The organism is Vibrio sp. 704, assembly GCF_033339295.1.
On the sequence record NZ_JAWOUH010000014.1, the window covers coordinates 1 to 57,671 of the forward strand.

Consider the following 57,671-nt stretch of genomic DNA (forward strand, 5'->3'; position numbering starts at 1 on the left):
TACCCAATCACTCCAGACTTCGTACTTAAGCTTGGCTGGGCTGCTGGTCGTGTACTAGCGAAACAAGGCACAAAGAAAGTTATCATAGGTAAAGATACACGTATTTCAGGTTATATGCTTGAATCTGCACTAGAGGCTGGCCTTGCAGCTGCGGGACTTAAAGCAACATTTACTGGTCCCATGCCAACTCCAGCTGTGGCATATTTAACTCAGACTTTCCGTGCCGAGGCTGGTATTGTGATTTCTGCATCACATAACCCATATTACGACAACGGCATTAAATTCTTTTCTTCTGAGGGTACTAAGCTACCTGACGATATCGAATTGGCGATTGAAGCAGAGTTAGATAAAGAAATTGAATGTGTGGAGTCTGCTGAGCTTGGTAAAGCAACCCGCCTAAATGATGCAGCTGGTCGTTACATCGAATTCTGTAAGAGTACTTTCCCATCTGAGTTGAGCCTTGCGAACTTTAAGATCGTAGTAGACTGTGCGCACGGTGCTACGTACCACATCGCTCCAAATGTCTTCAAAGAACTTGGGGCAGAAGTTATCGCTATGGGCGTAGAGCCTAACGGCATCAACATTAATGAAAAAGTGGGCGCAACAGACGTACGAGCTCTTCAACAGCGTGTTGTTGAAGAGCAAGCGCATCTTGGTCTCGCATTTGATGGTGATGGTGACCGCATCATTATGGTCGACCACCTAGGTAACAAAGTTGATGGTGACCAAATTGCTTATATCATCGCTCGTGATGCACTTCGTCGTGGTGAGCTAAAGGGTGGTGTTGTTGGTACACTAATGACTAACTTGGGTATGGAAAATGGTTTAAAGCAGCTAGGCATTCCGTTTGTACGTGCTGCTGTTGGTGACCGTTATGTCATGGAGCAACTGCTAGAAAAAGGTTGGAAAATTGGTGCTGAAAACTCAGGCCATGTGATCTTATTAGATAAAGTCACAACCGGCGATGCGATTGTTGCTGCACTTCAAGTACTTGCTTCTGTAATTGGCAGCGATATGTCTTTGTATGAACTATCGCAAGGAATGACACTATATCCTCAGGTTTTAGAAAATGTCCGTTTTTCAGGAGAAAGTAACCCTCTTGAAGCTACTGCTGTATTAAATGCTGTCGCTGAAGTCGAGGCAACGCTTGGTGATAAAGGGCGTGTATTGCTACGCAAGTCTGGCACTGAGCCTTTGATCCGCGTTATGGTGGAAGGCGAAGATGGTGAACTAGTTCAACACTCAGCATTGAAAATCGCTGAAGCTGTTAAAGCAAGTTGTTAATCATTGCGTTAAAGCATGTCTTGAATGAAAAGGGCATCTTTTGCCCTTTTTTTGAGCGCTTAACGCATTGGCATTGATTTTTTACTAATTTTCCCTTGTCAGCGTTACTGGCTTTCGCTAGTATTGCTCCGCCTCCCGTTAGGAGGTCGCTAGCCTTGTTCATTATGATTTATTCTTTTGAACGGCGCTGGCTCAACAATTTGGAACATAGGTGGAAAAAATGTTTTCAGTTCTACTTGTGATTTACCTGTTGGCAGCGCTTGGTGTGATTGGCCTTGTGTTGATTCAACAAGGTAAAGGCGCAGATATGGGAGCCTCGTTCGGTGCTGGTGCTTCAAACACAGTGTTTGGTGCTGGCGGCTCAGGTAATTTCTTAACCCGAACAACTGCTATTTTAGCAACCGTATTCTTTATCGTTAGCTTGTTACTTGGTCGTATGTCTACGCACCAGACTGAATCACAATGGGTAGACCCAACGTTAGGTCAACCAGTTGTTGAGCAAGTTAAGGATGCAGCGAGTGAAGTTCCTGCCCCTGCGGGTGATGAAATTCCTCAATAAGCTGTAAGGTTTTGATGCCGAGATGGTGAAATTGGTAGACACGCTAGCATGAGGTGCTAGTGCCTTAGGTGTGAGGGTTCGAGTCCCTCTCTCGGCACCATGTATTTACAAACTTGTAAATCACTTGTTTGCGAGTATAATGCTCAGCAAGTCGGACGCGGGGTGGAGCAGCTTGGTAGCTCGTCGGGCTCATAACCCGAAGGTCGTCGGTTCAAATCCGGCCCCCGCAACCAATCTCTTTCTTTAAAAGGAAATCGTAGATTGGCAAGTTTGCGTAGTGCTAACCACACTACGAGTTAAGAAAAGCAATTGTTGGCTATTCTTAACGTATCAGGGTCCAGCAGCATAAAACCCCGACTATCGGGGTTTTTTGTTATCTGAGCTTTTTGAAATAGCTCAGATACTGCTTGGTTTTTTGATTGGGCTCTGAGCCCTTTTTTTGTTTCTGGAGTGGTTAAATGACTGGTTTAGAAAGACAACTTACTGAAATGCTTGACGCGCCAGTAGCGGCATCAGGTTATGAGTTAGTTGGATTAGAATTCATTCGTGCAGGCGCGCACTCAACGTTACGTATCTACATTGACCATGAAAATGGTATTAACGTAGACGACTGTGCAGAAGTTAGCCACCAAGTTAGTGCAGTTTTAGACGTTGAAGATCCAATTTCTGTTGCTTACAGCCTAGAAGTGTCTTCTCCAGGTTTAGAAAGACCACTTTTTAAAGCAGCACATTACGAGCAATTTATTGGTCACGAGGTCAGCATCGTATTGAAAATGGCTGTAGCAAACCGTCGTAAGTGGAAAGGTATTATCCACGGTGTTGATGGCGAAACAGTGACAATTACTGTAGACGGTCAGCAAGAAGAGTTTGCTCTAAGTAACATTTCCAAAGCTAACCTGATCCCTAAATTTTAGTTCCCTAAAAAAGTTTAAGCTTAGAGGCTAAATACAATGAGTAAAGAAATTTTAGCGGTAGCAGAAGCGGTATCGAACGAAAAAGCGGTACCTCGTGAGCGTATCTTTGAGGCTCTTGAGATTGCTCTAGCAACTTCTACAAAGAAAAAATACGAAATCGAAATCGACGTACGTGTTGCCATTGACCGTAAAACCGGTGAATTTGTAACTTACCGCCGTTGGTTAGTTGTTGATGACGTTGAGAACCCTACAAAAGAGATCTCACTAGAAGCAGCGCAATACGAAGATGATTCAATCGAGCTTGGCGACTACGTAGAAGACGAAATCGAATCAGTAACGTTTGACCGTATTACGACTCAAACTGCTAAGCAAGTTATCGTACAAAAAGTTCGTGAAGCTGAGCGCGCACAAATCGTTGAACAGTTCATCGACAATGAAGGTGATCTAATCACTGGTGTCGTGAAAAAAGTAAACCGTGACACAATCGTGCTTGATCTTGGTAATAACGCTGAAGCGGTAATCCTGCGTGATGACCAACTTCCTCGTGAAAACTTCCGTCCAGGCGACCGCGTACGTGGCCTTCTTTACAAAGTCGCGCCTGAAGCACGTGGTTTCCAATTGTTCATCACTCGTTCTAAGCCAGAAATGTTGGCAGAACTGTTCCGTGTTGAAGTGCCTGAAATCGCAGAAGATATTATCGAGTTGAAAGGCGCAGCACGTGATCCTGGTTCTCGCGCTAAGATCGCTGTCAAAACAAATGACAAACGTATCGACCCTGTAGGTGCGTGTGTTGGTATGCGTGGTGCACGTGTACAAGCTGTTTCTGGCGAACTTGGTGGTGAGCGTATCGATATCGTTCTTTGGGATGATAACCCAGCTCAATTCGTTATCAACGCAATGGCGCCAGCTGATGTTGCTTCTATCATCGTTGATGAGGATGCACACTCAATGGACATCGCAGTTGAAGCTGACAACCTAGCGCAAGCTATTGGTCGTAACGGTCAAAACGTGCGTCTAGCATCTCAACTAACAGGTTGGGAACTGAATGTTATGACAGTTGCTGATCTTCAGAAGAAACACGCTGAAGAATCACAAGCATCTATTGAAAACTTCATGAAGTACCTAGATATTGAAGAAGACTTCGCTCAACTTCTTGTTGAAGAAGGTTTCTCAACGCTAGAAGAAATCGCATACGTGCCAGTTAACGAGCTACTAGAAATCGATGGTTTGAATGAAGAACTAATCGAAGAGCTTCGTGGACGTGCAAAAAATGCACTAACGACGATCGCACTAGCACAAGAAGAGTCTTTTGAAGGTCTAGAACCAGCTGAGGACCTACTTGCACTTGAAGGTCTTGAGCGTGAGATGGCATTTAAATTGGCAGCGAAAGGTGTAGCGACACTGGAAGATCTTGCTGACCAAGGTATTGACGATTTAGAAGGTATCGAAGGCCTGACCGAAGAACGTGCAGGTGAGCTAATTATGGCCGCACGTAACATCTGTTGGTTCGGCGAAGAAGCATAATTTTCGGCAAGGAGGAAGCGGCATGACACAATTAACAGTTAAAGCACTGAGTGATGAGATTGGTACGCCAGTCGACCGCTTGATTGAACAACTTGCTGACGCTGGCATTAAAAAGGCGAGCTCTGACAATGTTACTGATGAAGAGAAGCAGAAGCTTCTCTCTCATTTAAAGAAAGAACACGGTGATAAATCAGGTGATTCAGAGCCGACTCGCCTTACGCTTCAGCGTAAAACTCGTAGTACACTTAGTGTGAACGCGGGTGGTGGTAAGAGTAAGAATGTTCAGGTTGAGGTGCGCAAAAAACGTACATACGTGAAGCGCAGCACAATTGAAGATGAAGCGAAACGTGAAGCTGAAGAAGCAGCACAACGTGAAGCAGAAGAAGCAGCAAAACGTGCAGCAGAAGAAGCTGCAAAACGTGAAGCTGAAGAAGCTGCAAAACGTGAAGCTGAAGAAGCTGCAAAACGTGAAGCGGAAGAAAAAGCGAAACGTGAAGCTGAAGAAAAAGCGAAGCGAGACGTAGATACGAATGCACAACGTAATGCTGAAGAAAAAGCAAAGCGTGATGCTGAAGAGAAAATTAAGCAAGAAGCAGCGCGAAAAGAGGCCGACGAGCTTAAACGTCGTCAGGAAGAAGAAGCTAAGCGTAAGGCTGAAGAGGAAAGTCAGCGCAAGCTTGAAGAAGCTCGCGAATTGGCTGAAAAGAATAAAGAGCGTTGGTCTGCTGCAGAAGAGAAAAAGGGTGATATGGAAGATACAGATTACCATGTAACGACTTCACAATACGCACGTGAAGCCGAAGATGAAGCAGATCGCAAAGTAGAAGGCGGTCGTCGTAAGAAGAAAAAAGCAGCTTCGGGTAAAGACGACCAAGCTCGCGGTGGCCGTAACAACCAACGTGGCGGTAGAGGTCGTAAGGGCAAACTTGCTAAGCCGACTTCAATGCAGCACGGGTTTGATAAGTCAGCAACGGTTGCTAAGCAAGACGTTGTAATTGGCGAAACGATCGTTCTATCAGAACTTGCTAACAAGATGTCGGTTAAAGCGACAGAAGTTATCAAAGTAATGATGAAGATGGGCGCTATGGCGACTATCAACCAAGTGATCGACCAAGAAACAGCACAACTTGTTGCTGAAGAAATGGGCCATAAAGTAGTTCTTCGTAAAGAGAACGAACTGGAAGAAGCGGTACTATCTGACCGTGACACTAACGCGGAAGCAGTTCCACGTGCTCCAGTTGTTACTATCATGGGTCACGTTGACCACGGTAAAACGTCAACACTTGACTACATCCGTCGCACACACGTTGCTTCTGGCGAAGCGGGTGGTATTACTCAGCACATTGGTGCGTACCACGTTGAAACAGACAACGGCATGATCACGTTCCTTGATACTCCTGGACACGCAGCGTTTACTGCAATGCGTGCTCGTGGTGCTCAAGCAACAGATATCGTTGTTCTTGTAGTTGCAGCAGACGATGGCGTAATGCCACAAACAGTAGAAGCGATTCAGCACGCGAAAGCGGCAGGCGTTCCTCTAATTGTTGCTGTGAACAAGATCGATAAAGAAGACGCGAACCCAGATAACGTTAAGAACGAGCTTGCTCAATACGACGTTATTCCTGAAGAGTGGGGCGGTGAGAACATGTTCGTTCACATCTCTGCTAAACAGGGTACAAACATCGATGGTCTTCTAGAAGCAATCCTTCTTCAGTCTGAAGTTCTTGAACTTACAGCTGTAGCTGAGGGCATGGCATCTGGTGTTGTTGTTGAATCTCGCCTAGATAAAGGTCGTGGTCCAGTTGCAACAGTACTTGTTCAATCAGGTACACTAAATAAAGGCGACATCGTTCTTTGTGGTCAAGAATACGGCCGTGTTCGTGCAATGCGTGATGAGCTAGGTAAAGAAATTACTTCGGCTGGCCCATCTATCCCTGTAGAGATCCTAGGTCTTTCAGGTGTACCATCTTCAGGTGATGAAGCAACAGTAGTTCGTGACGAGCGTAAAGCGCGTGAAGTAGCTAACTACCGTGCTGGTAAGTTCCGTGAAGTGAAACTTGCTCGTCAGCAGAAATCTAAACTAGAGAACATGTTCTCTAACATGACTGCTGGTGAAGTTGCTGAACTTAACGTTGTACTTAAAGCAGACGTTCAAGGTTCTGTAGAAGCAATCGCTGACTCACTAGTTAAGCTATCTACTGACGAAGTTAAAGTGAACATCGTTGGTTCTGGTGTAGGTGGTATTACGGAAACTGACGTAGTACTAGCGGAAGCTTCAAACGCAATCATCCTTGGCTTTAACGTTCGTGCAGATGCTTCTGCTCGCCGTGCTGTTGAAGCCGCAGCTGTTGACTTACGTTACTACTCAATCATTTACCAATTGATTGATGAAGTGAAACAAGCAATGGGCGGTATGCTTGCTCCAGAATTCAAGCAAGAGATCATTGGTCTTGCTGAAGTTCGTGACGTGTTTAAGTCACCGAAACTGGGCGCTATCGCTGGTTGTATGGTTACAGAAGGTGTGATCAAGCGTAACAACCCAATCCGTGTACTACGTGATAACGTTGTTATTTACGAAGGTGAACTAGAGTCACTACGTCGTTTCAAAGATGACGTTCAAGAAGTTAAGAATGGCTACGAATGTGGTATCGGCGTTAAGAACTACAATGATGTTCGCGTTGGTGACCAAATCGAAGTCTTCGAAATCGTTGAAATTAAACGTACTCTAGACTAATTGACTAAAATTACTAATATTGTCTTTGAAAGATAAGTAGTAATTGGTTGTTGAATACACCATGGGGGGCTGGCTTTGACCAACCCCCCATTCTTTCTATATAAGAGTAAAGATATGTCAAAAGAATTTAGCCGCACGCAGCGCGTTGCACAGCAGCTGCAAAAAGAACTAGCGATGATCCTTCAACGTGAAGTTCGTGACTCTCGCCTTGGCATGGTGACGATCTCAGACGTAGAAGTCTCTCGTGACCTAGCTTACGCAAAAGTATTTGTGACCTTCCTGTGTGTGGGTGAGCAAACACCTGAATCATGTCTAGCAGCGCTACGTGAGCACGAAGTGCACATTCGCATGATGTTAGGTAAGCGTATTCGTCTACGTTTAACGCCAGAAATCCGCTTCCACTATGACAATACGCTTGTTGAAGGTATGCGTATGTCTAACCTAGTGTCTGAAGTCGTTAGTTCAGACAAACAAAAGCAAAAAGATTCTGGTCGTGAGGACGAAGAATAATGGCTCGTCGTCGTAAAGGTCGTCCAATTAATGGCGTTATACTGTTGGACAAACCAACAGGTATCTCTTCCAATGATGCACTGCAAAAAGTAAAGCGAATCTACTTTGCTGAGAAAGCAGGCCACACTGGAGCCTTGGACCCATTAGCGACAGGCATGCTGCCAATTTGCTTGGGTGAAGCGACAAAATTTTCTCAGTTTCTTCTTGATTCTGATAAACGCTACCGTGTGATCGCAAAGCTGGGTGAACGTACCAATACGTCTGACTCGGATGGTGAAGTTGTAGAGACGCGTCCAGTCGATGTTACGTTAGACAAGCTAGAAGCGTGCATCGATCAGTTCCGTGGTGAATCTGATCAAGTGCCTTCCATGTTCTCTGCGTTGAAGTATCAAGGTAAACCCTTGTATGAATACGCTCGTAAAGGCATCGAAGTTCCGCGTGAATCTCGTAAGATCACGGTATATGAGATTGTTCTTCACCGTTTTGAAGGCGATGAAGTAGAGATGGAAGTGCACTGCTCTAAAGGTACCTATATTCGTACTATCGTTGATGATCTGGGCGAAATGTTAGGTTGTGGTGCGCACGTAACTATGCTTCGTCGTACTGGTGTTGCTAAATACCCTTACGAGAATATGGTAACACTTGAGCAACTAAATGAGTTGCTAGAGCAAGCTCACCGCGAGGAACGAGCGCCTCGAGAACTACTGGACCCACTGCTTTTGCCAATGGATACAGCGGTAGAAGACTTACCAGAAGTCAACTTGGTGCCTGAACTGGCGGATATGGTCCAACATGGGCAGCCCGTTCAAGTATTTGGTGCTCCGACAGAGGGCTCACTTCGCCTTACTATGGGTGAAGAACGCTTGTTTATTGGCGTTGGCGAAATGAACGAAGATGGCAAAATCGCTCCTAAGCGATTGGTCGTGTTCCGAGATGACGTTGCATCCAAGTAAATGATTGAAAATACCGACCTGAGTGTCGGTATTTTTATATTGCACGAGATAGGAAATTTCCCTATAATCCGCGCTTCGCGTAGCGGCTGAATCAGAGATTGGCTGCTACAACTTTAAACCTACTCTTATTAGGAGAGAATTATGTCTCTGAATGCAGAAACTAAAGCAGCAATCGTTGCAGAATACGCACAAGGCGAAGGCGACACTGGTTCACCAGAAGTTCAAGTAGCTCTACTTACAGCTTCTATCAACCACCTACAAGGTCACTTCAAAGCGCACAAAGGCGATCACCACAGCCGTCGTGGTCTTCTACGCATGGTTTCTCGTCGTCGTAAGCTTCTAGATTACCTAAAAGGTAAAAACCTAGCTCGCTACCAAGACCTAATCAAACGTCTAGGCCTACGTCGCTAATCAGCGACTGCATAGCAGTTTGTCTAAAAAGGGGCTTTATGCCCCTTTTTTGTTGCCTAAATTTAGCCAAATTAGACTTATGCCGTTATAATACTGGCGGCTAAACCTTGTAAGAGGTTTTCTCAAAAGCTCATAGCATTACAGTCAACCACGTCGACCAAAAGGTCGCGACTATTCAAAAGGAACTTCCGAGTTTCTTTTTACTAGTCGCGATTCGTAATGCCTTGAGTGTCAATTAACACATCTAAGATTTCTTTAAGCACTAAAGGAAGATTAGAAACAAGGAATAACAATGTTCGAAAAACCAGTTGTTAAAACGTTCCAGTACGGTAACCACACAGTTACTTTAGAAACTGGCGTTATTGCACGTCAAGCTACAGCAGCAGTTATGGTCACAATGGATGATACGTCTGTATTCGTATCTGTTGTAGGTAAAAAAGAAGCCGTTGCAGGTCAAGACTTCTTCCCACTAACGGTTAACTACCAAGAGCGTACTTACGCTGCGGGTAAAATCCCAGGCGGCTTCTTCAAACGTGAAGGTCGTCCTTCTGAAGGCGAAACGCTAACAGCTCGTCTAATCGACCGTCCAATCCGTCCGCTATTCCCAGACGCGTTTAAAAACGAAGTTCAGGTTATCGCGACAGTAATGTCTGTAAACCCAGATGTTCAGCCAGATATCGTTACAATGATCGGTACTTCTGCTGCTCTTGCTATCTCTGGCATTCCATTCAACGGCCCTATCGGTGCGGCGCGTGTTGGTCATATCGATGGTCAGCTTGTACTTAACCCTAGCCAAACTGAACTAGAAACTTCTAAGCTTGACCTTGTTGTTGCAGGTACAGAGTCAGCAGTACTGATGGTTGAGTCAGAAGCGGACAACCTAACTGAAGAAGAAATGCTAGCGGCGGTTGTTTATGGTCATGACCAACAACAAGTTGCTATTCAAGCTATCAACGAATTCAAAGCAGAAGTTGCAACTCCTGCTTGGGATTGGGTTGCTCCTGAAGAGAACACAGCGCTTAAAAATAAGATTGCTGATCTAGCAGAAGCTAAACTTGTTGAAGCTTACCAAATTACTGAGAAAATGGCTCGTTACGACCGCATCCATGAGATCGCTGCGGAAGTAAATGAAGTTCTTCTTGCTGAAGATCCTGAAGCAGACACAAAAGAAATCCACACTATCTTCCATGATCTAGAGAAGACAGTAGTACGTAGCCGTATTATTGCAGGTAACCCTCGTATCGATGGCCGTGAAAAAGACATGGTTCGTGCACTAGATGTACGTACTGGTGTTCTTCCTCGTACTCACGGTAGCGCGCTATTCACTCGTGGTGAAACTCAGGCGATCGTTACGGCAACGCTAGGTACTCAGCGTGATGCTCAAATCATCGATGAGCTAACTGGTGAGCGTAAAGATCACTTCCTACTGCACTACAACTTCCCTCCATACTGTGTAGGTGAAACTGGTTTTGTAGGTTCTCCTAAGCGTCGTGAAATCGGCCACGGTAAACTGGCGAAGCGTGGTATTGCTGCAGTAATGCCTTCTGTTGATGAGTTCCCATACACAGTACGTGTTGTATCGGAAATCACTGAATCTAACGGTTCATCTTCAATGGCTTCAGTATGTGGTACTTCTCTTGCGCTTATGGACGCAGGTGTACCAATCAAAGCATCTGTTGCTGGTATTGCAATGGGTCTTGTTAAAGAAGGTGACGATTTCGTTGTACTTTCTGACATCCTTGGCGATGAAGACCACCTAGGTGACATGGACTTTAAAGTAGCAGGTACTAACACTGGTATCACTGCACTTCAAATGGACATCAAGATCGAAGGCATCACTAAAGAAATCATGCAAATTGCGCTTAACCAAGCTCAAGGCGCACGTAAGCACATCCTATCTGTAATGGATGAAGCAATCTCTGGTGCTCGTGAAGACATCTCTGAATTTGCTCCGCGTATTCACACGATGAAGATCAGCGCTGAGAAGATCAAAGACGTTATCGGTAAAGGTGGTGCAGTTATCCGTGCTCTAACTGAAGAGACTGGTACAACTATCGAAATCGAAGACGACGGTACTATCAAGATTGCTGCAACTGAAGGCACTGCTGCGAAAGAAGCTATCCGCCGTATCGAAGAGATCACTGCTGAAGTTGAAGTGGGCCGTATCTACACAGGTAAAGTTGCACGTCTAGCAGACTTCGGTGCATTCGTAACGGTTCTTCCAGGCAAAGATGGTCTTGTACACATTTCTCAAATCGCAGAAAAACGCGTAGAGAAAGTGTCTGACTACCTAGCTGAAGGTCAAGAAGTTCAAGTTAAAGTTCTTGAAATCGACCGCCAAGGCCGTGTACGTCTAAGCATGAAAGAAGCGGTAGAAAAGCCAGCTGAAGAAGCTGCTGCTGAAGACGAGTAAGACAAAATGAGACTTTCAGCCTTTTATTAGATTAAGGGCCTGAAAGCATGTTATAAAAGGGGAGCATTTTCGCTCCCCTTTTTTGGTTTGTTTCGATGTATTAACCTCAAACGAGGTTATCGCCTATATTGCATTAAGAGAAACAAATCTTGAGCGGTCCAAACAGGAGTATCAATTAGTGAAATGGTTTCAAACCGCAATCTTATGTGTTGCTATCGCGCTGACCGGTTGTGCAAATACTTCTCAACAATCAGCACAAAAGTGGTTATATCCACCGATGGCGGTGCCACTTCAGCCTAGTGTTCAACAAGAAGTACAAATCGCGCGTCTCTCGCAGTTGCTACAACGTCCCGACCTTAGTGATGAAGTGCGCGCTAAAATGCATTATGAGCGCGGTAGCTACTACGACAGCGTTGGTTTGCGTGATCTTGCCCGTTTGGACTTTAACCAGTCTTTGCAGTTGAATCCTGCTCAGCCGGACATCTTCAATCTTTTGGGAGTATACTTTACCCAAGTAGGAGAGTTTGATGCGGCATATGAAGCGTTTGACTCGACCATAGAGTTGGCTCCTGATAATACCTATGCTGAGCGCAACCGTGCGATTGCACTGTATTATGGTGGCCGAATCGATCTCGCTTTAGAAGATATGACCAAGCATTATCAAGAAATGCCAACGGATCCTTTTCGTTCATTATGGCTGTACATCATCGAAGCTGAGCAAAATCCAGAGCAAGCAAAAGCCAATCTTCAACAGCGTTATTTACGAGATCGTAGTGAAGAGTGGGGATGGGTTCTTGTTGCCATCATGCTACGAGACGTCTCGGACGAAGATGCGCTTAAAGCAATTATGGATGGAACGAGAGAGAACTATCGCCTAGCTGAACGATTGACGGAAACGTATTTCTACCTTGGAAAGCGTAATCAGCTTGAAGGTGATATCGCAAGTGCCATCTCACTTTATAAGCTCGCGATTTCGTTCAACGTTTACGATTATGTTGAGCATCGCTATTCTTTCTTGGAGTTGGCGCAAATTTACGATCAATTACAGCAAGATAGATTGGCCAAGTTAAAGGCTGCCAAGAAGCTGGAAATTGAATGATTTAGAGCCGCTCGATGAGAGCGGCTTTTTTTATGATTGAACTTGATGAGTGACTCATTTAAAATAGTTAGTCTTGCTAACTAAGTGGTGGTGGCTTTTATGGCATTAGAAGAAAGCTTGATTGATTTAGAGCGTTTTTGCGCCAAAGCTTGGCGTGTCTATGCCAAAGAAGATCCATTATCACATCTAAGCTTTAATGAGTTCGATTATTTACGTGTGATTCAGGTTTACCCTGAGGGTGTGCGAATAACCGATCTTGCAGAAGAGCTGCAAGTGACTAAGCCTTCCGCATCGACAATGGTTGTGCGTTTGGAAAAAAAGGGTTTGGTGAAACGCATCGCATGTAATGAGGATGCTCGTGCTAAGCGTGTGTTGCTTACGGAAGAAGTCGCAGAAAAAATGTCTTTGGAGCAGGTAGTGTACAAAGATATCTCTGACCAAATGATGCAACAATTAAATCAGCAAGAAGCTGAACAGTTACAAGCTTTATTGAATAAAGCATTGAGTAATAAGTCATTTTAAACTAAAGCAAAGGCCTCAGCTGTATGGTTTAGTTTTTGTTGTTTCATCTTTCTTTTATTTAATTTAACCATTTAGTTAGTCTTGCTAATTAAATGGTTAGCTTTGCTAACTACTGGTGACAGTCATGCAAAACTCAATTTATAGACAGTTTTGGAAATATACGATTCCAACCGTCGCAGCAATGCTCGTAAACGGTTTGTATCAAATAGTTGATGGCATTTTTATTGGCCGTTATGTTGGCGCTGACGGATTAGCTGGGATCAATGTTGCGTGGCCTATTATCGGTTCGATCCTCGGTATAGGAATGATGATTGGGGTGGGGACTGGCGCGCTGACTTCGATCAAGCAAGGAGAGAACGATCATGAAGGCGCTAAGCGAATCCTAACGACCGGATTGACGTTGTTAGCGGCATTGATGCCGATCGTTGCTACAATATTGTTCTTGTTTTCGGATGAATTTATTCGCTGGCAAGGTGCGGAAGGGCGAGTGTTTGAACTTGCGCTGCAATATTTGCATATTCTGATTGTCGCGTGCGTATTCACGTTGGGTTCTATCGCAGTTCCGTTTTTATTACGCAATGACGACAGCCCGAACTTAGCAACGATTTTGATGGTCATCGGTGCCGTTATTAACATTGTATTAGACTACGTATTTATTGCTTGGTTGGAGTGGGAGTTAACCGGAGCCGCTATTGCCACTGCACTTGCACAATTAGTGGTCACTGTGCTAGGTATTGGTTACTTCTTTACTTCAAAAGCAACATTACGCCTTCGTATCAGCGACTTCAAAGTTCAGGTTGATGCTGCACCAAAGATTATCATGATAGGTACATCAAGTTTCTTTATGTACGCCTACGGCTCTGTGATGGTGGCACTGCACAACGCGTTATTTGCTCAATACGGAAGTGCAATGTTGATCGGAGCGTACGCCATTTTGGGGTACATCGTGACGGTTTACTATCTGATAGCCGAAGGAATTGCGAATGGTATGCAGCCTTTAGTGAGCTTCAACCACGGTGCACGTAATCAGGAGAACATCAGAAAGTTATTAAAGGTCGCGATGGGGACATCTGTGCTTGGCGGGGTGGCGTTCGTTGTTTTGATGAACCTTTTCCCGTACGAACTGGTTTCGGTGTTTAATAATGCAGACCAACAGTTGATTGATAGCACGGTGATCGGGATTCGTTTACACATGTTTGCGTTGTTCTTAGATGGTTTTTTAGTTGTGGCGGCCGCGTACTATCAATCAGTAAACAAAGGCAGCAAAGCCATGTTTGTAACACTAGGCAACATGCTGGTCCAGTTGCCATTCTTATTCATTATGCCGAAACTTTTCGGCGTGACAGGCATTTGGTTAGCTTTCCCATTGTCTAACATTGCATTGAGTTTGGTCGTGATCAGTATGTTGTGGCGAGATGTGAAAAAGCTGCTTAATGAAACTTCGGCTGAGCCAACAGTGCAAGCCTGTTAACAATGGCTGATAGAGAAAAGCGAGGTTGGGCCTCGCTTTTCTTTTTTGGGGAGCTAAATGTTTTTTACTTCTAAGCCAGCTAGCTGATGCCAATAGCCATTGCATTGGCGGCTTTCAAGTTTTTCAGGGTTGTCGCCGTGCTCGTTTGAGCGAAAATGCTCTAACTCAGAAAGTGTACTCACACCGAGAGGGCTTAATCGGACCACATCAACCAGGCCTTGCATACTTGGTAAGTCATTGATCAGGTTATAACAATACCCTGATTGTGTTTGAATGCCGTTAAGGTTAAAGACTTCTTGCCCTTCTTGGCTACTGACCTGGATTCCCGTAGGGTATTTGATACAGCAGGTTTCGCAATCGTCTTTCGCTCGGTTTTCAGCTCGGGCTGTGAAACAGCGAGCGGAATACGCTAAAGGTAAATAACCGTGGCTAAATACCTCAACTTCAAACTTGTTACGAATACCCAGCTCGTCACACTGAACTAAAGTATCGTTTAACCATTCGCGAGAGAGCTCGACAGGCATGCACCAACGCATCATACCTTGCTTCAAAAATAAGTTGAGCGTGTGTGCGTTATAAGTATTGATTGCAGGGCCAACGACGAAAGGCACTGTATGCTCTGATGCCAATTGAACAGCAGATACGTCATTTGCTTCAATCGCGAAGTCACCGTTGTCGATGTACTTCTTCATTATGTTTACTTCACTCGGAGCTTCTAGTAGTGCCATCGTTGATAGCACCACTTGCTTGCCAGATGCAGACAGCTCTTTTGCGATTTCAAGCCAATGCGAAGGCTTCATTTCTCGACGTTTTGAACATACGGTTTCCCCAAGATAGATGATGTCCGCGGATCTTGATTTCGCTTGTTCATAAAACGCTTCGATGTCTTGTTTTGGCCAGAAGTACAACAGCGGGCCAAGCGCGTATTTCATTGAATTATCCATCTTAACCTCTACTGCCATTTGCGGTGATAAGCACCAAGTGTGGTCTGCGTACCTTCAGACACGTTTGCCAATGCGGCATCCCAAGCCGCTTCGACTTGATAAGCTTCTGGGTTTGCTTGGTAACTGTCAATCGCGGCTCGCCATGTTCGAGTGACTTGTTCTACGTAAGCTGGGCTACGTTGGCGACCTTCAATTTTTACAGACGCCACATTTGCAGCAAATAGTTCTGGCAGCATAGAGAGGGTGTTCAAACTGGTTGGTTCTTCCAGTGCGTGGTAGCGTTTTTTCTCGCCTTCGATTTCTGCTTCGAAACGACCTTTACACAAGGTAGGGTAGCCCGCATTTTCACCGGCGCTGTAGCGATCGATCAAAATGTCGTTAAGGCGGGATTCCAGACCATTTTCTGTTTCTTGCCAGCGAACGTACTTAGCTGGAGAGCATGCTCCCACAGTGTTTGGAGACTCGCCTGTCATATATGACGATAGGTAGCAGCGACCTTCAGACATGATGCAAAGGCTACCAAAAGCAAAGACTTCTAACTCGACATCGCTAGTGATGTTGCGTGAAAGCTGTTTGACCTGATGAATCGATAAAACGCGAGGTAATACTACCCGTTTTACGTTGAAGTTTTGTTTGTAAAAATCAATGGCTGCGACGTTGGTCGCTGATGCTTGCACTGAAAGGTGTAGTTCCAGATCGGGATATTTGCGAGCCGCGTACTCCAGCACTGCAATGTCTGCAACAATCAGCGCATCTACACCCAGTGCCGCTGCATTGTCTACTGCGTTCGTCCAGCGCTCGAAGCCATTGGGATGAGCGAAGGTATTCAACGCGACATGAATTTTTTTATTGCGGTCATGAACGTATTGCACCGCTTTTTCTAATTTCTTGCCGTTAAAGTTGAGGCCAGCAAAGTGACGGGCGTTGGTATCATCTTTGAAACCAATGTAGACGGCATCGGCACCGCAATCAATCGCAGTTTTTAACGCGGGCAGGTTACCCGCGGGACACAAGAGTTCCATATGCTCACAATCATTGAGAATAAAAAGGTGTCCGCATTTTATGAAGAATTATGAATAGCGAAATTGACCTAAGTTAGGTTTAGCTCAATAAAGTCGATATTTACCCCTTGCGAGTAAGGGTATCGGGTCGGGGTTAGTTCTTGTGACGACGATTCTGTACAAACAGCTCTTCAATTTCATGTTTTGGCTGCGGGCGATAAAAATGGAATCCTTGAATCGCATTACATTGAAGGTTAGAGAGCAGGGTCGCTTGCTGGTGGGTTTCCACCCCCTCGGCAACGACAGTTAAGTCGAGCGACTTACCCAGATTAATGATGTTTTCAATCACAGTGACTTGTTTCGGTAGTGTGTCGATATCATTAATAAAAGCGCGGTCGATTTTTAGCTCGTCAATAGGAAAACGCGCTAAGTAGGAAAGAGAAGAGTAGCCGGTACCAAAGTCATCGATAGAGAGAGCGAAGCCAAGCTTTTTAATCGCATTCAACATTTGCAGTGTATGTTCGCTATCACTCATCACGGCACTTTCGGTTAGCTCGAAGGTAATGCAGCTTGGATCAAGCTCGGTAGTGCGAAGCAGCTTTTCCATAAAGTCGATCAGCTGTGGGTTGCCAAATTGCTCGGGAGAGAGGTTGATGGCGACACGGCCTGGCAGTATGCCTTGTTGCTTCCAACGTTTTACCGTATTGAAAACATCACGCATCACGACACGTCCAAGGTGTTCTATTAACCCAGCGCGCTCGGCGACAGGAATGAATGAGCCAGGACTAATGTACCCTTCGACTGGATGCTTCCAACGAACGAGCGCTTCTGCGCCGTTGATACTGAAGTCTCGCGCGTTAACCTTAGGTTGATACCACACTTCCAAACCGTTCTGCTGCAATGCTTTTTGCAGTTCAATTTCAAGCCACAAACGCATACGCGCTTCTTTGTTCATTTGATCGTTAAATTTGATCAGACGATTTCTACCACGATCTTTGGCTTCATACATCGCAGTATCGGCATTTTGTAGTAGGATTCGCGCATCTTGTCCGTCTTCAGGGTATCGAACGCTACCAATTGAACACGCAAGGCGTTTACTGAAGTGGTGCAAGTCGAAAGGTTGGTTGATCAACGAGATAATGCGATCGGACAAAATTTCAGCCATGCGGGTGTTTTCTGGCTCCGGCAGAATGACGCCAAACTCATCGCCACCCAAATGACCAATAATCGCTTGGTTTGGCAGTAACCGTTTAAGACGGGCCGATACCTCTTGAATCACTTTATCGCCAATATGGTGACCAAGTGAGTCATTAATGTTTTTGAAGTTATCGATATCCAAATAGAACACCAGAAGCGGTGTTTGCTTTTTGATCAGCTGTTCCAAACGTTTGGTGAAGCCAAAGCGGTTGTAGAGTTTGGTGAGCGAGTCAATGTGTATGTCTTCATTCGATGCAGAAGACAGGTTTTTGGGCGCATCATCAGCATCTTGGATTAGGATAATTTGAGATTCGCTACCTAATATCGCCGTGGAATCCGCGTGTAGCTGAACTTTCCGTTCAAAGCCGCATCTTGCACTGGTTAAGCATACAAAAGGTTTGTCAGAAATTAATGTACTCAATCGATGACTAAATACCTTTTTACTGTTTTCATCGATGAATAAACGACTTAGCTCTTCGCCCAACAATTCATGAGGAGAGTTAAGTCCGAGAAGGCGCGCTGATGCGGGGTTCGCAGAGATGACAATATCATCTTCGATAAGCAGTAAGCCGTCTGGTAGCAGTTGTGTTAACTTCGCAAACTTACTTTCGGACTCTTCTAAGGAGCGAACGAGTATCTGCTTTTCTGAAGTATCGACAGCGTGAAAAACAACAAAGCGAATGTCGTTACCTTCAAAAACTGGCGAAAGACTAAAGTGAAGACTGGTTTCAAGGTCGGTTTCATCGAGCGTGATTTCGGCTTCGACATGTGCCCCTTTGAACGCGCGCTGATAGTATGGTGCAAGCTTCTTATAAAACTGTTCACCCAGCACTTGGCAATCGTTTAAGCCGACGATTTCCTCATGACTTAAACCTGCGATATCGCAGTAACGGTCACTTACCATTCGATAATTGTGTTTTTTATCAAGAATGGCAAAGAAGAAAGGGCTATTTGAGGTTAGCGTGGCAAACCAATGTTTTAATTGCTGGGAAGGCATTAGGGTATTACCGATCTCCAATGAGCCAGATTATTCGTCCGTGTATAAAAAGCGACACCCTGATAAGCCTGCGGCGATCTACCACCAAGCCAAAGTGTTACTTGCCATTAAAGGGCTCGCGGTTTTAGCTGTGCAGTCGACAATCACATGGATACGCTCAGATAACTATAACTTTGAAAATACGGTTGTAAAAGTGTTTATCCACCTGTTCGCATCAATAATACACGTAAGTTCAAAAAAAGAAGCGTTAGTGAGCAATAAACCACCAATCTAAAATAAGCACTTTATTGATACATAACAGTAATCTCATCGCCACGATTGCTTAATATAAGCAACCTAATGACAAAGTAACGGATAATGAACGTGTTAAACAAGATTCGCAGTCAACTAGTAAAGAACGCAGCTAATATTTTGCGTTCTCCAGTCCAGTTATTACCACAGCCAATTCAGCAAAAAGCGTTGCTAGAAGGGCTAAAAATGGTGTTTAAAGAAGCCTTGGAAGATGGTGACTTTGAGTTCCTTGAAGACAAGTGGTTAAAAGTTGCGATTAAAGACTTGAACTTAGCATGGTACATCAGCTATCAAGACGAAAAATTGGTGGTAGCTGAAAAACCAGTTCAGGAAGATGTGAGTTTTAGTGGTAATCTAAACGACCTAGTACTGATTGCTGGTCGTAAAGAAGACCCTGACACACTGTTCTTCCAACGTCGCCTTTCAATTGAAGGTGATACTGAGCTTGGCTTAGAAGTGAAAAACTTAATGGACAGTGTCGACTTAGAGCAGTTACCGAAAGCAATGCAAGTCGCTTTGAATCAATTGGCTGATTTTGTTCAGAAAGGAGTTCAAGCGTCTGCACAACCAACCGGAGTAGCGAATGCTTATTCGAACTGAAGCCCCTGCGGACATTCTTACCATTGACCGCTTATTGAAACACGCCTTCCCAACGGAAGCTGAAGCTGAGCTTGTGATGCGTTTGCGCGAAAACAGCAAATTCACGCTTTCCTTAGTCGCGTGTACAGATGAGGGAGAGGTGATAGGCCATGCTTTATTTAGCCCTGTGACCTTAAATGGTGAAGATTTGTCATGGCAAGGGCTAGCGCCATTAGCTGTTCATGAAGATTACCGTCGCCAAGGCATCGCTGCAGAGTTGATCAAAGAGGGTTTTGATTCACTGCGTGATTTTGGCTACCCAGTGTGTGTGGTGTTGGGCGATCCTGATTATTACGCGCGCCAGGGTTTTCAATCATGCGACGAGATGGGCTTTGAATGTGCTTGGGATGTCCCTAAAGGTGCATTTCGAGTCGCAGAGTTGGTCGAAGGTCAATGTGCTGGACGCTCCGGACGCATAGACTATGCGCCAGAGTTCTCTGAACTGTAAATGAAAGAAGCCCACGACTAAGTGGGCTTCTTTCTTATTCACTGAAAACTGAGATAGGGAGGTTAGGATGACTGGTTACTTTTCTTTTTGCCCCAGACCTCTATTTTCGCTTTTTTACTTACCCCTAGCAGGCTGAGTTTTGTGCTTCCCCAACTACTGTAAGTCATTTCAATCTGTTTTAGCTTGGCTTCTTTTGTACCTGGAAGGCTCCAGGCACGAGTCGACAATCCGCTTGTTAGTACGCCCATAGAGGAAAGCTTTTTCTCACTACCATCTGTCATGACGACTTTTAAACCATTCATGTCTACCGTTCCTTGCACACATTTTAGTTTTATTTTACTGAAGCTTCGGTTTCGGAATAGGCTATTTGGTGTCACGGTATCTGTTTCTGTATGAAAGTTAACGGTTTTCGTTGCAATCAGCTCCCACTCATCGCTGTTATTAGCAAAAACACTCACGCTGGTGGCGGCTACCAGTGTGCAAAGTAGTAGCGTATTTAAGAATTTCATAATGTACCTCATATGTCATACCCAATGTGTGGCCGTTGGCAAAACGCTATGTTCAGGAATATCCAAATCATCTCATTGTGTTCAGGTGTTCCTTGAAGTCCTTTAGGTATAATCGCGATAATTTGATAGGATTGCCCTCGTTCAAATAGGTGACGGAAAATGTCAATTAACGAGAAACAGTATTTACGTGAAATGGGGATCAGCACATGGGAGCTGGTACACCCTGAAAGACTGGAAGGCTATCAATCGCCATTATTGGATTTGCAAAGTTCATGTAAACTCCTATTGGTATCGCCAATATGTCCAGAAAACGAGATGGCATTGATGTTTGAGCGCGTATTAAAAAGCATTAAGCTCACGCTTGATGATGCGCTACACCTAGAGCCTGAGCGCTTATCCATGCTGGGTGAACATCAGCTAGAGTGGGTGTGGTTTGCAGGCTGTGAGGCTGATCAAAGCATCAAGGCAAAGCACCTGACCTCGCCACTATTACAAGATATTGATGGTAATAACGAACAGCGCCGCGCATTGTGGCAACAAATCTGTTCGTACTCTTCTTAACGGAGCTAATGCGTGACAATTGAAATTACGCCGATGCGTGCAGAGCACCTCGACCAAGTTTGGCAAATCGAGCAGCAAGCACATTCTCACCCTTGGGCCGAATCTTTGGTTCGTGACTTATCCAGTCGCGGTGCTTGCCATCATGTGATGCTGGAAGGCTCTCAAGTGGTTGGTTACTTCTATGGACAGAATATTGTTGGAGAAGTGACACTATTAAATATTGCAGTAGCGCCTTCTCAACAGGGCAGAGGGCTAGGGCAAAAATTGCTGGACGCGTTTATTGAATACTGTGAACAAGCCAAAGCAGAGAGTGCTTGGTTAGAAGTGCGTGAAAGTAATCACCCAGCTATCCATATTTATGAGCAAGCAGGTTTTAATGAAGTGGACCGTCGTTACAACTATTACCCAGCTAAATCGGGAAATGGTAAGGAAGACGCCATTATCATGAGTTACTTATTTTTGAGTTAGTTTTAGGCCGTTACTAATTACCTCATCAACACTTATGCTTTAAATGCGTATCCGGATTCGAGGCTTTTGAATATGTAATAATAATTTTTTGAATTTTTACATCTCTTTGTGTGGAGCTGGCTTTCCCTTGTTAGTTGCAGGTAAAGGCTGGTGAGCCGAGTAAATTCAGTTCATGTCTTTCCAGTTTGCTAGCACAGCGATAATAAGCGAGAATACCGCACAATATCGAATAGTAGATATGCTTGCCTATTTTGTGAGCATGAAAGTAATTTAGAAGATTAACTAATGTCAAATCCCCTTTTTTTAGGCGAAGTGTCTAAGCGCAGAACGTTCGCTATTATTTCTCACCCGGATGCGGGTAAAACCACCATTACTGAAAAAGTACTGTTATTCGGAAACGCGATCCAAAAAGCAGGTACGGTTAAAGGTCGTGGTAACGCACAGCACGCAAAATCAGACTGGATGGAAATGGAAAAGGAACGTGGTATCTCGGTTACTACTTCTGTAATGCAGTTCCCTTACAACGATTGTCTGGTAAACCTACTTGATACGCCTGGACACGAAGACTTCTCGGAAGATACTTACCGTACTCTAACGGCAGTTGACTCATGTCTGATGGTTATCGATGCAGCGAAAGGTGTTGAGGACCGTACTCGTAAACTAATGGAAGTTACACGTCTACGTGACACGCCAATCGTAACCTTCATGAACAAACTTGACCGTGACGTTCGTGATCCAATGGAAGTATTGGATGAAGTAGAAAACGAATTGGGCATGATGTGTGCGCCAATCACATGGCCAATCGGCTGTGGTAAAGAGTTTAAAGGTGTTTACCACATTCACCGTGATGAAACGATTTTATACGAATCAGGTCACGGTCATGAGATTCAAGAAGTTCGAATCATCAAAGGTCTCGATAACCCAGAGCTTGATGAAAAAGTTGGTGCAGGCCTTGCGGAAAGTGTTCGAGAAGAGCTTGAGCTTGTCATGGGTGCTTGCCCTGAGTTTGATTTGGAAATGTTCTTAACAGGTGACCTGACGCCAGTTTACTTCGGTACTGCATTAGGTAACTTTGGTGTGGATCATATGCTAGACGGTCTAACTGAATGGGCTCCAGCGCCGAAAACTCGTCAAGCGGTTGAACGTGAAGTTGAAGCGACTGAAGAGAAGTTCTCTGGTTTCGTATTTAAGATCCAAGCGAATATGGACCCAAAACACCGCGACCGTATCGCATTCATGCGTATTGTATCGGGCACTTACACGCAAGGTATGAAGATGAACCACGTTCGTCTTGGCAAGCAAGTGAGTATCTCTGATGCAGTAACCTTTATGGCTGGTGACCGTGCACGTGCAGAACACGCTTACGCCGGTGACATCATTGGTCTACACAACCACGGCACTATTCAGATTGGTGATACCTTTACGCAAGGTGAATCACTGAAGTTCTCTGGTATTCCGAACTTCGCTCCGGAACTATTCCGTCGTATTCGCCTGAAAGATCCATTAAAGCAGAAGCAGCTTCTCAAAGGTTTGGTTCAGCTATCAGAAGAAGGTGCGGTACAGGTATTCCGTCCTCTACAGAACAACGATCTGATCGTTGGTGCCGTTGGTGTACTTCAGTTCGATGTTGTTGTGGCTCGTTTGAAATCTGAGTATAACGTTGAAGCGATTTATGAAGGCATTAACGTTGCAACTGCTCGTTGGGTTGAGTGTGGTGATGCGAAGAAACTGGATGAGTTCCAACGCAAGAATCAAGCGAACTTAGCATTGGATGGTGGTGATAACCTAACGTATATCGCTCCAACAATAGTTAACTTAAACTTGGCGAAAGAGCGTTTCCCTGACGTTGATTTCCGTGCGACGCGTGAGCACTAATTTGCACGGTTAGGGTAAGCCTTAACGCAAACTAGATTTTAAAACGCCCTTGGCTATAAACTTAGCCAAGGGCGTTTTTATATAAGGATAAGATATGAATTGGTTTAAACGTGGGCTAAAGCGTTACGACAACTGGTGTAAAGAGATGGGGTTAACTCCCGATCAGAAACGCAGTTGTGTCCCATATCGAAAAGACCCAGCCCATCAAACTGAAGAGAAGAGTGAAGCCCAACCATCCTCTGATTTTCTGCCCGCAGATACAGATAAAAAGCGTCAAGATGAAGCTCTTTGATACGCACTGCCACTTTGATTTTGATGTGTTTCAAGATGACTTTGCACATCAACTTGAGCTTGCTCAAACGCAAGGCGTCGCAAGAATTTTGATTCCTTCCGTCGGTCCGCAAAACTGGGCTCGTATTCAAACTTTGGCAGAGCAACATGCCAATTTGTATTATGCGCTCGGCTTTCATCCGTATTTTCTTGAAGATAACGTTGAGCAGCACCTTACAGAGCTAGAAGGCTATCTAAATCAAAAAGGGCAGCAGTGCGTGGCAATAGGAGAGTGTGGTTTAGATTTTGCCATTGATGTTGATCCACAGTTGCAAGAAAAGATACTTGAAGTTCAATTTGAGCTGGCTAGACGCTTCGAACTCCCAGTTATTTTACATAGCCGAAAAGCGCACAATCGCCTCATTCAAATGGTGAAAGCGGCGAATCTCCCTAGAGGTGGTGTGCTACACGCTTTTTCTGGGAGTTATCAGCAAGCCATGGAGTGGGTCAAATTAGGTTTTTTTATCGGTGTAGGAGGAACGATTACCTACCCAAGAGCCAAGAAAACACGCGACGCAATTCAAAAATTACCACTCGAAAACCTAGTAATCGAAACAGACGCACCAGATATGCCTATACTTGGATATCAAGGGGAGTCAAATCACCCAGCCAAACTCATTCACGTCTTTAATGAGCTCGTAGAGTTGCATAACGGCCGAAAGCAATCGATTGCCTCTCAACTGTGGAAAAATAGCAATTTTGCTTTCTCGATATGTGAATAAAATCTAAAGATGTGGTTTGAAATCGAAAACGTTTTCCTGCTTATTGTGAATTAACTCACAAAGCTGGTTGAATCAATCATGAATCTTATAGGAAAGTGTGAGGCTGGCATTACTTTAATTGATTCTGCATGAGTATAATTGCCCCCGCTTTATAGCTCCATTTTGTAACACGCCAATAAATAACTTATAAGGAAGTCATAAACTATGAGCCTGTTTATGAGCCTAATCGGTATGGTAGTGCTTCTTGCGATTGCAGTGGCATTTTCTAACAACCGAAAAGCTATCAACTTTAGAACTGTGGGTGGCGCATTCGCTATCCAATTCGCATTAGGTGCATTTGTTCTGTATGTACCTTGGGGCCGTGATCTACTAAACGGTTTCTCTTCAGGTGTTTCTAACGTTATCAACTACGGTAACGATGGTTCATCATTCCTATTCGGTGGTCTTGTTTCTGACAAGATGTTCGAAGTATTCGGCGGCGGCGGTTTCATCTTCGCATTCCGTGTTCTTCCTACACTGATCTTCTTCTCTGCACTGATTTCAGTTCTTTACTACATTGGCGTTATGCAATGGGTTATCAAGATTCTTGGTGGCGCACTACAAAAAGCGCTAGGCACTTCGCGTGCGGAATCAATGTCAGCAGCAGCTAACATTTTCGTAGGTCAAACTGAGGCACCTCTAGTTGTTCGTCCATTCGTTCCAAAAATGACTCAATCAGAGCTATTCGCGGTAATGTGTGGTGGTCTAGCTTCTGTTGCTGGTGGTGTGCTAGCTGGTTACGCATCTATGGGTGTTCCACTAGAGTACCTAGTTGCGGCATCATTCATGGCAGCACCAGGTGGTCTACTGTTCGCTAAAATCCTTCACCCAGAGACTGACCAGCCTCACGAAAGTATCGAAGAAGCGATGGACGGCGGTGACGACAAACCAGTTAACGTAATCGACGCAGCTGCGGGCGGTGCGGCTTCTGGTCTACAACTTGCGCTTAACGTAGGTGCAATGCTAATCGCATTCGTTGGTCTAATCGCGCTAATCAACGGTATGCTAGGTGGCATCGGTGGTTGGTTCGGCATGCCAGAACTAACACTAGAGCTAATTCTAGGTTACGCGTTCTCTCCACTAGCATTCCTAATCGGTGTTCCATGGGCAGAAGCTGTAACAGCTGGTTCATTCATCGGTCAGAAAATCGTAGTGAACGAATTCGTTGCTTACTTGAACTTCACACCATACCTAGGTGAAAACGCTCAAGTAATCGCGGCAACTGGTGAAGTAATGTCTGAGAAGACAACAGCTATCATCTCATTCGCACTATGTGGTTTCGCGAACCTTTCTTCTATCGCGATTCTACTTGGTGGTCTAGGTAGCCTTGCACCAAACCGTCGTAGTGACATCGCTCGCATGGGTGTTAAAGCAGTTCTTGCAGGTACGTTGTCTAACCTTATGGCAGCGACAATTGCAGGCTTCTGCTTAAGCCTTGCAGCACTATAATTAGAATCGGTTCTTAATATATAGACGCCGTTTTACATCATGCCCTGTAGCAAGAGATTGCTGCGGGGCATTTTTCGTTTTTCGGGCTCCAAAATTTCATCGGGTGTTTGCCTTAGTCGAGGTATTACGCAGTCAATGGAATAGGGGCTAGGAAATTTTGAGATACAAACCGTTTGCGCTCTATTTGGTGCTACAGTTTTGCGGTGAAACTCTATAATGTATTAATCACAGGATAGTGGTTAAGCTTGATTCTTAATCACGTAATGAATATTACATAATCGATGGGCAAATGAATTGCCCTGCAATATTAGATCTAATAGGCGTTTTGCTTTGTGATGTGATATTAAAGACACCGCAATCATAGATTGTTGTGCCATAGGCCAAACTGGTACTGTGCGGTGACAAGGATAGCAATTGGCATATGATAAATTTTCGCTGTATATGCCGAGTCTTCAGGGAACCAAGTCCGTTCATTAATAGACTGTTTAGCCATTTACTCACATTGTCTCGACTTGTTGATTATAGTTAAAGACGTGATGTAAGGCTGAGTAGTGAATTTTTTGAATATTGATCGGAGATAGAAATGAGCGATTTAAAAGCAGCAGCGCTACGTGCACTTAAACTTATGGACCTAACTACGTTGAATGACGATGACACTGATGCAAAAGTGATCTCACTATGTCATGACGCGAAAACAGCAGTAGGCAACACAGCTGCAATTTGTATTTACCCTCGCTTTATTCCTATTGCTAAGAAGACACTTCGTGAGCAAGGTACGCCAGAGGTTCGTATTGCAACAGTAACGAACTTCCCACATGGTAACGACGACATTGAAATCGCAGTTGCTGAAACAAAAGCGGCGGTTGCTTACGGTGCAGACGAAGTTGACGTAGTTTTTCCTTACCGCGCGCTAATGGCGGGTGATGAGAAAGTAGGCTTCGAACTAGTTAAGCAATGTAAAGAAGCTTGTGGTGACATTCTTCTTAAAGTGATCATCGAAACAGGTGAACTAAAAGAAGAAGCACTAATCAAGAAAGCATCTCAAATCTGTATTGAAGCAGGTGCTGACTTCATTAAAACTTCAACTGGTAAAGTGCCAGTAAACGCAACACCAGAATACGCTCGCATGATGCTTGAAGTTATTCGCGACATGGGTGTTGCAGAAACTGTTGGTTTCAAACCAGCAGGTGGTGTGCGCACTGCTGAAGACGCAGCTGCATACCTAGCAATGGCTGACGAAATCCTAGGTGACAACTGGGTTGATGCTCGTCACTACCGTTTTGGTGCGTCTAGCCTGCTAACCAACCTACTAAATACATTAGAAGTATCGGACGACGTCGCTGATCCAACAGCGTACTAATTCCAATAATACGTCTGAACGGTAGCACCTAAACGGGTGCTACCAAACCTCTTCTATCCTACTACAACCATGGCTCAAAAGAGCTTGGGAGGCACTAATGTATTTACCACAAGAAATCATTCGTAAAAAACGTGACGGCGAAGTCCTAACCGCCGATGAAATCAACTTCTTTATTCAAGGCGTAGCGAACAACACGGTATCTGAAGGTCAGATTGCGGCGTTTGCTATGACGATTTTCTTTAATGAAATGACCATGGATGAGCGCATCGCCTTAACGTGTGCAATGCGTGATTCGGGCATGGTTATCGACTGGAGCCACATGAATTTCGGTGGTCCAATTGTCGACAAACACTCAACCGGTGGTGTGGGTGACGTAACTTCTTTAATGCTTGGCCCAATGGTGGCAGCGTGTGGCGGTTTCGTACCTATGATCTCTGGCCGCGGTCTTGGTCATACAGGCGGTACGCTGGATAAACTTGAATCTATCCCTGGTTACAACATTACGCCGAGCAACGATGTTTTTGGTCAAGTAACCAAAGACGCTGGTGTGGCGATCATCGGTCAAACTGGTGACCTTGCTCCTGCGGATAAGCGTGTTTACGCGACTCGTGATATTACCGCAACGGTAGACAATATCTCCCTGATTACGGCGTCGATCCTTTCTAAGAAACTGGCGGCGGGTCTGGAATCGCTAGTGATGGACGTAAAAGTGGGTTCAGGTGCATTTATGCCAACTTACGAAGCGTCTGAAGAGCTAGCAAAATCAATCGTTGCGGTAGCAAACGGTGCTGGCACTAAGACTACGGCAATTCTTACGGACATGAACCAAGTATTGGCGTCTTCAGCGGGTAACGCAGTAGAAGTTCGTGAAGCGGTTCGTTTCTTAACAGGTGAATACCGTAACCCTCGTCTACTTGAAGTGACCATGGCTTCATGTGCTGAAATGTTAGTACTTGGCAAGCTTGCTGAGAACACAGAAGACGCACGCGCAAAACTAATGGAAGTGCTGGATAACGGCAAAGCGGCTGAGTGCTTCGGCAAGATGGTTGCTGGCTTAGGCGGCCCTGCGGACTTCGTAGAAAACTACGACAACTACTTAGAAAAAGCAGAAATCATCAAGCCAGTTTACGCAACAGAAACGGGCATTGTCTCTGCAATGGATACACGTGCTATCGGCATGGCTGTGGTTGCTATGGGTGGTGGTCGTCGTGTTGCTACTGATGAAATCGACTACGCAGTTGGTTTCGACGAGTTCATCCGCCTAGATGAGGTCGCAGACAGTGATAAACCTCTTGCGGTCATCCACGCTCGCACTGAAGAGCAATGGGAAGAAGCGGCAAAAGCACTGCGCAGTGCAATCAAAGTAGGTGGTGAATACACACCAACTCCAGAGGTTTACCGCCAAATTCGTGCAGAAGATATCTAATAGAACAAGTAATTACACAAGGCCTACTCAACCATAATAAAAAGCCGAGTGGGCCTAAGGAACGAGCAATGAAAAGAGCATTTATTTTAGTACTAGACTCATTCGGTATCGGTGCAACTGCCGACGCTAAAGAATTTGGTGATGTAGGTTCAGACACACTAGGTCACATCGCTGACCAATGTGAAAAAGGCTTAGCAGATAACGACAATCGCCAAGGTGCACTTCGCCTTCCAAATCTATCGAAACTTGGTTTGGCAATGGCGCATAAAGAATCGACAGGTCGCTTCGCACCTGGACTAGACGCAGACGCTGAAATCATTGGTGCATACGGTCATGCAGCAGAGCTTTCTTCAGGTAAAGACACGCCGTCTGGTCACTGGGAAATCGCAGGTGTTCCTGTTCTGTTTGACTGGGGTTACTTCACTGACAAAGCAAACAGCTTCCCGAAAGAATTGACTGACCGCATTCTTGAGCGTGCAGGTCTTGACGGTTTCCTAGGTAACTGCCACGCATCTGGTACTCAAGTTCTTGACGATCTTGGTGAAGAGCACATGAAGACTGGCAAACCAATCTTCTACACGTCTGCTGACTCTGTATTCCAAATCGCATGTCACGAAGAGACTTTCGGTCTAGACCGTCTACTAGAGCTTTGCCAAATCGCACGTGAAGAGCTAGAAGATTACAACATTGGTCGTGTTATCGCGCGCCCATTCGTTGGTGCTGGTAAAGGTCAATTTGAGCGTACAGGTAACCGTCGTGATCTTTCTGTAGAGCCACCATCAGCAACGGTTCTTCAGAAGCTCGTTGATGAGAAGCAAGGCAACGTGGTTTCTATTGGTAAGATTGCTGATATCTACGCAAACTGCGGCATCACTAAGAAAGTGAAAGCGACAGGTATCCCTGCATTGTTCGAAGCAACGCTAGAGCAAATCAAAGAAGCGGGCGACAACACGATCGTATTCACTAACTTTGTAGACTTCGACTCAGCTTACGGTCACCGTCGTGACGTAGCGGGTTACGCAGCGGCACTTGAGTACTTCGATGGTCGTATCAACGAAGTGCTAGAGATTATGGAAGAAGACGATGTGCTTATCCTAACGGCAGACCACGGCTGTGACCCAACATGGCCAGGTACTGACCATACTCGTGAGCACATCCCAGTATTGGTTTATGGTCAAAAAGTACCAGCTGGTTCTCTTGGCCGCCGCGAAACATTCGCAGATATCGGTCAAACATTGGCAAGTTACTTCGGTACTTCTCCAATGGATTACGGTAAGAACTTCCTATAATTAGTTAGGTTTTTGAAAACTAGGAGCTTGATTGCTCCTAGTTTTATGTTTGCAGTATGTAAATGCTGCTTGTCGGAAATGAGAATACTCTGGCTTATATCGCCTTAAGCGCGGAGCGCTAGAGAAAGGTTAAGGAAAAGAAAATGGCAACTCCACATATCAATGCTGAAATGGGTGCATTTGCAGACGTCGTACTGATGCCTGGTGATCCACTACGTGCAAAATACATCGCAGAGACTTTCCTTGAAGATGTCGTTCAAGTGTGTGACGTTCGTAATATGTTTGGTTACACAGGCACATACAAAGGCCGTAAGATCTCGGTAATGGGCCACGGTATGGGTATCCCATCATGCTCGATTTACGCGACTGAACTAATCAAAGACTTCGGCGTGAAGAAAATCATCCGTGTTGGCAGCTGTGGCGCAGTGAATGAAGACATCAAAGTGCGTGATGTTGTGATCGGCATGGGTGCATGTACTGACTCTAAAGTGAACCGTATCCGCTTTAAAGGTCATGACTTCGCGGCAATCGCAGACTACAACATGGTTCGTGCGGCAGAAGACGCTGCAAAAGCTCGCGGTATTGACGTTAAAGTTGGTAACCTATTCTCAGCAGAGCTTTTCTACACGCCAGATCCAGAAATGTTCGATGTAATGGACAAGTACGGCATTGTTGGTGTTGAAATGGAAGCGGCTGGTATTTACGGTGTTGCGGCAGAATACGGTGCAAAAGCTCTGACAATCTGTACGGTTTCTGATCATATCAAGACTGGCGAACAGACTACATCTGACGAGCGTCAAACGACATTCAACGACATGATGCTAATCGCACTAGATTCAGTATTGCTTGGTGACGAAGAGTAAGCGACGAAGAGTCATTCTATTTTTCGCTCTCAAGAGCTAAAAAAACAGCCCACACATTGCGGGCTGTTTTTATATGAGTTGTTAGCGCTACCTAGTTACTTGGTTAGCAGCAGGTTTGGCGCTTTTTTACGACGTATCGGTTGTCGACGTAAAATCAAGATGAACAACATACCACAGACAAAGCTCATTAAGACCATCATGTACATATAACGATCGCTCTTGCGATAGTGGTGGTCAGAAATAGCCGTCACCCGGCCCGTCTCAAAGGTCACGCGAACAAAACCGATAAGCGCACCATCTGCAAAAACTGGTTCAACCAACTGCTGGCGACCAATGGAAGCTGTTGCCAAAGGCGTATCCAGGCCAAGAACTTCGCGTACCGATAATGCCTCTTCACTAGACGCTAAACGTACACCCTGTGCATCGTAGATTGTTGCATCAAACACTAAACGGTCTTGTGCTAGCTGGTTTGTTAGCTGAAGTAATCGTTCTTGATCTTTAGTTAAAATCATCTCACTGGCAGAAAGAGACGCCTGTGAAATCAAAACTTTGGTGAGCGTTTCAAGCTGTTGTGCTTGAATTTTCTCATTACCCTTACTGATCACAACACTGTTTTTTATTGTGATAAACAACATCACACACAGTAGGATTAGTGCCAGAATTCTTAGGGCATTCCTTACTGAGAACAAAGATTCACTCATGCTCTTTACTCATCCATTTAAAATAAAACAAAGACTTGCCTTTTTAGTTTGTTGAGGTAACGTTTTAGCAAAGTCATAAGGGATTATATACATGGACGCGTCAAAAAGCTTGCCTATCAGAAAACATACGACACTTTTAAAACGATTACCCGAGACTCGATTTGCCTCCCAATTAGATAAAGCAAAAGCAAACTGGATCGTATTTGCTGAGTACCTTTCGCCAAGTCACTTCGAAGACATTGATTTCTTCACCGGCTTTTACAACCCAATACTAGAAACGTGGAAAGTTGGCCAATATGAAGTAGCCCTGATGGCCGGAGAGTTGACTCCTCAACATGAAACGATCTTACAAAGTCTCAACCTAGATTACGCCTCGCTTAATGAAGTGCCCGATCTATCAACCCAAGGGTTGATTGTATTTGATATGGATTCAACGGCGATCCAGATAGAGTGTATTGATGAAATCGCGAAACTGGCAGGAGTAGGGGATGAGGTCGCTGAAGTCACTGAACGTGCCATGCAAGGTGAGCTGGATTTTGAGCAAAGTTTACGTCAGCGAGTTGGTAAGCTCAAAGGTGCCGATGAATCAATTCTTGAACAAGTTCGTTCCCAGTTACCATTCATGCCGGACTTTGAAGCGCTAATTGCGACGTTGAAAGCCTTGGGCTGGAAAACAGCGATTGCCTCCGGTGGTTTTACTTACTTCTCTGATTACATCAAAGATAAAGTCGACTTAGACTTTGCTCGCTCCAATCAATTAGAAATTATTGACGGCAAACTCACGGGTAAAGTACTTGGCGATGTGGTAACGGCGCAGATGAAGTCTGACATTCTAGTGGAACTGGCGGATGAATATGAAATTGAGCAGCACAACACGGTTGCTGTCGGTGATGGCGCTAATGATCTTGTGATGATGTCGGTGGCAGGATTAGGGATTGCGTATCACGCAAAACCAAAAGTGGAAGCTCAAGCGCAATCAGCGATTCGCTTTGCAGGGTTGGGCGGTGTGCTCTGTATTTTATCTGGCGCATTGGTGAAGCAGCAAAAGGTCAGCTGGAAAGCTAAACCTTAACCATCCATTCAAAAACACCGCCAGAAAGGCGGTGTTTTTTCAATTTGGTATGACTTTGAATTTACTCGGTTAACTCCAATCTAATTACTACCTCTTCAGTAATGTCTTCAAATTCACTGTAACCAACGAGCGCCGTCAACTCTTTTTCTAACTTGCTTGCTTGATGTACACCAAATTGGGTTAAGTCACTTAAATCTTGTTGCAGTAATGATGTCATCGGATCGAAAATTGGCGCAGTAGAAAGGCGAATCACGTAAAAGTCACCCATCATTCGCGCTTTCTTTATAAATTGAATCCGCTCTTTTACGCTGTTGAACTCTTGATGAAGCTTTGACTCAATGCCTGTAATTTTATTGCCTACTTTTGCGGCGCTTATGTAGATATCCTGATGTCTGGCTTGAGCACCTTCTACACGTTTTATTGGCTCTGCGATTAATGTGCTTGTCCGGCCTTTAAAGATAGGTTCAAGTGACAACAGTTGGTCATGCCCAAGACGGGCAAAAAGTTCAATGTGTTTAGGTAGCGGCAAGTTCACCCCGATAACGGGGGTTTTTATTGAAGATGACGTACTCTTACTGATAAAAATGGGCGTGCTCAGCGTACGCGAGAGCAACATGCAGTGCAGCCTTTCAAGTAGAGCATTACTTGGTAGCGTCTCTTTTTGCGGGATTAGCTTGTCTTGATTGTGCTCGATAATGCTGTTGAAAAAAGCGATTACCTTCATGGTTTGGCTGCTTTCATCAATAACTAGCTGCACGCTACAACCGTCTGGGCTTACACGAATTACTCGGTATGGCACCGACATTAACGGCAATTTTTTATCGTAGAGTTGTAATTCTCGAAAGTTGATTCTTACCTCTTGCCCAGAACGTAACATCGTAGGCTCACTTAGCCTAATTCCGAGTCCTCGTTTGGAAAGGTCAACAGTACAGCCGCCTGTTTTAGTTTGTCCTGAGTACAACTCTAAAGGTGTTTTAAAACGATAACGAGGCTCTTTTCGACGAGACTTTGCATCAAAATAAATGCCTTTTGGATTGCCGATAACTCTTCTCGGATGACGAAACGCGTTTAACGTATTAGCGGGTAAGCGCGGCTTTTCAGTTAGCAGGTAATCCTGCCCTGATTTTTCGTCAGCAATTTCTTGCAAAATACCAATATGAGTCAGTGATTGAGACGTTTCTGCTAACTCTGGAGAGAAAGCTGCTAGGTCTTCCTGTTCTTGCTCAGATAGTTCAAAGATTGAAATTCTAAAGGCGCGCCAACTCTCTCGTTTGCCACCTAAATGCCAAAATAGCTGGCGCTGTTCGCGAGTTGCTTCAGGGCGAAACATCGAATAGAAATAGGTTCGATTCTCGTGCTCGTGAGTAAATGAATAAAGGACATTGGTTGTTCCTTTCACACCAGGCTTAATGAGTGACGCGATGCGTTGCTCGTTGAATAAGGAACCAAACATTTGCTGGTTTCTCTCATCGTGCCAGTATTGCCAAAGCTTTTGATTGTTTGGCGTTAACATTGCTAATTTTAGGTCACTACCATCAAAGAATAGAGGCAAGCTGCTGGTGTGCTTTAGTGCGATGTGCTCATAACCGCGAGTTCGAGCTCGAATAATCTTGTCTTGATTGTCGTGACGAGCCCTTTTAGCAGCACTGTTGAGCGCTTCATCTATCACTCTGGTGACGACATTGGTGTCAGTTAAGCGTATGGTTCTGAGGTATCGAACTGAGTCATTTTCGTAACAGTCATCAACCGCGAGTATGCGGTATGCAAGCGGTTTCTCTATACCTGCAACGTTAGATTTGCTGGCAAATTCAGTAAACGTGACCTGAATAATTTCCCCAAGGTTATATTTAAATGCGCTAGGGACTTTGAACTTTGCGCCAGAGCTAGATAAATCAATGCTTAATCCATGAAGAAGCTGTCCTTTAGAACGGCAAATTTCAACTTGAGATTGGACTTTCAAGCGTTTTTCTTGGCGCTTTAAATCGTAGCCTAGGTGAACGGGTTCTGCTAAGAACGGGCTTTTAGGATCCGTTAACGATTGCGTTTTTTGCTGAGTAAGGCGCTTGCTCATTACGCGAAAGTTATTTCGCGTGTTGACCAATGCTTCCCACATTCCTTCCGTGTAGCAGCCAAACTTTTTGATGTTTTTATGGTAAGCGTTGAAAGCAACATCATCCAACCAATGTGGAATGCCATCCAAAATATACTCGCGACATTCGCCTTGAACGCGACCTCGCAAATCAATGCTTTTTTTGCATGGAGCCATTAAGCGGTTAAGTTCCATTTTAACCAAAATTTTGGCCGAAGGCGGCTCTTCCTCGGTCAGTTGGCCAAGGACAAAGTCAAAGTCATTCGTACCGTAAACGGGAATGAGTCGTTCTGCGAGCGAGAGAATTTCAGATTGCTGCATTATTTCTGTTAGAGTATGTCGTTACTTTAAATTGTATCGGCTAAGCGAAGTAATACTTAAGTATATCAATAGTTCATTTCAGTTCAGGTCTGACTTGGCTGTGCTTAGTCACATTTGTAGAAAAAATTGAGGCATCATGGCGAAAGCAAAACGAGCGTATGTTTGTAATGATTGTGGCGCGGACTTTCCCCGTTGGCAGGGGCAGTGTAACGCATGTGGTGCATGGAATACGATAACAGAAGTACGTATCGCTGCATCGCCAACCGTTGCTCGCAATGAACGCTTAAGCGGCTACGCTGGTTCCGCAACAGAAGCAACGGTTCAAACGCTATCCGAAATTGATCTGCAAGAAGTACCTCGCTTCACCAGTGGGTTTAAAGAGCTTGACCGCGTCTTGGGTGGTGGTGTTGTGCCAGGTGCCGCAATTTTGATTGGTGGTAACCCTGGTGCAGGTAAATCAACCCTTCTGTTGCAAACCATGTGTAGTTTATCTGCGCAAATGCCAACGCTTTACGTAACCGGTGAAGAGTCGTTACAGCAGGTGGCAATGCGTGCTTCCCGATTGGGCTTGCCGAAAGATCATTTAAAAATGCTATCGGAAACGAACGTCGACAAAATTTGCCAAATCGCCGAAAAAGAGCAGCCTCGTATAATGGTAATAGACTCGATTCAGGTGATGCACGTTTCTGATGTTCAATCGTCGCCTGGCAGTGTTGCTCAGGTACGTGAATCTGCGACGGCTCTGACACGATACGCAAAACAGAATAATGTTGCGGTATTTATTGTTGGTCACGTAACAAAAGATGGTACCCTTGCGGGCCCCAAAGTTCTTGAACACATTATCGACTGTTCGGTACTACTCGATGGTGGAACGGATAGCCGATTCCGCACTTTGCGTAGTCATAAAAACCGTTTTGGCGCTGTGAATGAGCTTGGTGTCTTTGCAATGACAGGCCAAGGATTGAAAGAAGTGAGTAACCCATCAGCGATCTTCCTTTCTCGTGGTGAAGAAGAAACATCAGGCTCTTCCGTCATGGTGGTTTGGGAAGGCACGCGCCCTCTGCTAGTAGAGATTCAAGCGCTGGTGGATTACTCGCAGTTAGCCAACCCTCGTCGTGTTGCGGTCGGCTTGGAGCAGAACCGCCTATCACTTTTGCTCGCGGTGTTGCATAAGCATGGTGGCTTACAAATGGCAGACCAAGATGTCTTTGTTAATGTGGTTGGCGGTGTTAAGGTGACGGAGACGAGCGCTGATCTTGCTTTAGTTATGGCGCTTTTATCGAGTTTTCGTGACCGTCCACTCCCTAAAGATGTGGTGATTTTTGGTGAGGTAGGGCTTGCGGGCGAAATCCGTCCAGTGCCAAGTGGGCAAGAGCGTTTGAATGAAGCGTTCAAACATGGTTTCAAGAAAGCCATCGTGCCAGCAGCCAACATGCCGAAAGGTGGCATCCCTGGCATGCAAATTCACGGCGTTAAGAAATTGTCGGAAGCTATAGAGGCTTTTGACGAGCTGTAATGCTCATAAGAATGGTATTTGTGCAATCACAAACTGTTCTATCCGTCCTCAATAAAATGCGAATAAAGTACATAAATTGCTGTGTTTGACTATGCTTTGGGGACGGAAATTTCACGTTAAAATTTTTTTTCTTCCATCCGCACGCAAGGGTATCAGTATTGACAGAATGTGATATACTCTGCGCGCACTTTATACCTTATTAACAGAGTAAGACAATGACTGATTTATCAAAATACAGAAACATTGGTATTTTTGCTCACGTAGACGCGGGTAAAACTACCTCTACAGAGCGTATCCTAAAGCTAACTGGTAAGATCCATAAGATCGGTGACACTCACGACGGTTCAACTACTACTGACTTCATGGAGCAGGAAGCTGAGCGTGGTATCACAATCCAGTCTGCAGCAACAACTTGTTTCTGGAACGATCACCGTCTAAACATCATCGATACTCCTGGACACGTTGACTTCACTATCGAAGTTTACCGTTCTCTAAAAGTACTTGACGGTGGTATCGGTGTATTCTGTGGTTCTGGTGGTGTTGAGCCTCAGTCAGAAACTAACTGGCGTTACGCTGACGAATCACACGTATCACGTCTGATCTTCGTTAACAAACTAGACCGTATGGGCGCAGATTTCTACAAAGTTGTAGATCAAGTACAGAACGTACTAGGTGCTACACCTCTAGTTATGACTCTACCTATCGGTATCGAAGAAGATTTCGTAGGTGTTGTAGACGTACTAAGCCAACAAGCTTACGTATGGGATGAGTCTGGCCAACCAGAGAACTACGAAGTTCAAGATATTCCAGCAGACATGGTAGAAAAAGCTGCTGAATACCGTGAAATGCTAATCGAAACTGCTCTAGAGCAAGACGAAGATCTAATGATGGCTTACCTAGAAGAAGGCGAAGAGCCATCTCTAGAAGACATCAAACGTTGTATCCGTAAAGGTACTCGTGATCTAGCATTCTTCCCAACTTACTGTGGTTCAGCGTACAAGAACAAAGGTATCCAACTTATTCTTGACGCGGTAATTGATTACCTACCATCTCCAACAGAAGTTGATCCACAGCCTCTAACTGATTCAGAGACTGGTGAGCCAACTGGTGAAGTTGCGACTGTATCTGCAGACGAGCCACTACGTGCTCTTGCATTTAAGATCATGGATGACCGCTTCGGTGCTCTAACCTTTATCCGCATCTACTCTGGTAAGATGAAGAAAGGTGACACAATCCTTAACTCTGCAACTGGTAAAACAGAGCGTATCGGCCGTATGGTTGAGATGCACGCGGACGAGCGTAACGAGATCGATTCAGCACAAGCTGGTGACATCATCGCTGTAGTTGGTATGAAGAACGTTCAAACTGGTCACACTCTATGTGATCCTAAGCACGAATGTACTCTTGAGCCAATGATCTTCCCAGATCCAGTAATCTCTATCGCAGTTAAGCCTAAAGATAAAGGCGGTTCTGAGAAGATGGGTATTGCGATCGGTAAAATGGTTGCAGAAGATCCATCATTCCAAGTTGAGACTGATGAAGATTCAGGCGAAACTATCCTGAAAGGTATGGGTGAACTTCACCTAGACATCAAGGTAGATATCCTTAAGCGTACTTACGGCGTTGAGCTAGAAGTTGGTGCTCCACAGGTTGCTTACCGTGAAACTATCACTCAAGCAATCGAAGATAGCTACACGCACAAGAAACAGTCTGGTGGTTCTGGTCAGTTCGGTAAGATCGATTACCGCATCAAACCAGGTGAGCCAAACTCTGGCTTCACGTTCAAATCAACAGTTGTTGGTGGTAACGTACCTAAAGAATTCTGGCCTGCAGTTGAGAAAGGCTTTGCGTCAATGATGGAGCACGGTGTTCTAGCTGGCTTCCCTACTCTAGACGTTGAAGTTGAACTATTCGACGGTGGTTTCCACGCAGTTGACTCTTCAGCTATCGCTTACGAAATCGCAGCGAAAGGTGCATTCCGTCAGTCTATGCCTAAAGCTGGCGCGCAACTTCTTGAGCCAATCATGAAAGTTGACGTGTTCACTCCAGAAGATCACGTTGGTGACGTAATCGGTGACCTTAACCGTCGTCGTGGTATGATCAAAGACCAACAAGCAGCGTCTACTGGCGTACGTATCAAGGGTGATGTACCTCTATCAGAAATGTTTGGTTACATCGGTACTCTACGTACTATGACTTCTGGTCGTGGTCAGTTCTCTATGGAGTTCTCACACTACGCACCATGTCCAACAAACGTTGCAGAGCAAGTAATTGCTGACGTTAAAGAGCGTAACGCTAAGAAGTAATTCTTAAGTTAACTCTATAACTTGAAAGCCCCGCTTAGTGCGGGGCTTTTTGTATCTAGCAGTCTTATACGCAGAGCGTTTTTGTTTTATTCCTATTTAGCGTTTGTTTTGACGATTGTTATGATGTCGTTCTAGTGCTGTTGCCTTTTAGGTCAATGGTCTTAAAGTCTGGTACCACTGACTTTTCAAATATTTCTATTTCTTCCTTCAACCATTGCGCAAACAATTGAGCTTTAGGTCTTTTTAAGTAGCCTTTTGGCGCACACAAGTAATACGCAAAGTTGGGCTTGATAGCGATATCTCCAATTCGGACCAATTTGCCAGAACGAAAATATTGATGAGCTAAACTGTGTTTTACTAATGCCACGCCTTGAAGTGATAGTGCAGCCTCAAGCACGAGATGTGATCCACTGTATTTTAAGGTAGGCTTTGCTGCGCAGTGACCCAAGGTTGCTAACCACATATTCCAATCAAGATCAGGCCAAACATCTTCAATCAGCTCAGCTTTGCTTAAATCCTCGATGTTATAGATCCCGTGCTCTTTCTGGTACACCGGATGACAAGCTGGATAAAAAGCTTCGTCCATTAGCCATTGTGATTCTAAATTGGGGTACTTTCCTAAACCGTAACGAACACATAAATCTATCTGGCTATCTTGAAAAGACACCAAATCATTGGTTGGTTCTAATAGCAAGGCGATATCAGGGTGACGCTGACGAAAAGCCGTAATTTTCGGGACTAACCAATGATGAGCGAAAGAGGGGAGTGTTGATATCGAAAGGTGGTTCGGGTTTGGATCTTGATTGACTAATCTAACCCCTTGCTGCAAATGAGCAAACCCTCTTTCTGCCTGACTAAACAGTAGCTCTCCCTCAGGTGTGAGCACGATTTTTCTGTGCTGACGAACAAATAGGTCCGTGCCTAAGAACTCTTCTAAATGACGAATTTGCTGACTAATGGCCGCTGGCGTAACAAACAGTTCTTTTGCTGCCGTTTTAAAGCTTCCTTCCTTTGCTGCAACGAAAAAGTAATACAAGCCCTGTAAGGGAGGCATTCGATCTTTCACATTAGTTTTCCTTAACTCTATGGCAGATTCTATCGTTTGAGGATATCAGCGTAGTCGCTGATTATTAAGTGGTCAACATTGTATAGGGATCTTTGAAATGGAAAACATGACACACACTTGTGAGCGTACTATACCTACTGCCCATCAGAGCGGGTTACAGTTAATTTATTCTAAACTGGCGGCTTGGAGAAGGAACTATAAGACACGTCGTCACTTGAGAGAGTTACCAAAGCACCTTTGGGACGATATTGGATTAGGTGAAAGGGAGATTAGTTGTGAAGTGAGTAAGCCATTCTGGAGAGAGTAGTCTATGAGTTTGATTCAAGCTCAAAGTTAAGTTGCACTCCCCAATGGTGTTGAGGAGTGCAAGCAAAATTACAAGTCTTCTTCCCACACGACCAATTCATCTTTTGGCCAATTGTGGCCTATCTCATGATACTTTTGTTCGAGCACATGACGTTTAATTTTAAGCGTTGGCGTCAGTACGCCATTTTCTATACTCCAAGGTTCTTTAATCATTAACACACCTTTGATTTGCTCATGAGAGGCGAGTTCTTGATTCATCCTGGCAATAACTTTACGTGTGGTACGTGCGTATCGCTCTCGATCAAAGTTAGGGAAGTCATGTGGCACAACCAAAAGAATCGGAGCGGGTAGCCCTAAACCGATGAGACACATCATCTCTACGCGACTGTACTCGAAAAGCTTTTTCTCGATAGGTACCGGAGAGACAAATTTACCTTTGGCGGTTTTGAAGTTATCTTTTTTACGGCCTTGAATCGTTAGATAACCATCTGAATCGATAGCGCCGATATCGCCTGTGTGTAGCCAGCCCTCTGAATCAAAAGACTCTTGGGTGGCAATATCATTTTTGTAGTAGCCAGAAAATAGCCCTTTGCCACGCACCATGATTTCATCATCGGCTGCGATTTTTAACTCAATGCCTGGCCCTGCATTACCGACACTACCAATTTTGTCAGCTCTAAATGGGTAGTTGAGCGTGCTGTAGGCAAATGATTCCGTCATCCCCCAAGCCTCTGTGATATCAAGGCCCACTGAGTGGTACCATTCCAACAGCGCTGGCGAGACAGGTGCAGAGCCACAGCCTAATACTCGAGCCTGATCTAAACCTAGACCATCTGCTAGCTTTTTCTTGATCAAAGAATTGACGAATGGGATTTTCAACAGAATATTGAGCTTCTTCTGTGGAAGTTTGTCTTGAATACGTTGCTGGAATAGCGTCCATAATCGTGGGACGGAGATAAACAGAGTTGGTCGGTGCATCTTCACATCTTCGATAAAAGTGTCCAGTGACTCTGGAAATGCTGTTGGCACGCCACCCATAATCGATGAACCGAAGATATAAACACGCTCTGTAATATGAGCGAGCGGTAAATAAGAGAACAATCGGTCGTTTTCTTGGATACCAATATGATTGATCAGTTGCTGAACAGACCAACTGAATGCGCCGTAAGTTAGCATCGCGCCTTTCGGTAACCCTGATGTGCCTGAGGTATACACCAACGACATTAGCTTGTCATCGTAATGCTGCGGACGCTCTTCACTTGGCACTGCATCAGCAATGAGCGCTTGGTATTCGTGCTTACACTTAGGTGCCGTGTCATAAGGTAGAGCGATGCTAATGAGTTCAGGCATAGCATCAATGACTTGCTGAGTTGCTTTGGGATCATCGAGTTTTCCGCCAATGATCGCTTTACTTTCACTATGAGTCACACAGTATTCGATGGTGTCTGCACCGGCGGTAGGAAAGATTGGCACACTGACATAGTCACCAAGCATCATAGCAAGATCGCAAATAAACCATTCTGCACAGTTTTTAGATACTAACGCAACTTTGTCGCCAGGCTTTACACCAAGCGAGCGTAGTGCGCTGACAAGTTTTAAGGCTTGATCTGCAACATCAGAGAATGTGTACTCAACAAACTGTCGGTTAATAATTTGTTTTAGGTAGACCTCATTTGGACGCTCTTGAGCCCATTTGAGGATCATTTCATTTGGTGGTGGGAGAGCGCAACCAGCAGCGCTATTTAGATTCGGCTGATTCATTTTAAGTGACTCCATGTCTTCTCATTGTATTTATAATTGTTAACGCATTGTTAACTTTAGCATGTTAAATCGCGACACGGGAATGCATTTTGATGAAATATGTGGGGAAGATAGCGTTAGTTATGGTTGAAGTCGGAGCGACTCGATCTAAAAAGCAATGTGATTGATGCTACGCAAAAGAGAACAGGCTTTTCAGCTGTTATGTCATACCGACTTCATACTAAGAGCACAGGTAAGCAATTTATTTTATTAATAATATTGCGAAAACATAGAATCTATCCTAATTATTTATTAACTAGTGGCTTAGTGTTGAAGATAAGTATAAATGTCTCCTAATTTCTTCAAAGCGCCAAACTTAAAGGTATGTCGTGGTTTTGAAGTAGTTATACTAATCTTACTTTGGAAAGTTAGGAGCTTCACCTCAAGCTATTGCCTGAGATTACTTGGGTACGATCATCAGCAAAAGGAAAGATGTGATGTTACGGAAGACTTTACTGGGTACCTATCTTTGTAGTTTATTCATTGCGGGGAATGCATATGGTGCTGAAGGAGATGATATTCCTCAGCGCGCCCAAACGGTTGGTGATGTTATTGAGCGCCCAGGCGTTCTCACACCTAAAGGTAAATGGTCATTTGATTCGTCTTTAAGCTATACACAAAACTCTTCAAACAAAGTATCTGTTGTTGGGTATACAGTCTTACCAACTCTGATTGTTGGGCGAATTGAAGTGAGTGATTCGGATAGGACTACAGTAACCGTTGGATTAACTGCTCGGTACGGTTTAACAAACGCCACAGAGTTAGAAGTTAGAGTGCCGTATGTGTATCGTAATGACCAAGTTTCTACGCGCCCCATTCAAGATGGTTCAAACAGTGAAGTAGTAAACACAACGGTGGATGGCGGAGGGCTTGGTGATGTAGAGTTCGCATTGAGGCACCAGTTTAACTTTGAGTCTGCGCCATACTGGGTAGGTGGCCTTAGAGTAAAGTCGGATACAGGACGATCGCCTTATGATGTTTCTATTGAAGATGGAAGCAACTCATTTAGTGATGTCCCTACAGGTTCGGGTTTTTGGAGTTTTGAGCCTAATTTATCTCTTATTCACCCTGTTGATCCTGCGGTCTTGTTCGCTAGTCTAAGTTATATTTATAACTTAGAGGATACTGTTACAGTTGGCGACACAAAAGCTGATGTTGAACTTGGAGACACTATTTCTCTTTCAGGGGGAATGGGGTTTGCGGTTAATCCTGATCTTTCATTCTCTTTAGGACTTAGCCATAAAACTATTTTAAAAAGCAAAGTAAATGGCAGATCGGCAGATGATGCTAAGTTGCTTCAATTAGATGCATTAACTTTTGGTATAAACTATGCCTTTAGTGAACGCTCATCTATCAATGTTAGTGCTCAAGCTGGTCTTACAGAAGATACTCCCGACTTTCAATTAACAGTACGAGTACCTTTTAATTTGTAAAATGGATATTAGGCCCTTGAGTCTTGGGCCTAATTTATCGTTAGCGCCTAGTGTTCGCATTATAAATTGATTGGATTATATTGGATAAAGTAGGTATATATTCTTAAAATGATGGTGGCCGATTGATATATCGAACTTTCTTTTGGTATGTAATCATAGATATCAGTCGTTTCTAATATCAAAGAAGCTTAACGTGACAATTTTTCAGATAAAAATGGAAATGCTCATTGAAGGTGGTTCAATAAGGCGTCTTCTAATTGTTGGTTTGCTTTGATTTCCCGTATTACCCCATTTACTTGAGCATCAATGTCTACGAGCGTGCTAAGTCCAATAATACTGTTATCTTTCGTGTTTTGAATAATATTGATAATACTTGAATTTATAAAGTCTGAACTTATTATATTAGGATTTTGAGACGAAGGCATTTTGGGTGAATCTATAGAATCATCTCCAATAATATTGCCTTCACCAAATTGTATGATGTTAACAATACCCTGGTTGAAAACATCTCCACTTTGATTTTCACTATTTGCGCTAATGTTTTTTAAATTACCATTTTCAATTACTAAGTTGGCAATATTTGTGTTCAAAATATCATCGCCATTTATAGTCGTAGTAATGCTTAATCCAATATTAATAATATACTCGTCCGTAATTTGGAAACCACCTCGATATTCTTCTAAAGATAAATTTGAAAGAGGAGTAAGTTCTTGCAGGCCAACATCTTTAGCATTCACATTAAAATGAGGTATTAGCATACAAAGCACTAACAAAAATTTATTGTAGTTCATAATGTAGGCCTTTCAGGTTGTTAAGTTCTTAAAGTTATTTAAAACAATGTTATATTAATTTTCACCGGAAACTGGGAGAGTAATGCTAAATACCCCTAAGGAATCTCTAGACACTCCTGTTTTTAATGGTGATCTTTGATATACGGTGAAATTATCATTGGTTATAAAGCTAGACCGTCCCATTTCCGCTTCGTTACGGACCAGTAACACAATTCCTTGGTAATATTTTTCAAACTCATCTAGTTTCATTATCATGGTTCCTCTAGAAGGGTCTCCTAGAATAACTGAGTGATTGTTTATACCTCTGATGACAACAAAATGCATATACCCGTCGAAATTAACGAGAGTAATCCCAGGGACGCCGACTTCTTTAATTTTCTCCAGTCCTACTTGAAAGCCGTCAGAACGTAACCCTATGGAATCCAAGTAAAACTTCATATCCAACAAAGAAAAACCTTTCTCTTTGATTTTTTCTTTATCACCTTTTTCAAACATGCTTTTGAAGATATCTTGTTCAGATGACTCTGTTGCATAATGAAAAGTGAGAAGAGAAGCCAGGGCGGCAGAGCCACAGCTGAAGTCATACTGTTGGCGAAAAACATCACCGAACACTATTTCTTTGTAGCTTTTAACAGGAACAGAGTAATGTGCTCGGTAAGGTAGCAGTTCTAATGAAATGGCTGATGCTGAATAAACGAGCATCAGCCAAATTAAGTTATTTAATACTTTCATATTGTTTACTTGAGTGTCAGGTTAACGACGGTAGAGTTCTGGATTAAAACGTTGTTTCCGCTGTTCTGAATTACGTTGGATATACCCGAACTGTCTGCGAACGCTCCACTTGATAGTATATTGTTACCACTCACGGTGTTTGACGCGACATTATCTGACGAAATACCATTGATATCTGATTCTGCATAAACCAAGTCGAGTTCAACATTTTGTCCACCTCTTGATTCATTCATGATATCCAAGCTAACTTCTCCGCCAGATAATGCAATGTCATCAGCGAGTGCAGTGCAGGCAACTATCATACTCAAAGTACAGATTGCCAAACGCATCGCTTTCTCCTACTAGTCGGTTACTCACCCCCAGTAAACACACTTGCATTAGTTGTAACAGATTGTTGTACAAGTGAATTTGAACCAGCATTCTGACCAACGGTAGTAATACCAGCTGCACCACCAAGACCACCAAGGGTGTTCATGTTTTCAACTCGAACTCGAGTATCATCCGCGTTAGTTGCATAAATAACTGATGCACCTGTAACACCACCCATTAGGCTTGAGCTCGCAACAACCATATCTGTATCCATATGGACTTGATTGAAGCTATCAACATTTGTTGAGCTCGAGTCACTTTGATAGTTACTATTGTCGTTAAAGCTGTTCGAGTTTGTTGTGCTTGAATCAGCGTAGCTACGGTTATCACTCTGGTTACGGTTGTCGCTTTGATTACGATTATCGCTGTTATCGTTAAAGCTACTGTTGATACTAGAGTCACTGTTGTCGTTGTTGCTACGTCTTACAGTAGTACTAGAGTCGCTGTTGTCGTTGTGGCTTCTATTTGTGTTAGTACTTGAATCACTACTATCACTATTTAGGCTCACATCAAGATCAGCACTGGTACTGTTGTCGTTAGCGTTAGACGTACTATTGTCGTTGTGGCTTTGAGCTGTGTTAGTGCTCGAGTTTGAGTTGTCGCTGTTGTTATTAAAGCTGTCATCAACACCAAGAGTTGCACTGTTGTCAGTGTCGCTGTTGTCGTTGAAGCTATGACCAATACCTAGTGACGCACTATTATCGCTGTTGTCGTTGAAGCTATCACCAACACCGAGAGATGCGCTATTGTCACTGTTATCATTGAAACTGCCAGATAAACCGATATCGGTATTAGCGCTGTCAGTCCATTGCATGTTGTCGTCTCCATCATCGATCTCATTCGCGATTAGAGAGCCACTAAATAAAATTGCTGACATTGCTAAAGCAAGCCCTGTTTTGTTTAGAGTCATAACGATTACTCCATTTCCTGTTATTCCTGATTAAAAATGACTGCACTTAACTTCTTGCTGCTTCCTTCAAATGTTGTGGGAAGCGATGAAATTATAAGAAAGGATCAGTGAAAGCTGTTCTCATTATTGAGAATGATTCAGGCTGGAAGGGAGTATTTAGGTGCGTCTCTTTAAGGTTTTAAAGAAAAAAATAACATAATCATAATGTTATTTTTTGTATTTACTTTAAGTACTCATCAAGTATGAAATGAAGCCAATATAAAGAAGTAATTTGTTCTATTGCACTGAGCGGAGCAGTCATCCATTTTTTATAAATGGCATTTTATCCAATTATTATCTTTATTATTTAATATTATAAATCATATCCTTATGCTAACACAGGTTGAAAAGTATGGATAAAAACACAACAGGTTCATACTTTTTAAGTCTTTTTCGGTGCTGAAAAGCAATGCGATATCATTCTGAAGTGCTATATTTTCTACTTAAAATGAAGATAAATTCTCTTTGCTATCCCCAATTAATTTTCTAACGGGGGTTGGTGAAACAGGTAAGTTAATGTGGTGGGACTATGGAAAAGAAGCACTTGATACTGCTAGCTGAGAGTAATTTACAAAGTAACTTAATAAAAAAACAGCTGTCTTCCATTCATGATGTCGATGTAAAGATAATGCAACCAGATGAAGTGGTGTTCAGAAGTCACTCACTCAGTATCGATTTGATGTTTATTGATTACGATTTTATGCGTCAGCTTGAAGTACAAGGAAAGTTACCAGATTTTGATCTATTTGGGTGGTCCTTTATGCTTCACAACGTCCCTTGTGAAAAAGTACAAACGGACTTACTGCATTGGAAGTTGTTAAAAGGAATTTTGCTCCGAAGTGCATCAGTGACACATATATGTGATGGCGCGGAATACGTACTGAAAGGTGGGTTGTGGCTACCAAGAATGTACCTAGAGAAGTTAGTCCTCAATTATCGGCATGCAAATTTGTCCGAAGAACAGCAGCATGATGAGTTAACATGCAGAGAAAAACAGATTCTAGAGCTACTTGTGTACGGCATTTCAAATCAACAAATTGCTTCAAGACTTTTTTTATCTGAAAGTACAGTGAAAAGCCATATATACAAGTTGTACAAAAAACTCGATGTCCATTCTCGTCATGATGCGGTTAAGTTGGTAAGAATGAACAATGGCTTAACCGAGAGAAGTTAAGTCACAATTTGTGATGCTCTTTTTATCGGGGTCTGTTCCGTTTTCACTATCTAATCTAAGCAAGGGCACTCGTATTTGAGTGCCCGTGGTTTATCTAGATTCAATAGTTGGCGTATCAGCAGGCTACATCATGCCCGTGACAAGGCCTGCTGCCACAAAAAACACGCTCATCCATAGTACCGAAAGGTTGAGCTTTTTGTGTAGATAGAAACCCGCAATCACTAACGCCATGTCGATGGGAGCAACAACTGCGCTGCTAAATACTGGCTGGTAAAGTGCCGCGAGTAGTAACCCTACTACCGAGGCATTTACACCGTTGATGGCGCCGGAGACCAGCGGTTTGCCTGCCAGTGCTTGCCAGTTCTTAAGAACGCCAAGTAGTAAAAGAAACCCTGGGAGGAATACGCCAAGCGTTGCGATCAGAGCGCCTAAAATTGGCGTATCCGAAAGCTCATAACCGATAAAAGTCGCAAAGGTGAACATTGGCCCCGGTACAGCTTGTGCAGCGGCGTAGCCTGTTAAAAATGCATCTTGGCTGAGCTGGTCGCCAACAATGTTTTGCAGAAGCGGCAGAACCACATGACCGCCACCAAACACTAAGCTACCAGCTTGGAAAAAATCACTAAACAGCCCAAGCAAAGGTAACGTATGAGCCACTAACGGTAAGCCGAGTAAAAGCACCGCAAATAGAGCCAATGGCGCGATAGACGGTTTAAACGGCTCGGCTGATGGCGCGGAGTCTTTCTTCAGATATCGCATTCCGACAAAACTTGCTGCGATCAACACGAACATTTGCGTCATGATGCTTGGTGCTACCAGCAACGCAATCGCAGTCGCGACGCACAAACCCGCGGTCAGTTTACTTTGGCAGAAGTTTTTGTACATGCCCCAAGTCGCATCCGCCACGACGACGACTGCGAGCAGTTTTAGGCCGTGAACGATGTTTTGGAACACTGCGGTGTCGGTGATTTGGCTGCTCATCATCGCCAGCGCCAACATGATGACCACTGAAGGAAGCGTGAATCCGACAAATGCTGCGCATGCACCACCTAAACCGCCACGTTTATAGCCTAAAGCAAAGCCAACTTGGCTTGAGCCCGGTCCCGGCAAAAACTGACTGAGCGCGACAATTTGCGCGTACTCGCTGTCATCAAGCCATTTCAGTTTCTCAACAAAGGTTTGGCGAAAATAACCAATATGAGCCGCAGGGCCGCCGAAGCTGAACCAACCCAGCAAGAAAAAAGTTTTGAATATGGTGAACATGTCGAGCCTGTTTATCTAAAAAGCATTGTTGCTAATTTATCGAATGCTCTAAAATGACTCAAATTGATGATTTTAATTTCATCTATGAATGAAATGGGATGAGGATGTTGGAGTGAAAGAGGACATTCAGTGGCGCAACATTGACTTGAACTTATTGGTGACGTTTTCCTACTTGTATCGCTATCGAAGCGTTAGCGTCGCGGCAGAGAAAAGTTACGTTAGCCAGTCGGCGATGAGTCATAGTTTGTCTCGTTTAAGGTTGTTGTTTGACGACCCGCTTTTTGAGCGAAAAGGGCACAAGATGGAGCCCACCGAGCACGCTCACCACATCGCGCCAATCGTGCATCATTTGTTGGATTCTATTGCCAAAGACTTGCTCACTAAGTCTGTCTTCCAGCCTAAAAATTATGCGGGTGTATGTCGCATTGGATTAACGGATTATGCCGAGTTTATCTTTGCTCCTGGGCTTTATGACGAAATACGCCAGCGCGCCCCAGAGGCGCAGATCAGTTTTATTAACGTCAATCGTAGCAACTACGTGGCATTAACTGAGCACGAAAAGCTCGATGTCATTATTGGCAGCATGCCGGTGTTGGATGACAACTTTGAGAGCTTGTACTTGTACACCGAAAAACACGTGTGCATGTGTGATAAACAGGTGTTGAAAGGGGAAACACAGCTGTCTCTGGAAGCGTTCGCGAACATAGAGCAAGCTCTGGTAAGTCCCGATGGGAGCTTAAAGACACAAGTAGACCAAAAGCTTGCAGAACATGGCTTGAGCCGCAAAGTCACCGTGGCGTCGCGCAACTTTCTCACTATTCGGCATCTGTTGAAAAAGCGCGATCTCATTGCCATCGTGCCAGAAAAAATGGCGTTGGCGGAGGGCTTTTCGGACGATCTCACTACTGTTAAGCCGCCGATCGCCGTTGCGGATTTTGATATTGCCATGCTGTGGCATTCCAGCCGAAACAATGAAGACAAAGGCATTTGGCTACGCGAGTTGGTTTTTTCGACCATCACCTCTAAATGATAAACATTTGGGGCACTCATGGTGCTTAGAGTTATTTGTTGTTGGACTTCTTACTACCCGCTGAGTTATCGGCGTTACACCGAAACAGTACTGATTGTGCAAAATGAATGTCTTGGGTTAGGGGGGGATGTTCAAGATTTAATTCATAAAAGAGATTAATGGAAAAGGTATCATTGAGTTGTACCACGTAGTTTAAGCTCTGTTTGAACGTATACATGAAGAGGGAGTAAGCGTCCATCTCGGTATTTTTCCACCAGTAAGTTCACTCCCTGAGTTCCCATCAACTCAGAGTGAATACGAATTGTAGACAACGGCGGAAAGGTAAAGCGAGCAGTAGGAATATCATTCATACTAATCAACGTAATATCCTCTGGTATCTTTAAGCCAAATTCATGGATTGCACGTACTATGCCAATCGCGATGGAGTCTGAATCAATGAATACTGCTTTCGGGAAGTCACCTTTGGCTAGCATCTCTTTCGCTAAGTTATAACCGGACAAACTAGAGCAGGCACAATAGTGTATATCTTGTTCTGCGACCACGCCTTTTAGACAGCCATAGTCCAAAAACACATTTTTACGAGTGTCAGCTGCGTCGTGCTTGTCTTGACCGCTAATATAACCGATGCGGCGGTGGCCTCGTTGTACAAAGAAATCAACCACTTGCCTACTGATTCGAATAAGGTCGACATCAACGCAATCATAAGGGCAGGTTGGATCTGAAAAGTTTATGTAGCAGATGCTATCGGCTAGACGTTTAGGTAATTTATCTACTACCTTTTGGTCGACATTTCCGACTAAAAGGACACCTGTTATCTTTTTCGTTTCAACATCAATTTCACTGTTATAGCAATTGGTTAGCGTAATACCTAATTTGTCGCATTGCGTTTCAATCCCATGACGAATTGATAAGTAGTAAGGGTCATTCACCTCTGTTTCTTGTTTGTAGTTATATAAGGCTAAAAAGTGATGTTTTTGCTTAACTTCTTTGATGCCTTTCTTCGAGCTACTGGTGCGGTACTCCAGTTTTTCTGCAATTTCCAAAATGCGGTATTTGGTTTCTTCTTTAACGCTCAACGTTGGGTCGTTGTTCAAAACCCGCGATACGGTTGCAAGTGAGACGCCTGCTTCAATGGCGATATCTTTTAGCTTTGCCATGTAAATTTCCCGTTGGCACTGCCCAAGTGTGAGCTCAATAATCTGACTATTTTAAACAGCTACTTAGATATGCACAAACCTTTAGTAAGACAGTCCTAAACACTTTAAATCATCATATCAAGCCAACTTGTTTTCATGAAATACACTCTATTGAGTAATAAATAAAGCCGTAAACGTAAGGATTATATTGCTGTAAAAATACTGAAAAACGCGACAGGTTTGGAAACTTGCTACTTGTGGTAACTCTAGTACTTAATAGGAGTCGAGCTGTTTAGAGTTTAATCAAGCAAACGTTTTATTGTTCATGTTTATGTTTTGTGTCTCATTTTATAAACAAATCAATAGGAAAGTATTCAACTCTATTTATAATCTCCGCGCTTTTAAAAGCTGTCTAACAGTATGAAAAATTGGGAAATTATAATGAAAAAAGTATTGCCATTATTGGCTTTAGGTGCAGTGGTTGCTTCAGCATCAGTTCAAGCAAAAGGTAACTGGTATGTTGGTGCTGATTTGGTAAATTCAGATCTTAAAGTTAAAAGCTTGTCAAAAGATTTTTCTGCGACAGGTCTTAGCCTTGCTGTAGGTAAAGAGCTGCAATATTCAGAAAACTTCAAACTAGCTTTTGAAGGTGAGTACATATACTTTGGCGACTTTGAAGAAACATTTTCTTACATGGGGTGGCCGGTTAAATTTAGTGTTGATGCTTCTGCGTTCAATTTCAATGCGAAGCCTAAATACCAATTTGCAGGTACAGGCTTCTATGTTGGTGCGATTGCTGGCCTTGGTGTAATGAGTGTTTCTTATGAAGTGAAATCATCTAGCACTGTTACCGATGATGGTCGTGATGTAGGCTTTAACTACGGTGTTGAGGCTGGTTATGAGTTCGCTTCAGGTTTGGTTGTATCTGGTGGCTACCGTGCTTCTTCGGTAAGTATTGATGCCGAAAACGGTGGCAGCGAAGATTTTGATTTTGACAGCCTGTACGTTGGCGTTGATTACAAGTTTTAAGCTCGCATAAGCAAAACATAGATACTAAAAAGGAGCCGTTAGGCTCCTTTTTTGATCAGATTATCAATCAACTCATAATGGTGCTCCTGTACGCCTGCAAGGTTGCCATATTTGGGTTGATGGCGGTCATTTTCTTTCGCGTGTTGCCAGCCAATGGTGTGACGCACAAAATGCTCTGCAAACGCGTGGGAAACTTCCAAGCAACCTGCCAGCACGGTATCAACATAACTTTGCATGATTGGGCTCTTTGCGCATGGTGGTAGTGGCTCGTCTTTTACGTAAACCCAAATGTCATGTTCTTGGTTAAAACTCGCATCTGTTTCGATTTGATCTGGCTGAAGTTGAATACGATGATAACCTCGCTCACGGCGGTCGAATTCTGCGAGCGCTTCTTTATTCACTTCGAGTAAAACGCCATTAACCTGTCCATCGCCTTGGTTCACCACTAATGGAGAGAGGCTGTAGCTGTCGTCAATCTTCCCCCAGTAGCGAACCAACCCATGTGCTATGACGGGAATGGCTTCTCCCGTTTGTCCGGTTAACTTACGCGACGCAGAATTAATCAAACTGCCATAGCCAAATATGTACATTGTCGTTGCATCCCTTAACTGATAGTTGTGCCTCTCATGTTTATACCTAACCCGCATCTGAAGCACAACTTTACCTCTTAAGTATAATCTTAATTATAAACATGTATTTTTTATACATGTTTATGGTAGCATCAATATGTAGTTGAGTTAACCAGCATCGAGAGACGCTTGAGGGCAAGATAATGCTGAATATCACCGATAAAAAAGTAGAAGAAAAAATCCCCGCATGGCTGCGATTAGGCTTTCGGCCGTTTTTTCTGTTTGGGTCGATTTACGCCATTGTTGCGATTGCGTTGTGGGTGTGGATGTTCCAAGGCGGACAGCCAAACGCATTAGCCGTGCCTGCATTGTGGTGGCACGTACATGAAATGTTGTTCGGTTTTTCGATGGCCATTGTAGTTGGCTTTGTACTGACCGCGGTACAAAACTGGACTGGCATTAATGGTACCAAGCATTACATGCTTCTGGCTTTATTTGGCTTGTGGTTAGTGCCCCGCATATTGCTTTGGACACCAGCACCGTTATGGTTAACCAGCAGTATCGAAGCGGTATTTTTACTGTTTGTCGCCTATGAGGTGGGCATTCGTGTGTATCGAGCCAAAGGTTGGCGTAATTTGTTTTTCGTTCCACTGTTTCTTTTAGCCATCTTTGCGAACTTTGCAAGCTACGCAACGATAAAAGGTATGCCGCCCTTTAGCTCTTCAGCGGTGTGGCAAGCAATGCTGTGGTGGTTTACCTTGCTGTTGTCAGTGATGGGCGGACGTGTGATTCCATTTTTTACTGCGCGTCGATTTAATTTCGAAAAAGCGCAACCATTGGCTTGGTTAGAGTGGTTCGCGAACTTGCCATTGGTAATGCTATTTGTGCTGAGCTTTTTCCCTGTGACGTTTGCAGAACTAGGTAGTCCTTTGATGCTATTTGCAGGTGTTGCTCAGTTGGTGCGTTTTGTTCGCTGGAAACCTTGGTTAACCCTGAGCGAGCCTTTAGTGTGGTCGCTGCATGCTGCGTATTTGTGTTTACCACTAAGCTTAATTTTGCGAGGCGTCTGGGGAGATGCATTTGCCAGCCATAACCTCATTCACCTGTTTGCGATAGGTGCGTTAGGCGGTTTGATTTTAGCGATGATTACACGGGTGACGATGGGACATACTGGTCGCATGATCTACAAAGGGCCAAACATGAGCCTTGCGTTTGCAGCAATTACCGCGGCAGCTTTGGTTCGCAGTTTCGCCGTGATCTTTGATCCAGCGAACATGATACTGTGGATTGATATCAGCGGCGGATTATGGATTGTTGCGTTTGGGCTATTTGTGTGGCGCTTTGGTGTGATGCTTGTGACCCCTCGTGTGGATGGTCACCCCGGATAAGATTCTAATGTGAGTAGAGAAAAGAGGAGCCGCGTGCTCCTCTTTTGGTTTTTGTTCTTTATAGGTTTAGTGTTTATTCGTCTTCGTCGTCCGCTTTATTCGTGAGCCCCAAGCGTTTAAATAGCCACCACTCTAGACCAAAAATGACAATTAAGGCGATGCAGAACCAGGTGAATGCCATGGTGGATTCCACGCCTGGCATTCCACCAACATTGATACCGAGTAAACCTGTTAAGAAGCTGGTTGGTAGAAAAATCGTTGCTACCAAAGTAAACAGGTAACTGTTTTTATTGGTTTTCTCATCACGATGATGTTTGATCTCTTCTTGGAAAAGCGCCACTTCTCCAAGATAAAACTCAAGTGTTTCATTTATGCGCGTAATATTATTGTGTGCGAAGCGATATTGATGAGGTCTCAAAGCAATCAATTCTGATTCTGACTCCACAAGATCACGGATAGCGTACTGCTGAGGGCGAATAAAACGCTTGATAGAAATCAGTGCTTTTTGAGTCGCCATATGTTTGTACGTCGACTCATCATTCACGTCGAACTGGTTTAGTGTTTCTTCAATCGTATCAAGGTAAATGTCTATTTTACTGTTTAATCCTTCAATGATCTGATGAAGTAAACTGGCAAGACTTTTTGGGCCTTTGTGTTCCGCTAATGCTTGGCGAATCTCCATGATCGCGCGTGATGGAATTTTACGAGTTGAAATGAGTGCGCCTTGAAAGTAGAGAATTCGAATACTAAGCATATCTTCTGGTGATGCATTGCCGTTCATATTGACGCCTCGTAAAATCAACATGAAGTTCTCGTCATCCAAAGGATGGAAAGATGGTCGACTTTCGTCGGCTAATAGATGATCAACCGTAGCTCGAGGTACTTGGTTTTGCTCCAGCCAACCACGAATATCAGGATGCAGCCGTTCGCAATGGTACCAATGCTTAGCTTGAATTTGCTCTGCCGTGGTGGATTGTTGAGTTGCTTCTGGGGTTGAGAAGTCCCAATGTTCAATCATAAAACCCATTTTCTTTTCCTTGTTTGAGCCGATACCAAAATAACCTCAAGATACTTCTTTCGCGAGAATTGCATTGCCATACAGAGGCAATGCTCTGAGTACGGTACTCTGAAGTCATTGATGCATTATTTTTCAAATGAGTATGATTGTATTTAATGCCAAATGTCTATGAATAGTTGTTCTTATTTGCAATCGAGTGGAGCGCACCAAGGTGTTGTGCTTAAACAACAAAACAAAAAGCCTGCAACTAAGCAGGCTTTATTGTGGGGGGAGGGAGGGGAGCTGTTAGCCAACTTGAGAAAGATTAACCACTTTCTGTTGTAGCTTTTTCTTTAAATAGTCCGTTAAGGCCTGTTTTTCTTCCTCGTTCATGTAAAGACCAAGCTTAGTACGGCGCCATAAAATGTCTTCATCGGTCATTGCCATTTCATGGTTCATTAAGTAATCGATCTCACGTTGGTAAACACCACCGGCTTGTGTCGAGAACGTTTGTCCTAAGTCAGCTTCACTTGTTGTACCTTCCATTAAGTTCCACGTTTGGGTACCAAACTGAGTGACATAACGAAGAATCAATGCTTCTGGCGCCCAAGTGTATTTAGCGTGAATTTGTTTAGCTAATTGTTCACGACTACAGCTGAAGTTACCACCAGGAAGGGTTTGGTTGGCCGTCCAGTCGCTTCCCATCTCTGGTAGGAAAGGAGCCAGCTTTTTCATTGCCGCTTCACCCAGCTTACGGTAGGTCGTCAGCTTACCACCAAAGACAGAAAGCAGAGGTGCATGGTCGTATTCCGCATCGAGCTCTAGCGTGTAGTCTCGTGTGATTGCTTGCGGAGAGTCAGATTCATCGTCACATAAAGGACGAACACCGCTGTATGTCCAAACTACATCTTCGCGAGTCAACTGGTGGACAAAGTGTTGGTTTACGATATCAATGAGGTAATCGACTTCGTCATCTGAGATCGACACTTCACGTGGGTCACCTTTGTATTCCACATCTGTTGTACCAATGATTGAGAACTTATCTAAGTAAGGAATCATAAATACGATGCGATTGTCTTTGTTTTGAAGAATGTAGGCTTGCGGTTCGTTGTGGATACGAGGAACAACGATGTGCGAGCCTTTGATTAAGCGAATGTTACGAGGAGAGGCTTGCTCTAATCCATCATCAAAGAACTGTTTTACCCAAGGCCCCGCAGCATTGACTAACGCTTTCGCTTTACGTTCGAAACGTTGGTCTGTCATCACATCGTGAATAGTAACATGCCAGATACCACCTTCACGGTGTGCTTTTTCCACGCGGCAGTAGTTACGCACTTCAGCATGGTTTTCGCGAGCCGCAAGAACGTTCAGTAATACTAAACGTGCATCATCAACCCAACAGTCAGAGTATTCGAAACCCGTTTTCATCTCTGGTTTTAGCAAGCCAGATTTCGCAAGGTTGACGGTTTTACTGCCTTGCAGCGTCGTACGTTTACCCAAGTTATCGTAAAGGAAAAGGCCACAACGAATCATCCAAGCTGGGCGTAGGAATGGGCGATGCGGTAAACGGAAACGCATTGGTAATGCGACGTGTGGTGCTTTACGAAGAATAACCTCACGCTCTGCGAGCGCTTCCGAAACTAAACGAAACTCGTAGTGTTCAAGGTAGCGTAAACCGCCGTGTATCAGTTTAGAACTTGCTGAAGAAGTCGCAGATGCGAAGTCATGTGCTTCATATAAGCCAACACTCAAACCTCGGCCAGCTGCGTCTGCTGCAATACCAGCTCCATTAATGCCGCCACCGATTACGATCAAGTCTAAGGTAGTGGATGAGCTAGTAGTGGAAGCATTATTTTGTATACTCATAAATTTGACCTCTTGGTGAGCGAACGAGCATTTTAGAACATAATGTAATCCTAGCTCAGGTTTCGTTTGTGATCATCTATTATTTTCGTTTGTGAGCGTTTTGTGTGATTTAGACACAAAAAAAACCTCTGTCTAATTAAGACAGAGGTCATTTGAGGGGGAGTTATACGATTGACGTTACTCGTTTTCGGAGTTTGATTCGTTAGCTTCAACCACTTCAAGTGGGATAGAAGCTTCCTTCAAAATTGACAAGATTTCTTCTGGTGGCTGCTTATTGGTAAAGATCATGTTGAGCTGTGCAATATTGCCTAGTTTCACCATAGCATTGCGCCCGAACTTGGTGTGGTCTACGGCAAGAAATACACTACGGCTATTGTCAATGATCGCTTGTTTGACCCGGACTTCGTGGTAATCAAAGTCTAATAGCGAGCCATCGAAGTCGATACCGCTAATGCCGAGAATACCAAAGTCGAGACGGAACTGTTTAACGAAATCGAGGGTAGCCTCGCCAACAATACCGCCGTCTCTGCTGCGGACTTCTCCACCCGCTAAGATGACTTTGATTTCAGGGTTAGGGAAAAGAATGGTCGCAACATTGATGTTGTTGGTGACAACACGCAACTGTTTATGGTTTTTATTGAGCGCTCGCGCAACTGCTTCTGGTGTGGTGCCGATATCGATGAATAGTGTGGCACCATCTGGAATGTGTTTGACTACCTCGTCTGCAATGACATCTTTTTCATTGAAGTTGAGCGCTTTACGCGTGTTGTAAGATGTGTTTTCAGAACTGAGAGGAATAGTGGCTCCACCGTGATAACGACGAATTTTGTTGTCATCGGCGAGTTCATTGAGATCGCGTCGGATGGTTTGTGGGCTGACATTGAATCTTTCTACTAACTCATCCGTGCTGACATAGCCTTGTTTTTTCACCAGCTCAACAATCTGCTGGTGTCGAGGTATTTGCTT

General features: G+C 44.1%; 52 protein-coding genes and 2 tRNA genes (1 of these 54 running past the window's edge). 35 read left to right on the forward strand and 19 right to left on the reverse strand.

Going from position 1 to position 57,671, the window contains the following annotated elements; translation table 11 throughout:
* From glmM to R7R24_RS17195, 14 genes are all read left to right on the forward strand, one after another.
* Window positions 1–1,284 (forward strand): phosphoglucosamine mutase (gene glmM, locus R7R24_RS17130; RefSeq protein ID WP_318119565.1); only part of this gene is annotated, 1,284 nt, incomplete at its 5' end.
* 220 nt (window positions 1,285–1,504) lie between these two features.
* The gene (gene secG, locus R7R24_RS17135) at window positions 1,505–1,843 is read left to right on the forward strand and encodes a preprotein translocase subunit SecG (RefSeq protein ID WP_005380080.1); all 339 of its coding nucleotides are present in this window, start codon (window positions 1,505–1,507) and stop codon (window positions 1,841–1,843) included.
* A 16-nt stretch (window positions 1,844–1,859) separates the two neighbouring features.
* Window positions 1,860–1,943 (forward strand) — tRNA-Leu (locus tag R7R24_RS17140).
* Window positions 1,944–1,999: 56 nt separating this feature from the next.
* Window positions 2,000–2,076, forward strand: a tRNA-Met gene (locus R7R24_RS17145).
* A 225-nt stretch (window positions 2,077–2,301) separates the two neighbouring features.
* Entirely contained in the window at window positions 2,302–2,757 is a 456-nt protein-coding gene (rimP, locus tag R7R24_RS17150; protein ID WP_005386424.1) for a ribosome maturation factor RimP, read from the forward strand.
* A 36-nt stretch (window positions 2,758–2,793) separates the two neighbouring features.
* Window positions 2,794–4,281, forward strand: coding sequence for a transcription termination factor NusA (gene nusA, locus R7R24_RS17155; RefSeq protein ID WP_054579095.1), 1,488 nt, complete (start codon window positions 2,794–2,796; stop codon window positions 4,279–4,281).
* Between the two features lie 22 nt (window positions 4,282–4,303).
* A complete protein-coding gene (infB, locus tag R7R24_RS17160; protein WP_005380086.1) occupies window positions 4,304–7,015 on the forward strand; it encodes a translation initiation factor IF-2 in 2,712 nt (903 codons plus the stop codon).
* Between the two features lie 114 nt (window positions 7,016–7,129).
* The gene (gene rbfA, locus R7R24_RS17165) at window positions 7,130–7,525 is read left to right on the forward strand and encodes a 30S ribosome-binding factor RbfA (RefSeq protein WP_005380087.1); all 396 of its coding nucleotides are present in this window, start codon (window positions 7,130–7,132) and stop codon (window positions 7,523–7,525) included.
* Entirely contained in the window at window positions 7,525–8,478 is a 954-nt protein-coding gene (gene truB / locus R7R24_RS17170) for a tRNA pseudouridine(55) synthase TruB (RefSeq protein ID WP_017820421.1), read from the forward strand. The genes rbfA and truB overlap by 1 nt, the downstream gene beginning before the upstream one ends.
* Before the next feature lie 141 nt (window positions 8,479–8,619).
* Window positions 8,620–8,889 carry a 30S ribosomal protein S15 gene (gene rpsO, locus R7R24_RS17175; protein ID WP_005380094.1) on the forward strand — a complete coding sequence of 90 codons (270 nt, stop codon included), beginning with the start codon at window positions 8,620–8,622 and terminating at the stop codon, window positions 8,887–8,889.
* Window positions 8,890–9,181: 292 nt separating this feature from the next.
* Window positions 9,182–11,302 (forward strand): polyribonucleotide nucleotidyltransferase, encoded by a 2,121-nt coding sequence (pnp, locus tag R7R24_RS17180; RefSeq protein WP_054579096.1) that lies wholly within the window; start codon window positions 9,182–9,184, stop codon window positions 11,300–11,302.
* Window positions 11,303–11,480: 178 nt separating this feature from the next.
* Window positions 11,481–12,401: a lipoprotein NlpI gene (nlpI, locus tag R7R24_RS17185; protein WP_005380101.1), complete on the forward strand. Its 921-nt coding sequence runs from the start codon at window positions 11,481–11,483 to the stop codon at window positions 12,399–12,401.
* 99 nt (window positions 12,402–12,500) lie between these two features.
* Entirely contained in the window at window positions 12,501–12,923 is a 423-nt protein-coding gene (locus R7R24_RS17190) for a MarR family winged helix-turn-helix transcriptional regulator (protein ID WP_005380103.1), read from the forward strand.
* Between the two features lie 124 nt (window positions 12,924–13,047).
* Window positions 13,048–14,394, forward strand: coding sequence for an MATE family efflux transporter (locus R7R24_RS17195; protein WP_054579097.1), 1,347 nt, complete (start codon window positions 13,048–13,050; stop codon window positions 14,392–14,394).
* 53 nt (window positions 14,395–14,447) lie between these two features.
* Here R7R24_RS17195 and R7R24_RS17200 read toward each other — a convergent pair whose 3' ends face one another.
* From R7R24_RS17200 to R7R24_RS17210, 3 genes are all read right to left on the reverse strand, one after another.
* A complete protein-coding gene (locus R7R24_RS17200; RefSeq protein WP_054579102.1) occupies window positions 14,448–15,326 on the reverse strand; it encodes a U32 family peptidase in 879 nt (292 codons plus the stop codon).
* Window positions 15,327–15,346: 20 nt separating this feature from the next.
* Window positions 15,347–16,360 (reverse strand): ubiquinone anaerobic biosynthesis protein UbiU, encoded by a 1,014-nt coding sequence (locus tag R7R24_RS17205; protein WP_054579098.1) that lies wholly within the window; start codon window positions 16,358–16,360, stop codon window positions 15,347–15,349.
* Between the two features lie 133 nt (window positions 16,361–16,493).
* The gene (locus R7R24_RS17210; RefSeq protein ID WP_005380112.1) at window positions 16,494–18,533 is read right to left on the reverse strand and encodes a bifunctional diguanylate cyclase/phosphodiesterase; all 2,040 of its coding nucleotides are present in this window, start codon (window positions 18,531–18,533) and stop codon (window positions 16,494–16,496) included.
* 363 nt (window positions 18,534–18,896) lie between these two features.
* Between R7R24_RS17210 and R7R24_RS17215 the strand changes: the two genes are divergently transcribed.
* Both R7R24_RS17215 and R7R24_RS17220 read left to right on the forward strand, forming a co-directional pair.
* Window positions 18,897–19,424 carry a ubiquinone anaerobic biosynthesis accessory factor UbiT gene (locus R7R24_RS17215; protein WP_054576344.1) on the forward strand — a complete coding sequence of 176 codons (528 nt, stop codon included), beginning with the start codon at window positions 18,897–18,899 and terminating at the stop codon, window positions 19,422–19,424.
* Window positions 19,408–19,911: a GNAT family N-acetyltransferase gene (locus tag R7R24_RS17220; RefSeq protein WP_005380119.1), complete on the forward strand. Its 504-nt coding sequence runs from the start codon at window positions 19,408–19,410 to the stop codon at window positions 19,909–19,911. Before R7R24_RS17215 ends, R7R24_RS17220 begins: the two co-directional genes overlap by 17 nt.
* 62 nt (window positions 19,912–19,973) lie before the next feature.
* On the opposite strand, the gene R7R24_RS17225 is transcribed toward R7R24_RS17220, so the two are convergent.
* A complete protein-coding gene (locus R7R24_RS17225; RefSeq protein WP_054574829.1) occupies window positions 19,974–20,420 on the reverse strand; it encodes a hypothetical protein in 447 nt (148 codons plus the stop codon).
* Between the two features lie 159 nt (window positions 20,421–20,579).
* On the opposite strand from R7R24_RS17225, the gene R7R24_RS17230 reads away from it, so the two are divergent.
* The 6 genes from R7R24_RS17230 to R7R24_RS17255 all read left to right on the forward strand — a co-directional run bounded on the left by R7R24_RS17230 (window position 20,580) and on the right by R7R24_RS17255 (window position 25,864).
* Window positions 20,580–20,981 carry a DNA polymerase III subunit psi gene (locus R7R24_RS17230; RefSeq protein ID WP_054579099.1) on the forward strand — a complete coding sequence of 134 codons (402 nt, stop codon included), beginning with the start codon at window positions 20,580–20,582 and terminating at the stop codon, window positions 20,979–20,981.
* Between the two features lie 12 nt (window positions 20,982–20,993).
* Complete coding sequence (rimI, locus tag R7R24_RS17235) at window positions 20,994–21,449, forward strand: ribosomal protein S18-alanine N-acetyltransferase (RefSeq protein WP_005380122.1); 456 nt, start codon at window positions 20,994–20,996, stop codon at window positions 21,447–21,449.
* Window positions 21,450–21,734: 285 nt separating this feature from the next.
* On the forward strand, window positions 21,735–23,324 hold the full coding sequence (gene prfC, locus R7R24_RS17240; protein ID WP_158156828.1) for a peptide chain release factor 3: 1,590 nt from the start codon (window positions 21,735–21,737) through the stop codon (window positions 23,322–23,324).
* A gap of 94 nt (window positions 23,325–23,418) precedes the next feature.
* Window positions 23,419–23,616 (forward strand): DUF5363 family protein, encoded by a 198-nt coding sequence (locus R7R24_RS17245; RefSeq protein ID WP_005380125.1) that lies wholly within the window; start codon window positions 23,419–23,421, stop codon window positions 23,614–23,616.
* Window positions 23,603–24,376 (forward strand): TatD family hydrolase, encoded by a 774-nt coding sequence (locus R7R24_RS17250; RefSeq protein WP_005380129.1) that lies wholly within the window; start codon window positions 23,603–23,605, stop codon window positions 24,374–24,376. Before R7R24_RS17245 ends, R7R24_RS17250 begins: the two co-directional genes overlap by 14 nt.
* A gap of 204 nt (window positions 24,377–24,580) precedes the next feature.
* Window positions 24,581–25,864: a NupC/NupG family nucleoside CNT transporter gene (locus tag R7R24_RS17255; RefSeq protein WP_005380131.1), complete on the forward strand. Its 1,284-nt coding sequence runs from the start codon at window positions 24,581–24,583 to the stop codon at window positions 25,862–25,864.
* Between the two features lie 358 nt (window positions 25,865–26,222).
* Here R7R24_RS17255 and R7R24_RS17260 read toward each other — a convergent pair whose 3' ends face one another.
* Window positions 26,223–26,357, reverse strand: a complete 135-nt coding sequence (locus R7R24_RS17260; protein ID WP_005391675.1) for a hypothetical protein — start codon at window positions 26,355–26,357, stop codon at window positions 26,223–26,225.
* A gap of 90 nt (window positions 26,358–26,447) precedes the next feature.
* On the opposite strand from R7R24_RS17260, the gene deoC reads away from it, so the two are divergent.
* The 4 genes from deoC (at window position 26,448) to deoD (ending at window position 30,802) form a co-directional block, all read left to right on the forward strand.
* Window positions 26,448–27,224 (forward strand): deoxyribose-phosphate aldolase, encoded by a 777-nt coding sequence (deoC, locus tag R7R24_RS17265; RefSeq protein ID WP_005380133.1) that lies wholly within the window; start codon window positions 26,448–26,450, stop codon window positions 27,222–27,224.
* 97 nt (window positions 27,225–27,321) lie between these two features.
* Window positions 27,322–28,650, forward strand: a complete 1,329-nt coding sequence (deoA, locus tag R7R24_RS17270) for a thymidine phosphorylase (RefSeq protein ID WP_191115858.1) — start codon at window positions 27,322–27,324, stop codon at window positions 28,648–28,650.
* Window positions 28,651–28,718: 68 nt separating this feature from the next.
* Window positions 28,719–29,939: a phosphopentomutase gene (locus R7R24_RS17275; RefSeq protein ID WP_017820430.1), complete on the forward strand. Its 1,221-nt coding sequence runs from the start codon at window positions 28,719–28,721 to the stop codon at window positions 29,937–29,939.
* A gap of 143 nt (window positions 29,940–30,082) precedes the next feature.
* Window positions 30,083–30,802: a purine-nucleoside phosphorylase gene (gene deoD / locus R7R24_RS17280; RefSeq protein ID WP_005380140.1), complete on the forward strand. Its 720-nt coding sequence runs from the start codon at window positions 30,083–30,085 to the stop codon at window positions 30,800–30,802.
* 95 nt (window positions 30,803–30,897) lie between these two features.
* Here deoD and R7R24_RS17285 read toward each other — a convergent pair whose 3' ends face one another.
* Window positions 30,898–31,503, reverse strand: a complete 606-nt coding sequence (locus R7R24_RS17285) for a YtjB family periplasmic protein (protein ID WP_005391677.1) — start codon at window positions 31,501–31,503, stop codon at window positions 30,898–30,900.
* Between the two features lie 91 nt (window positions 31,504–31,594).
* Between R7R24_RS17285 and serB the strand changes: the two genes are divergently transcribed.
* Window positions 31,595–32,575: a phosphoserine phosphatase gene (serB, locus tag R7R24_RS17290; protein WP_005380142.1), complete on the forward strand. Its 981-nt coding sequence runs from the start codon at window positions 31,595–31,597 to the stop codon at window positions 32,573–32,575.
* A 61-nt stretch (window positions 32,576–32,636) separates the two neighbouring features.
* On the opposite strand, the gene R7R24_RS17295 is transcribed toward serB, so the two are convergent.
* On the reverse strand, window positions 32,637–34,985 hold the full coding sequence (locus R7R24_RS17295; RefSeq protein WP_005380143.1) for a PilZ domain-containing protein: 2,349 nt from the start codon (window positions 34,983–34,985) through the stop codon (window positions 32,637–32,639).
* A gap of 136 nt (window positions 34,986–35,121) precedes the next feature.
* Here R7R24_RS17295 and radA point away from each other — a divergent pair, with 136 nt between their 5' ends.
* Window positions 35,122–36,501 (forward strand): DNA repair protein RadA, encoded by a 1,380-nt coding sequence (gene radA / locus R7R24_RS17300; protein WP_005386443.1) that lies wholly within the window; start codon window positions 35,122–35,124, stop codon window positions 36,499–36,501.
* Between the two features lie 215 nt (window positions 36,502–36,716).
* The gene (gene fusA, locus R7R24_RS17305; protein ID WP_005386444.1) at window positions 36,717–38,807 is read left to right on the forward strand and encodes an elongation factor G; all 2,091 of its coding nucleotides are present in this window, start codon (window positions 36,717–36,719) and stop codon (window positions 38,805–38,807) included.
* A 118-nt stretch (window positions 38,808–38,925) separates the two neighbouring features.
* Here the strand turns inward: fusA and R7R24_RS17310 are convergent, their stop codons facing one another.
* Entirely contained in the window at window positions 38,926–39,873 is a 948-nt protein-coding gene (locus R7R24_RS17310) for a LysR substrate-binding domain-containing protein (protein WP_054579100.1), read from the reverse strand.
* A 106-nt stretch (window positions 39,874–39,979) separates the two neighbouring features.
* Between R7R24_RS17310 and R7R24_RS17315 the strand changes: the two genes are divergently transcribed.
* Window positions 39,980–40,180 (forward strand): DUF1127 domain-containing protein, encoded by a 201-nt coding sequence (locus R7R24_RS17315; RefSeq protein WP_224721253.1) that lies wholly within the window; start codon window positions 39,980–39,982, stop codon window positions 40,178–40,180.
* Window positions 40,181–40,248: 68 nt separating this feature from the next.
* On the opposite strand, the gene R7R24_RS17320 is transcribed toward R7R24_RS17315, so the two are convergent.
* Window positions 40,249–41,940: an AMP-binding protein gene (locus R7R24_RS17320; RefSeq protein ID WP_031779037.1), complete on the reverse strand. Its 1,692-nt coding sequence runs from the start codon at window positions 41,938–41,940 to the stop codon at window positions 40,249–40,251.
* 476 nt (window positions 41,941–42,416) lie between these two features.
* On the opposite strand from R7R24_RS17320, the gene R7R24_RS17325 reads away from it, so the two are divergent.
* Window positions 42,417–43,412 (forward strand): transporter, encoded by a 996-nt coding sequence (locus R7R24_RS17325; RefSeq protein ID WP_005380160.1) that lies wholly within the window; start codon window positions 42,417–42,419, stop codon window positions 43,410–43,412.
* Between the two features lie 224 nt (window positions 43,413–43,636).
* Here the strand turns inward: R7R24_RS17325 and R7R24_RS17330 are convergent, their stop codons facing one another.
* Genes R7R24_RS17330 through R7R24_RS17345 form a run of 4 tightly spaced genes read right to left on the reverse strand, consistent with a single transcriptional unit; the run spans window position 43,637 to window position 46,214 of the window.
* Window positions 43,637–44,203, reverse strand: coding sequence for a hypothetical protein (locus tag R7R24_RS17330; RefSeq protein WP_025768212.1), 567 nt, complete (start codon window positions 44,201–44,203; stop codon window positions 43,637–43,639).
* Between the two features lie 54 nt (window positions 44,204–44,257).
* Window positions 44,258–44,935, reverse strand: coding sequence for a C39 family peptidase (locus R7R24_RS17335; RefSeq protein WP_005380165.1), 678 nt, complete (start codon window positions 44,933–44,935; stop codon window positions 44,258–44,260).
* 5 nt (window positions 44,936–44,940) lie between these two features.
* Window positions 44,941–45,264, reverse strand: a complete 324-nt coding sequence (locus tag R7R24_RS17340; RefSeq protein WP_005380167.1) for a hypothetical protein — start codon at window positions 45,262–45,264, stop codon at window positions 44,941–44,943.
* Window positions 45,265–45,284: 20 nt separating this feature from the next.
* Window positions 45,285–46,214, reverse strand: coding sequence for a hypothetical protein (locus R7R24_RS17345; RefSeq protein ID WP_005391691.1), 930 nt, complete (start codon window positions 46,212–46,214; stop codon window positions 45,285–45,287).
* A gap of 568 nt (window positions 46,215–46,782) precedes the next feature.
* On the opposite strand from R7R24_RS17345, the gene R7R24_RS17350 reads away from it, so the two are divergent.
* Complete coding sequence (locus tag R7R24_RS17350; protein WP_005380169.1) at window positions 46,783–47,427, forward strand: helix-turn-helix transcriptional regulator; 645 nt, start codon at window positions 46,783–46,785, stop codon at window positions 47,425–47,427.
* Window positions 47,428–47,550: 123 nt separating this feature from the next.
* Here R7R24_RS17350 and chrA read toward each other — a convergent pair whose 3' ends face one another.
* Window positions 47,551–48,690, reverse strand: coding sequence for a chromate efflux transporter (gene chrA / locus R7R24_RS17355; RefSeq protein ID WP_191115857.1), 1,140 nt, complete (start codon window positions 48,688–48,690; stop codon window positions 47,551–47,553).
* Window positions 48,691–48,802: 112 nt separating this feature from the next.
* Between chrA and R7R24_RS17360 the strand changes: the two genes are divergently transcribed.
* The gene (locus R7R24_RS17360; protein ID WP_373921421.1) at window positions 48,803–49,720 is read left to right on the forward strand and encodes a LysR family transcriptional regulator; all 918 of its coding nucleotides are present in this window, start codon (window positions 48,803–48,805) and stop codon (window positions 49,718–49,720) included.
* Window positions 49,721–49,890: 170 nt separating this feature from the next.
* Here R7R24_RS17360 and ebgR read toward each other — a convergent pair whose 3' ends face one another.
* Window positions 49,891–50,877, reverse strand: coding sequence for a transcriptional regulator EbgR (gene ebgR / locus R7R24_RS17365; RefSeq protein WP_191115855.1), 987 nt, complete (start codon window positions 50,875–50,877; stop codon window positions 49,891–49,893).
* 420 nt (window positions 50,878–51,297) lie between these two features.
* On the opposite strand from ebgR, the gene R7R24_RS17370 reads away from it, so the two are divergent.
* Complete coding sequence (locus R7R24_RS17370) at window positions 51,298–51,885, forward strand: outer membrane beta-barrel protein (RefSeq protein WP_017636001.1); 588 nt, start codon at window positions 51,298–51,300, stop codon at window positions 51,883–51,885.
* A gap of 38 nt (window positions 51,886–51,923) precedes the next feature.
* On the opposite strand, the gene R7R24_RS17375 is transcribed toward R7R24_RS17370, so the two are convergent.
* On the reverse strand, window positions 51,924–52,475 hold the full coding sequence (locus tag R7R24_RS17375; protein ID WP_017636002.1) for a gamma-glutamylcyclotransferase family protein: 552 nt from the start codon (window positions 52,473–52,475) through the stop codon (window positions 51,924–51,926).
* Between the two features lie 182 nt (window positions 52,476–52,657).
* Between R7R24_RS17375 and R7R24_RS17380 the strand changes: the two genes are divergently transcribed.
* Window positions 52,658–53,842 carry an NnrS family protein gene (locus R7R24_RS17380; RefSeq protein WP_005391701.1) on the forward strand — a complete coding sequence of 395 codons (1,185 nt, stop codon included), beginning with the start codon at window positions 52,658–52,660 and terminating at the stop codon, window positions 53,840–53,842.
* Window positions 53,843–53,915: 73 nt separating this feature from the next.
* Here R7R24_RS17380 and R7R24_RS17385 read toward each other — a convergent pair whose 3' ends face one another.
* The 3 genes from R7R24_RS17385 to R7R24_RS17395 all read right to left on the reverse strand — a co-directional run.
* On the reverse strand, window positions 53,916–54,869 hold the full coding sequence (locus R7R24_RS17385; RefSeq protein ID WP_005391702.1) for a CorA family divalent cation transporter: 954 nt from the start codon (window positions 54,867–54,869) through the stop codon (window positions 53,916–53,918).
* Between the two features lie 276 nt (window positions 54,870–55,145).
* Window positions 55,146–56,705, reverse strand: a complete 1,560-nt coding sequence (gene glpD, locus R7R24_RS17390) for a glycerol-3-phosphate dehydrogenase (protein WP_054576307.1) — start codon at window positions 56,703–56,705, stop codon at window positions 55,146–55,148.
* 177 nt (window positions 56,706–56,882) lie between these two features.
* A protein-coding gene (locus tag R7R24_RS17395) for a DeoR/GlpR family transcriptional regulator (protein WP_005380192.1) crosses the window boundary here: on the reverse strand, window positions 56,883–57,671 show its 3' portion. Its footprint extends 3 nt past the window's final position; only the last 789 of its 792 coding nucleotides appear in the window; its start codon lies off the right edge, out of view — the gene reads right to left on this strand; its stop codon occupies window positions 56,883–56,885.

Bases quoted from the DNA above. Each gene is read 5' to 3' on its own strand.
- secG (WP_005380080.1), top strand. From the start codon at position 1,505: ATGTTTTCAGTTCTACTTGTGATTTACCTGTTGGCAGCGCTTGGTGTG.
- rimP (WP_005386424.1), top strand. From the start codon at position 2,302: ATGACTGGTTTAGAAAGACAACTTACTGAAATGCTTGACGCGCCAGTA.
- nusA (WP_054579095.1), top strand. From the start codon at position 2,794: ATGAGTAAAGAAATTTTAGCGGTAGCAGAAGCGGTATCGAACGAAAAA.
- infB (WP_005380086.1), top strand. From the start codon at position 4,304: ATGACACAATTAACAGTTAAAGCACTGAGTGATGAGATTGGTACGCCA.
- rbfA (WP_005380087.1), top strand. From the start codon at position 7,130: ATGTCAAAAGAATTTAGCCGCACGCAGCGCGTTGCACAGCAGCTGCAA.
- truB (WP_017820421.1), top strand. From the start codon at position 7,525: ATGGCTCGTCGTCGTAAAGGTCGTCCAATTAATGGCGTTATACTGTTG.
- rpsO (WP_005380094.1), top strand. From the start codon at position 8,620: ATGTCTCTGAATGCAGAAACTAAAGCAGCAATCGTTGCAGAATACGCA.
- pnp (WP_054579096.1), top strand. From the start codon at position 9,182: ATGTTCGAAAAACCAGTTGTTAAAACGTTCCAGTACGGTAACCACACA.
- R7R24_RS17190 (WP_005380103.1), top strand. From the start codon at position 12,501: ATGGCATTAGAAGAAAGCTTGATTGATTTAGAGCGTTTTTGCGCCAAA.
- R7R24_RS17195 (WP_054579097.1), top strand. From the start codon at position 13,048: ATGCAAAACTCAATTTATAGACAGTTTTGGAAATATACGATTCCAACC.
- R7R24_RS17200 (WP_054579102.1), bottom strand. From the start codon at position 15,326: ATGAAATACGCGCTTGGCCCGCTGTTGTACTTCTGGCCAAAACAAGAC.
- R7R24_RS17205 (WP_054579098.1), bottom strand. From the start codon at position 16,360: ATGGAACTCTTGTGTCCCGCGGGTAACCTGCCCGCGTTAAAAACTGCG.
- R7R24_RS17210 (WP_005380112.1), bottom strand. From the start codon at position 18,533: ATGCCTTCCCAGCAATTAAAACATTGGTTTGCCACGCTAACCTCAAAT.
- R7R24_RS17220 (WP_005380119.1), top strand. From the start codon at position 19,408: ATGCTTATTCGAACTGAAGCCCCTGCGGACATTCTTACCATTGACCGC.
- R7R24_RS17225 (WP_054574829.1), bottom strand. From the start codon at position 20,420: ATGAAATTCTTAAATACGCTACTACTTTGCACACTGGTAGCCGCCACC.
- R7R24_RS17230 (WP_054579099.1), top strand. From the start codon at position 20,580: ATGTCAATTAACGAGAAACAGTATTTACGTGAAATGGGGATCAGCACA.
- prfC (WP_158156828.1), top strand. From the start codon at position 21,735: ATGTCAAATCCCCTTTTTTTAGGCGAAGTGTCTAAGCGCAGAACGTTC.
- R7R24_RS17245 (WP_005380125.1), top strand. From the start codon at position 23,419: ATGAATTGGTTTAAACGTGGGCTAAAGCGTTACGACAACTGGTGTAAA.
- R7R24_RS17250 (WP_005380129.1), top strand. From the start codon at position 23,603: ATGAAGCTCTTTGATACGCACTGCCACTTTGATTTTGATGTGTTTCAA.
- R7R24_RS17255 (WP_005380131.1), top strand. From the start codon at position 24,581: ATGAGCCTGTTTATGAGCCTAATCGGTATGGTAGTGCTTCTTGCGATT.
- R7R24_RS17260 (WP_005391675.1), bottom strand. From the start codon at position 26,357: ATGGCTAAACAGTCTATTAATGAACGGACTTGGTTCCCTGAAGACTCG.
- deoC (WP_005380133.1), top strand. From the start codon at position 26,448: ATGAGCGATTTAAAAGCAGCAGCGCTACGTGCACTTAAACTTATGGAC.
- deoA (WP_191115858.1), top strand. From the start codon at position 27,322: ATGTATTTACCACAAGAAATCATTCGTAAAAAACGTGACGGCGAAGTC.
- R7R24_RS17275 (WP_017820430.1), top strand. From the start codon at position 28,719: ATGAAAAGAGCATTTATTTTAGTACTAGACTCATTCGGTATCGGTGCA.
- deoD (WP_005380140.1), top strand. From the start codon at position 30,083: ATGGCAACTCCACATATCAATGCTGAAATGGGTGCATTTGCAGACGTC.
- R7R24_RS17285 (WP_005391677.1), bottom strand. From the start codon at position 31,503: ATGAGTGAATCTTTGTTCTCAGTAAGGAATGCCCTAAGAATTCTGGCA.
- serB (WP_005380142.1), top strand. From the start codon at position 31,595: ATGGACGCGTCAAAAAGCTTGCCTATCAGAAAACATACGACACTTTTA.
- R7R24_RS17295 (WP_005380143.1), bottom strand. From the start codon at position 34,985: ATGCAGCAATCTGAAATTCTCTCGCTCGCAGAACGACTCATTCCCGTT.
- radA (WP_005386443.1), top strand. From the start codon at position 35,122: ATGGCGAAAGCAAAACGAGCGTATGTTTGTAATGATTGTGGCGCGGAC.
- fusA (WP_005386444.1), top strand. From the start codon at position 36,717: ATGACTGATTTATCAAAATACAGAAACATTGGTATTTTTGCTCACGTA.
- R7R24_RS17315 (WP_224721253.1), top strand. From the start codon at position 39,980: ATGACACACACTTGTGAGCGTACTATACCTACTGCCCATCAGAGCGGG.
- R7R24_RS17320 (WP_031779037.1), bottom strand. From the start codon at position 41,940: ATGAATCAGCCGAATCTAAATAGCGCTGCTGGTTGCGCTCTCCCACCA.
- R7R24_RS17325 (WP_005380160.1), top strand. From the start codon at position 42,417: ATGTTACGGAAGACTTTACTGGGTACCTATCTTTGTAGTTTATTCATT.
- R7R24_RS17330 (WP_025768212.1), bottom strand. From the start codon at position 44,203: ATGAACTACAATAAATTTTTGTTAGTGCTTTGTATGCTAATACCTCAT.
- R7R24_RS17335 (WP_005380165.1), bottom strand. From the start codon at position 44,935: ATGAAAGTATTAAATAACTTAATTTGGCTGATGCTCGTTTATTCAGCA.
- R7R24_RS17340 (WP_005380167.1), bottom strand. From the start codon at position 45,264: ATGCGTTTGGCAATCTGTACTTTGAGTATGATAGTTGCCTGCACTGCA.
- R7R24_RS17345 (WP_005391691.1), bottom strand. From the start codon at position 46,214: ATGACTCTAAACAAAACAGGGCTTGCTTTAGCAATGTCAGCAATTTTA.
- R7R24_RS17350 (WP_005380169.1), top strand. From the start codon at position 46,783: ATGGAAAAGAAGCACTTGATACTGCTAGCTGAGAGTAATTTACAAAGT.
- chrA (WP_191115857.1), bottom strand. From the start codon at position 48,690: ATGTTCACCATATTCAAAACTTTTTTCTTGCTGGGTTGGTTCAGCTTC.
- ebgR (WP_191115855.1), bottom strand. From the start codon at position 50,877: ATGGCAAAGCTAAAAGATATCGCCATTGAAGCAGGCGTCTCACTTGCA.
- R7R24_RS17370 (WP_017636001.1), top strand. From the start codon at position 51,298: ATGAAAAAAGTATTGCCATTATTGGCTTTAGGTGCAGTGGTTGCTTCA.
- R7R24_RS17375 (WP_017636002.1), bottom strand. From the start codon at position 52,475: ATGTACATATTTGGCTATGGCAGTTTGATTAATTCTGCGTCGCGTAAG.
- R7R24_RS17380 (WP_005391701.1), top strand. From the start codon at position 52,658: ATGCTGAATATCACCGATAAAAAAGTAGAAGAAAAAATCCCCGCATGG.
- R7R24_RS17385 (WP_005391702.1), bottom strand. From the start codon at position 54,869: ATGGGTTTTATGATTGAACATTGGGACTTCTCAACCCCAGAAGCAACT.
- glpD (WP_054576307.1), bottom strand. From the start codon at position 56,705: ATGAGTATACAAAATAATGCTTCCACTACTAGCTCATCCACTACCTTA.